At 67.5% G+C, this 56207-nt stretch carries 52 protein-coding genes (1 of these 52 running past the window's edge); 21 read left to right on the top strand and 31 right to left on the bottom strand.

Going from position 1 to position 56207, the window contains the following annotated elements; translation table 11 throughout:
- The 3 genes from IB259_RS25570 to IB259_RS25560 all read right to left on the bottom strand — a co-directional run.
- On the bottom strand, positions 1 to 579 hold the 5' portion of the coding sequence (locus IB259_RS25570) for a thiazole synthase (RefSeq protein WP_054454980.1). The gene continues 225 nt to the left of window position 1, outside the view; the window shows 579 of its 804 coding nt (coding positions 1-579); it begins with the start codon at positions 577 to 579; its stop codon lies beyond the left edge, outside the window.
- Between the two features lie 149 nt (positions 580 to 728).
- On the bottom strand, positions 729 to 1667 hold the full coding sequence (locus IB259_RS25565; RefSeq protein ID WP_192330445.1) for a cobalamin-binding protein: 939 nt from the start codon (positions 1665 to 1667) through the stop codon (positions 729 to 731).
- A gap of 53 nt (positions 1668 to 1720) precedes the next feature.
- Entirely contained in the window at positions 1721 to 3766 is a 2046-nt protein-coding gene (locus tag IB259_RS25560; RefSeq protein ID WP_054454975.1) for a TonB-dependent receptor, read from the bottom strand.
- A gap of 442 nt (positions 3767 to 4208) precedes the next feature.
- Between IB259_RS25560 and metH the strand changes: the two genes are divergently transcribed.
- Entirely contained in the window at positions 4209 to 7982 is a 3774-nt protein-coding gene (gene metH / locus IB259_RS25555) for a methionine synthase (protein ID WP_192330443.1), read from the top strand.
- Positions 7983 to 8045: 63 nt separating this feature from the next.
- Here metH and IB259_RS25550 read toward each other — a convergent pair whose 3' ends face one another.
- From IB259_RS25550 to IB259_RS25540, 3 genes are read right to left on the bottom strand one after another with little or no spacing between them, the layout of a single operon-like run.
- Positions 8046 to 8831, bottom strand: coding sequence for a citryl-CoA lyase (locus IB259_RS25550; RefSeq protein WP_054454971.1), 786 nt, complete (start codon positions 8829 to 8831; stop codon positions 8046 to 8048).
- Positions 8828 to 10345 (bottom strand): class I adenylate-forming enzyme family protein, encoded by a 1518-nt coding sequence (locus IB259_RS25545; protein ID WP_175159677.1) that lies wholly within the window; start codon positions 10343 to 10345, stop codon positions 8828 to 8830. Before IB259_RS25545 ends, IB259_RS25550 begins: the two co-directional genes overlap by 4 nt.
- Positions 10346 to 10355: 10 nt before the next feature.
- Positions 10356 to 11339 carry a tripartite tricarboxylate transporter substrate binding protein gene (locus IB259_RS25540; protein WP_175180443.1) on the bottom strand — a complete coding sequence of 328 codons (984 nt, stop codon included), beginning with the start codon at positions 11337 to 11339 and terminating at the stop codon, positions 10356 to 10358.
- A 102-nt stretch (positions 11340 to 11441) separates the two neighbouring features.
- Here IB259_RS25540 and IB259_RS25535 point away from each other — a divergent pair, with 102 nt between their 5' ends.
- Positions 11442 to 12239 carry an IclR family transcriptional regulator gene (locus IB259_RS25535; protein ID WP_192330441.1) on the top strand — a complete coding sequence of 266 codons (798 nt, stop codon included), beginning with the start codon at positions 11442 to 11444 and terminating at the stop codon, positions 12237 to 12239.
- Here IB259_RS25535 and IB259_RS25530 read toward each other — a convergent pair.
- From IB259_RS25530 to IB259_RS25515, 4 genes are all read right to left on the bottom strand, one after another.
- Positions 12236 to 12781: a DUF934 domain-containing protein gene (locus IB259_RS25530; protein WP_054454960.1), complete on the bottom strand. Its 546-nt coding sequence runs from the start codon at positions 12779 to 12781 to the stop codon at positions 12236 to 12238. The two genes, IB259_RS25535 and IB259_RS25530, sit on opposite strands and share 4 nt — an antisense overlap.
- Positions 12774 to 14516: a nitrite/sulfite reductase gene (locus IB259_RS25525; RefSeq protein ID WP_192330439.1), complete on the bottom strand. Its 1743-nt coding sequence runs from the start codon at positions 14514 to 14516 to the stop codon at positions 12774 to 12776. The genes IB259_RS25530 and IB259_RS25525 overlap by 8 nt, the downstream gene beginning before the upstream one ends.
- Before the next feature lie 229 nt (positions 14517 to 14745).
- Entirely contained in the window at positions 14746 to 14937 is a 192-nt protein-coding gene (locus IB259_RS25520) for a DUF2970 domain-containing protein (protein ID WP_013391270.1), read from the bottom strand.
- Positions 14938 to 15013: 76 nt separating this feature from the next.
- Complete coding sequence (locus IB259_RS25515; protein WP_054454956.1) at positions 15014 to 15949, bottom strand: LysR family transcriptional regulator; 936 nt, start codon at positions 15947 to 15949, stop codon at positions 15014 to 15016.
- A 291-nt stretch (positions 15950 to 16240) separates the two neighbouring features.
- Here IB259_RS25515 and IB259_RS25510 point away from each other — a divergent pair, with 291 nt between their 5' ends.
- Positions 16241 to 17578, top strand: coding sequence for a DUF3100 domain-containing protein (locus IB259_RS25510; RefSeq protein WP_054454954.1), 1338 nt, complete (start codon positions 16241 to 16243; stop codon positions 17576 to 17578).
- A gap of 55 nt (positions 17579 to 17633) precedes the next feature.
- On the opposite strand, the gene IB259_RS25505 is transcribed toward IB259_RS25510, so the two are convergent.
- The 11 genes from IB259_RS25505 to IB259_RS25455 all read right to left on the bottom strand — a co-directional run bounded on the left by IB259_RS25505 (position 17634) and on the right by IB259_RS25455 (position 27718).
- On the bottom strand, positions 17634 to 18140 hold the full coding sequence (locus tag IB259_RS25505) for a hypothetical protein (protein ID WP_054454952.1): 507 nt from the start codon (positions 18138 to 18140) through the stop codon (positions 17634 to 17636).
- A gap of 201 nt (positions 18141 to 18341) precedes the next feature.
- Positions 18342 to 18941, bottom strand: coding sequence for a glutathione S-transferase (locus IB259_RS25500; protein WP_192330437.1), 600 nt, complete (start codon positions 18939 to 18941; stop codon positions 18342 to 18344).
- Between the two features lie 25 nt (positions 18942 to 18966).
- Complete coding sequence (locus IB259_RS25495; RefSeq protein ID WP_125472770.1) at positions 18967 to 20673, bottom strand: FAD-binding protein; 1707 nt, start codon at positions 20671 to 20673, stop codon at positions 18967 to 18969.
- Between the two features lie 5 nt (positions 20674 to 20678).
- On the bottom strand, positions 20679 to 21407 hold the full coding sequence (locus tag IB259_RS25490) for an SDR family NAD(P)-dependent oxidoreductase (RefSeq protein ID WP_192330434.1): 729 nt from the start codon (positions 21405 to 21407) through the stop codon (positions 20679 to 20681).
- 9 nt (positions 21408 to 21416) lie between these two features.
- A complete protein-coding gene (locus tag IB259_RS25485) occupies positions 21417 to 22169 on the bottom strand; it encodes an SDR family NAD(P)-dependent oxidoreductase (RefSeq protein ID WP_119452186.1) in 753 nt (250 codons plus the stop codon).
- A gap of 19 nt (positions 22170 to 22188) precedes the next feature.
- The gene (locus IB259_RS25480; RefSeq protein WP_192330432.1) at positions 22189 to 22908 is read right to left on the bottom strand and encodes an ABC transporter ATP-binding protein; all 720 of its coding nucleotides are present in this window, start codon (positions 22906 to 22908) and stop codon (positions 22189 to 22191) included.
- Positions 22901 to 23665, bottom strand: coding sequence for an ABC transporter ATP-binding protein (locus IB259_RS25475; protein WP_054454939.1), 765 nt, complete (start codon positions 23663 to 23665; stop codon positions 22901 to 22903). Before IB259_RS25475 ends, IB259_RS25480 begins: the two co-directional genes overlap by 8 nt.
- Positions 23662 to 24660 carry a branched-chain amino acid ABC transporter permease gene (locus tag IB259_RS25470; protein WP_192330430.1) on the bottom strand — a complete coding sequence of 333 codons (999 nt, stop codon included), beginning with the start codon at positions 24658 to 24660 and terminating at the stop codon, positions 23662 to 23664. Before IB259_RS25470 ends, IB259_RS25475 begins: the two co-directional genes overlap by 4 nt.
- Positions 24657 to 25559, bottom strand: coding sequence for a branched-chain amino acid ABC transporter permease (locus tag IB259_RS25465; protein ID WP_054454934.1), 903 nt, complete (start codon positions 25557 to 25559; stop codon positions 24657 to 24659). The genes IB259_RS25470 and IB259_RS25465 overlap by 4 nt, the downstream gene beginning before the upstream one ends.
- A gap of 67 nt (positions 25560 to 25626) precedes the next feature.
- Positions 25627 to 26841, bottom strand: coding sequence for an ABC transporter substrate-binding protein (locus IB259_RS25460; RefSeq protein ID WP_054454932.1), 1215 nt, complete (start codon positions 26839 to 26841; stop codon positions 25627 to 25629).
- Positions 26842 to 26923: 82 nt separating this feature from the next.
- Positions 26924 to 27718, bottom strand: coding sequence for an SDR family NAD(P)-dependent oxidoreductase (locus tag IB259_RS25455; protein ID WP_054454930.1), 795 nt, complete (start codon positions 27716 to 27718; stop codon positions 26924 to 26926).
- Between the two features lie 204 nt (positions 27719 to 27922).
- Between IB259_RS25455 and IB259_RS25450 the strand changes: the two genes are divergently transcribed.
- Positions 27923 to 28600: a GntR family transcriptional regulator gene (locus IB259_RS25450; RefSeq protein WP_013391284.1), complete on the top strand. Its 678-nt coding sequence runs from the start codon at positions 27923 to 27925 to the stop codon at positions 28598 to 28600.
- Between the two features lie 20 nt (positions 28601 to 28620).
- Here the strand turns inward: IB259_RS25450 and IB259_RS25445 are convergent, their stop codons facing one another.
- Both IB259_RS25445 and IB259_RS25440 read right to left on the bottom strand, forming a co-directional pair.
- Positions 28621 to 29274, bottom strand: coding sequence for a carbonic anhydrase (locus IB259_RS25445; RefSeq protein WP_054455866.1), 654 nt, complete (start codon positions 29272 to 29274; stop codon positions 28621 to 28623).
- Between the two features lie 186 nt (positions 29275 to 29460).
- Positions 29461 to 29799, bottom strand: coding sequence for an FxLYD domain-containing protein (locus tag IB259_RS25440; RefSeq protein ID WP_054454928.1), 339 nt, complete (start codon positions 29797 to 29799; stop codon positions 29461 to 29463).
- Between the two features lie 364 nt (positions 29800 to 30163).
- Here IB259_RS25440 and IB259_RS25435 point away from each other — a divergent pair, with 364 nt between their 5' ends.
- Positions 30164 to 30499, top strand: a complete 336-nt coding sequence (locus IB259_RS25435) for a PsiF family protein (RefSeq protein WP_059377545.1) — start codon at positions 30164 to 30166, stop codon at positions 30497 to 30499.
- Positions 30500 to 30579: 80 nt separating this feature from the next.
- Here the strand turns inward: IB259_RS25435 and iaaH are convergent, their stop codons facing one another.
- Both iaaH and IB259_RS25425 read right to left on the bottom strand, forming a co-directional pair.
- Positions 30580 to 32055, bottom strand: coding sequence for an indoleacetamide hydrolase (gene iaaH, locus IB259_RS25430; RefSeq protein WP_192330428.1), 1476 nt, complete (start codon positions 32053 to 32055; stop codon positions 30580 to 30582).
- A 93-nt stretch (positions 32056 to 32148) separates the two neighbouring features.
- Positions 32149 to 32919 (bottom strand): class I SAM-dependent methyltransferase, encoded by a 771-nt coding sequence (locus IB259_RS25425; protein WP_054459418.1) that lies wholly within the window; start codon positions 32917 to 32919, stop codon positions 32149 to 32151.
- Between the two features lie 115 nt (positions 32920 to 33034).
- Here IB259_RS25425 and IB259_RS25420 point away from each other — a divergent pair, with 115 nt between their 5' ends.
- Entirely contained in the window at positions 33035 to 33859 is an 825-nt protein-coding gene (locus IB259_RS25420; RefSeq protein ID WP_054459416.1) for a helix-turn-helix transcriptional regulator, read from the top strand.
- Positions 33860 to 33863: 4 nt separating this feature from the next.
- On the opposite strand, the gene mutY is transcribed toward IB259_RS25420, so the two are convergent.
- On the bottom strand, positions 33864 to 34934 hold the full coding sequence (gene mutY / locus IB259_RS25415) for an A/G-specific adenine glycosylase (protein WP_054459414.1): 1071 nt from the start codon (positions 34932 to 34934) through the stop codon (positions 33864 to 33866).
- 168 nt (positions 34935 to 35102) lie between these two features.
- On the opposite strand from mutY, the gene IB259_RS25410 reads away from it, so the two are divergent.
- The gene (locus tag IB259_RS25410) at positions 35103 to 38714 is read left to right on the top strand and encodes an indolepyruvate ferredoxin oxidoreductase family protein (protein ID WP_192330426.1); all 3612 of its coding nucleotides are present in this window, start codon (positions 35103 to 35105) and stop codon (positions 38712 to 38714) included.
- A gap of 16 nt (positions 38715 to 38730) precedes the next feature.
- On the opposite strand, the gene IB259_RS25405 is transcribed toward IB259_RS25410, so the two are convergent.
- Positions 38731 to 39717: an AraC family transcriptional regulator gene (locus tag IB259_RS25405; RefSeq protein ID WP_119452194.1), complete on the bottom strand. Its 987-nt coding sequence runs from the start codon at positions 39715 to 39717 to the stop codon at positions 38731 to 38733.
- Between the two features lie 280 nt (positions 39718 to 39997).
- On the opposite strand from IB259_RS25405, the gene IB259_RS25400 reads away from it, so the two are divergent.
- From IB259_RS25400 to IB259_RS25375, 6 genes are read left to right on the top strand one after another with little or no spacing between them, the layout of a single operon-like run.
- Positions 39998 to 41176, top strand: coding sequence for an ABC transporter substrate-binding protein (locus IB259_RS25400; protein ID WP_054459409.1), 1179 nt, complete (start codon positions 39998 to 40000; stop codon positions 41174 to 41176).
- 28 nt (positions 41177 to 41204) lie between these two features.
- Positions 41205 to 42449: a dienelactone hydrolase family protein gene (locus IB259_RS25395; protein WP_054459407.1), complete on the top strand. Its 1245-nt coding sequence runs from the start codon at positions 41205 to 41207 to the stop codon at positions 42447 to 42449.
- A gap of 9 nt (positions 42450 to 42458) precedes the next feature.
- A complete protein-coding gene (locus tag IB259_RS25390) occupies positions 42459 to 43802 on the top strand; it encodes an aromatic ring-hydroxylating dioxygenase subunit alpha (protein ID WP_175212749.1) in 1344 nt (447 codons plus the stop codon).
- A complete protein-coding gene (locus tag IB259_RS25385; RefSeq protein WP_054459404.1) occupies positions 43793 to 44326 on the top strand; it encodes an aromatic-ring-hydroxylating dioxygenase subunit beta in 534 nt (177 codons plus the stop codon). The genes IB259_RS25390 and IB259_RS25385 overlap by 10 nt, the downstream gene beginning before the upstream one ends.
- Positions 44323 to 44934, top strand: a complete 612-nt coding sequence (locus tag IB259_RS25380; protein ID WP_054459402.1) for a cysteine hydrolase family protein — start codon at positions 44323 to 44325, stop codon at positions 44932 to 44934. Before IB259_RS25385 ends, IB259_RS25380 begins: the two co-directional genes overlap by 4 nt.
- Positions 44935 to 44947: 13 nt before the next feature.
- Entirely contained in the window at positions 44948 to 45754 is an 807-nt protein-coding gene (locus IB259_RS25375; RefSeq protein WP_054459400.1) for an SDR family oxidoreductase, read from the top strand.
- Positions 45755 to 45772: 18 nt separating this feature from the next.
- Here IB259_RS25375 and IB259_RS25370 read toward each other — a convergent pair whose 3' ends face one another.
- The gene (locus IB259_RS25370) at positions 45773 to 47515 is read right to left on the bottom strand and encodes a DUF342 domain-containing protein (RefSeq protein WP_119452195.1); all 1743 of its coding nucleotides are present in this window, start codon (positions 47513 to 47515) and stop codon (positions 45773 to 45775) included.
- A gap of 266 nt (positions 47516 to 47781) precedes the next feature.
- On the opposite strand from IB259_RS25370, the gene IB259_RS25365 reads away from it, so the two are divergent.
- Complete coding sequence (locus IB259_RS25365) at positions 47782 to 48534, top strand: lytic transglycosylase domain-containing protein (protein ID WP_054459396.1); 753 nt, start codon at positions 47782 to 47784, stop codon at positions 48532 to 48534.
- 34 nt (positions 48535 to 48568) lie between these two features.
- Here IB259_RS25365 and hemL read toward each other — a convergent pair whose 3' ends face one another.
- The 3 genes from hemL to IB259_RS25350 are packed head-to-tail and all read right to left on the bottom strand — an operon-like array spanning position 48569 to position 51323.
- Positions 48569 to 49846, bottom strand: coding sequence for a glutamate-1-semialdehyde 2,1-aminomutase (gene hemL, locus IB259_RS25360; protein WP_054459395.1), 1278 nt, complete (start codon positions 49844 to 49846; stop codon positions 48569 to 48571).
- A gap of 5 nt (positions 49847 to 49851) precedes the next feature.
- Positions 49852 to 50517: a thiamine phosphate synthase gene (thiE, locus tag IB259_RS25355; protein ID WP_054459393.1), complete on the bottom strand. Its 666-nt coding sequence runs from the start codon at positions 50515 to 50517 to the stop codon at positions 49852 to 49854.
- A complete protein-coding gene (locus IB259_RS25350; protein ID WP_119452196.1) occupies positions 50514 to 51323 on the bottom strand; it encodes a bifunctional hydroxymethylpyrimidine kinase/phosphomethylpyrimidine kinase in 810 nt (269 codons plus the stop codon). Before IB259_RS25350 ends, thiE begins: the two co-directional genes overlap by 4 nt.
- Positions 51324 to 51478: 155 nt before the next feature.
- Here IB259_RS25350 and IB259_RS25345 point away from each other — a divergent pair, with 155 nt between their 5' ends.
- From IB259_RS25345 to IB259_RS25315, 7 genes are all read left to right on the top strand, one after another.
- Positions 51479 to 51643 (top strand): rubredoxin, encoded by a 165-nt coding sequence (locus tag IB259_RS25345; RefSeq protein ID WP_003814980.1) that lies wholly within the window; start codon positions 51479 to 51481, stop codon positions 51641 to 51643.
- 152 nt (positions 51644 to 51795) lie between these two features.
- On the top strand, positions 51796 to 52383 hold the full coding sequence (locus IB259_RS25340) for a YqgE/AlgH family protein (protein ID WP_054459390.1): 588 nt from the start codon (positions 51796 to 51798) through the stop codon (positions 52381 to 52383).
- Positions 52376 to 52777, top strand: coding sequence for a Holliday junction resolvase RuvX (ruvX, locus tag IB259_RS25335; protein WP_054459420.1), 402 nt, complete (start codon positions 52376 to 52378; stop codon positions 52775 to 52777). Before IB259_RS25340 ends, ruvX begins: the two co-directional genes overlap by 8 nt.
- 21 nt (positions 52778 to 52798) lie before the next feature.
- On the top strand, positions 52799 to 53731 hold the full coding sequence (locus IB259_RS25330; RefSeq protein WP_192330424.1) for an aspartate carbamoyltransferase: 933 nt from the start codon (positions 52799 to 52801) through the stop codon (positions 53729 to 53731).
- The gene (locus tag IB259_RS25325; RefSeq protein ID WP_054459386.1) at positions 53728 to 55017 is read left to right on the top strand and encodes a dihydroorotase; all 1290 of its coding nucleotides are present in this window, start codon (positions 53728 to 53730) and stop codon (positions 55015 to 55017) included. Before IB259_RS25330 ends, IB259_RS25325 begins: the two co-directional genes overlap by 4 nt.
- Entirely contained in the window at positions 55014 to 55754 is a 741-nt protein-coding gene (locus IB259_RS25320; protein ID WP_054459385.1) for a 1-acyl-sn-glycerol-3-phosphate acyltransferase, read from the top strand. Before IB259_RS25325 ends, IB259_RS25320 begins: the two co-directional genes overlap by 4 nt.
- Before the next feature lie 192 nt (positions 55755 to 55946).
- The gene (locus IB259_RS25315; RefSeq protein WP_175180455.1) at positions 55947 to 56105 is read left to right on the top strand and encodes a hypothetical protein; all 159 of its coding nucleotides are present in this window, start codon (positions 55947 to 55949) and stop codon (positions 56103 to 56105) included.
- The last annotated feature ends 102 nt before the right edge of the window (positions 56106 to 56207 follow it).

The following is a 56207-nucleotide window of genomic DNA, read 5'->3' as shown; positions in this document are numbered from 1 at the left end:
ACCCACGCCGGCGTCCACCACGATGGGCACGCGGGCCTGTTCGATGATCAGGCGCAGGTTCCAGGGATTCAGGATGCCCATGCCCGAGCCGATCAGCGAGGCCAGCGGCATCACGGCGACCGCGCCCAGGTCTTCCAGCATGCGGCACTGGATGGGATCGTCGGTGCAATACACCATGACCTTGAAGCCTTCGTCCACCAGGGTCTTGGTGGCCTTGAGCGTCTCCGGCATGTTGGGGAACAGGGTCTGCGGGTCGCCCAGCACTTCCAGCTTCACGAGGTCATGGCCGTCCAGCAGTTCGCGCGCCAGGCGCAGCGTGCGCACGGCCTCGTCGGCGCTGTAGCAGCCGGCGGTGTTGGGCAGCAGCGTGAATTTGGACGGCGGAACGTAGTCCAGCAGATTCGGTTCACCGGCGTTCTGGCCGATATTGGTGCGGCGGATGGCGACGGTGACGATCTCGGTGCCGCTGGCGTCCAACGCCGCGCGGGTCTGTTCGAAGTCCTTGTACTTGCCGGTGCCGACGAGCAGGCGCGACGAGTAGGCGCGGCCGGCGATGGTGAGAGTGTCTTGAGTGGTCATGGCGGAGGTTCAAAGGGCGGGTGCGCACGATGCGAGACCCGCGGGGACTGGCGATTCGTTGGACGAATGATAAAGCACGGCGCCGCGCGGCAGGCCCGTCCGGTGAAATGTAGCGTTCCACTATTTGCAGATCGCGGCGCGGACGCGGTTCAGCGCAGGCGGTCCAGATCGGCGCAGATCGCCTCGGCGGCGTCGATCAGGCGCGGACCCGGGCGGTACAGGGCGTCGGCGTCCACGCCGTACACGCGCCCCAGCCGCGCGGCGGGCAGCCCCAGCGCCTGCCAGGCGGCCAGGTTGCGGGCGCCGTCCTCGGGTCGGGACGTGCCGGCCAGCACGGCCTCGGGCCGCGCCGCCAGCACGCTTTCCAGCGTGACCTGGGGCGCCACCACGGGGGCCTGGCCGAAGACATTGACGCCGCCGCAGACGCGCAGGGCGTCACTGACGATGCTGCTGTCGTTCAGGGTGTAGATGGGATCCAGCCCCGCCTGCACGAAGACGCGCACGGGGCGGCGGCCGGCATAGCGGGCGGCCAGGGCGTCCAGCCGCGCGCGCAGGGCCTGGGCCGCGGGCCGCGCCTGCGCTTCGGTGCCGAACAGGGCACCCATGCGTTCGACTGCATCGGGGATGGCGGCCAGGGTCTGCGGATCGCTGTAGAACACCGGCACGCCCAGTTTGTCCATGACCCGCGCCAGCGGCGCGGCGGCGGCGGGCTGCCAGGCGATCAGCAGGTCCGGACGCACCGCCGCCACGCGTTCGGGATCGGGCTGGGTGCCGTCGCCGATCACGGGCAGCTGGCGGGCGGCGGGCGGATAGTCGCTGCCGCGGATGGTGGCGATGAGCCGGTCGCCCGCGCCGGCGGCAAAGACGAGTTCGGTGGCGTGCGGGGCCAGGGTGACGGCGCGTTGCGCGGGGGCGGCCAGCGAGACCTGGCGTCCCTGGTCGTCGCGGACCTGGATGGCCGCGCCGGCCGCGGCACGGGTTGCCGGACCTGCCAGGGAACTTGCCGCGGCGGGTCCCGCAGACAGCAGCGCGCCCAGGGCCAGGAACAGCCCCGGAGCGATGCGAGGGAGGGTGCGTGCGCGGGTCATGCAGGAGACCGATATAGCCAGCGGGGAACGCCGACTATATCGGAATGCCGCGATCAGTAGCGCAGCGTGAGCGACGCGTAGAAGTTGCGCCCAGGCGCGGGGTACAGGCTGTAGTTGGCGACCGGGCCCAGCATCTCGAACGAAGCATTGCCGCCGCGGATGCCGTACGTGGCGTACTGGCGGTCGAAGATGTTGTTCACGCCGATGGCGCCTTCGATGTTGCGCGTGAACTTGTACGCCACCTTGGTGTTGAACAGTACGTAGGCGTCCAGTTCCTTGGCGAACTGGTTGGCCTGGTCGTTGTCCATGCGCGACTTGCCCACGTATTGCGCCGTCACGTTCCACAGGAACGCATCGGTGGGACGCCAGGTCACGCCGGCGTTGGCCAGCCACTTGGGCGCCAGCGGCACGGTCTTGCCAGCCAGGTCCACGCCGGCGTAGGTGCCGGAGCGGAATTGCGCTTCCATCCAGGTAAGGTTGGCGTCCAGCGACACGCTGCTGGAAATGGCGGTGTGGCCTTCCAGTTCGATGCCTTGGCGGCGGGTCGGATCCAGGTTGGTGTTGGCTCCCGTGCCCGGGCCCCAGATGCCGTCGGCCAGCGGGTTGTACTGGATCTCGTTGGTCAGGTCATAGCGGAAGTACGACAGGCGGGCGCTGCTGCTGGCCGATTGCCAGGTTACGCCGATTTCCTTGTCGGTGGAGGTCTGCGGCGCCAGCGGGGTCTGCACCGACAGCAGTTCATCGGCGTTGGGCAGGCGGAAGCTGCGGCCGACCTTGCCATACACGCCGAAGCCGGCGGGCAGGTCCTGGCGCACGCCCAGCTGCCAGGCGGTCAGGTGGTTGCTGCGGTCCGACGCCGTGCCCGAGCCGGAAATCACGTCGAGGTCGTCGGAGGCGTACTGGCGGCGCACGCCGGCCGTCACGTAGGTGGTATCGGTGGCGCGTACCTGGCCTTCGGCGAACAGGCCGTACTGGTGCTGGCGCGACTGCCACTTCGAGGGCTGGAAGTCGTAGTAGGCGTTCTGGTTGGCGGTGGTCTTGGCTTCCTGGCCGTCGGCGCCGAAGACGATGCTGTGGCCGCCGTTGATCGGCAGGCGGTAGCGCACGCTGGCGATGTTCTCTTCCAGCTTCTGGTCGCGCAGGATGTCGCCGAAGCCGTCGTAGGTCAGGCCGTCGAGCTTCTTTTCGCGGGTCGACAGGTCGGCGTACAAGGTGCCGGCGCCGATGGCCTGCTCGAGCTGCAGGCCGAAGGTGGTGGTGGTGGTCTTGACGTAATCGACGTCGTTCTTCGAGCCGCGCGGATCGTCCTGGTATTCGTTCAGGCCGGTCTTGGGGTTGATCGTGCGCGGGCCGGGCAGTTCCAGCTTCTGGGTGGTGGTGCGGCCGTACAGGCGGATCGAGCCGTCGTCATGGCGGAAGGTGATGCCGCCGCCGCCGCCCTCGCGCCGCTCGCCGCTGTGATCGCGGTAGCCGTCGCTGTGCAGCGACTGCATGTAGGCGTCGATGCCGACCTTTTCATTGTTCATGGCCACGGCGGCGTCATACTGGCGCAGGCCGTAGCTGCCGAAGGTGGCGGTGGCGCGGGCGCTTACCGGTTCCTTGGCGAAATCAGGGCGCGTGATGATGTTGATCACGCCGCCGGTGGTGCCGCCGCCGTATTGCACCGAACCGCTGCCGCGCACGATTTCAATGCGCTCGACCTGGTCCAGCGGCACCACGCCCAGGCTGGGGGCCGACAGGTCATTGGTGTTCTGCTTCACGCCGTCGATCAGGATCAGCGTGTTGCTGGCGCCGGTGATGCCGAAGCCGCGCAGGTCGACGATGGAGTTGTCGCTGGAGCTGCTGGTGTTGATCAGATGGATGCCGGCCTGGGTCGACAGCACGTCCTGCATGGTGCGGGCGCTGGACGCCGCGATGTCCTCGGCGGTGATGATCGAGATCGACACCGGCAGCGTGCGGCCGTCGGTGGGCACGCGCTGGGCGGTGACCGTGATGGCGTCGAACTGGGGAGTGTCGGGGGCGGCTTGCTGGGCGGCGGCGACGGCCGGGGCGGAGCAGAGCAGGGCGCCGGCGTAGCGCCGGATGGAGCGGGTTTTCATCTACGTAACCTCGATGCGACCCGCGACCCCGCAGGCCATTCACGATGGGGAGGATGCCCAAGCCGCGGCGGGCCGGTGAGGGCCTGGCGGCATTGCATGGACTTCCTGGCGATCGAACAGGCCGGTATCGGGCTGCCATGGGCGCATTGCGCGCATGGGGACCGTTGCGGGGGCAGCACAGGCTGGAGCCAGGGTTTGCCGGCGCCTTGTGGGGCGGCAGTCCTGGGAGGTTCTTCCTGTTTCCCGTTTACCTTTCGCGCGCGGCTGGCAAGTGTTGCGTTCTTGCCTGCCCAGTGCGCCGAAAGCACCGGTTCGGGGCCGAAACTGTATCACCGGGAGGCGCGGATAGGCCCATTTTGTTACGATCAGGGCTTGTTTTTGCGGCGTTTTTCGCTTTTTCGCCACATAGCGCCGCCATCGCCAACTCCATCCGGACCTGCCCGTGTCGTATCCCCGCCTGCCTTACCCGCCCGAAGCCTATACCCACGGCAGCGAATTCGCCCGCCTGCTGGGCAAGCGCATCCTGATCCTGGATGGCGCCATGGGCACCATGATCCAGCGCTACAAGCTGGGCGAGGCGGATTTCCGCGGCGAGCGCTTCGCCGACCACGGCAAGGACGTCAAGGGCAACAACGAGCTGCTGTCGCTGGTGCGTCCGGACGTGATCTCCGAGATCCATCGCCAGTACCTGGAAGCCGGCGCCGACGTCATCGAGACCAACACCTTCGGCGCCACCACCATCGCGCAGGGCGACTATGAACTGCCGGAACTGGCCTACGAACTGAACCTGGTGTCCGCGCGCCTGGCGCGCGAGGCCTGTGACGCCTACAGCACGCCCGAGCGGCCGCGCTTCGTGGCCGGCGCGCTGGGACCGCAGCCCAAGACCGCGTCGATCTCGCCGGACGTGAACGATCCGGGCGCGCGCAACGTCACCTTCGAGGAATTGCGCGTCGCCTATGTGGAGCAGCTCAACGGCCTGTTGGACGGCGGCATCGACATCGTCCTGATCGAAACCATCTTCGACACCCTGAACGCCAAGGCGGCCATCTTCGCCACCGAGGAAGTGTTCGAGGCGCGCGGCGTGCGCCTGCCCGTGATGATCTCGGGCACGGTGACCGACGCGTCCGGGCGCATCCTGTCCGGCCAGACCGTGGAAGCCTTCTGGAATTCGGTGCGCCACGCGCGCCCCATCACCATCGGCCTGAACTGCGCGCTGGGCGCGGCGCTGATGCGGCCCTACGTGGCCGAGCTTGCCCGCATCTGCGACACCTACGTCTGCGTCTATCCGAACGCCGGCCTGCCCAATCCCATGGCCGAGACCGGCTTTGACGAAACCCCGGCCGATACCTCGGCGCTGCTGGAGGAATTCGCCCGCGCCGGGCTGGTCAACATGTCGGGCGGCTGTTGCGGCACCACCCCGGACCACATCCGTGAGATCGCGGCCAAGGTCATGTCGCTGACTCCGCGCGCCGTGCCGGACATTCCGGTCAAGACCCGCCTGTCGGGCCTGGAGCCGCTGAACATCGACGAAGACACGCTGTACGTCAACGTCGGTGAACGCACCAACGTGACGGGCAGCAAGATGTTCGCCCGCCTGATCCGCGAAGAGAAATACGACGAGGCGCTGGCCGTGGCCCGCCAGCAGGTCGAGAATGGCGCGCAGATCATCGACATCAACATGGACGAGGCCATGCTGGATTCGGTGGCCTGCATGCGGCGCTTCCTCAATCTGATCGCCTCCGAGCCCGACATCGCGCGCGTGCCGATCATGATCGACAGCTCCAAGTGGGAAGTCATCGAAGAAGGCCTGAAGTGCGTGCAGGGCAAGCCCGTGGTGAACTCGATCTCCATGAAGGAAGGGCTGGAGCCCTTCCGCCACCATGCGCGCCTGTGCCGCCGCTACGGCGCGGCCGTGGTGGTGATGGCGTTCGACGAACAGGGCCAGGCCGACACGCTGGAGCGCCGCAAGGAAATCTGCGGCCGCGCCTACAAGATCCTGGTCGAGGAAGAAGGCTTCCCGCCGGAAGACATCATCTTCGATCCCAACGTCTTCGCGGTCGCCACCGGCATCGACGAACACAACCACTACGCCGTGGACTTCATCGAAGGCACGCGCTGGATCCGCGAGAACCTGCCCTACGCCCGCATCTCGGGAGGCGTGTCCAACGTCAGCTTTTCGTTCCGCGGCAATGAGCCCATGCGCGAGGCCATCCACACGGTGTTCCTCTATTACGCCGTCAAGGAAGGCATGACGATGGGCATCGTCAACGCCGGCCAGCTGGGCGTGTACGCCGACCTGGATCCCAAGCTGCGCGATCTGGTCGAGGACGTGGTGCTGGACCGCGCCGAACCCGTGGGCAAGACGGAAGCCGACGACGAGCGCACCCCGACCGAGCGCCTGGTGCAGTTCGCCGACAGCGTGAAGGGCTCTGGCGCCAAGAAGGAAGAGGACCTGACCTGGCGCAACGCCGAGGTTGAAGCGCGCCTGTCACATGCGCTGGTGCACGGCATCACCGCCTTCATCGTCGAAGACACCGAAGAAGTGCGGCAGAAGATCGCCGCACGTGGCGGCCGTCCGATCGAGGTGATCGAAGGCCCGCTGATGGACGGCATGAACGTGGTGGGCGACCTGTTCGGCGAAGGCAAGATGTTCCTGCCGCAGGTGGTGAAGTCGGCCCGCGTCATGAAGCAGGCCGTGGCCCACCTGATTCCCTTCATCGAGGAAGAAAAGCGCCAGATCGCGGCCGCGGGCGGCGACGTGCGCGCCAAGGGCAAGATCGTCATCGCCACCGTCAAGGGCGACGTGCACGACATCGGCAAGAACATCGTATCGGTGGTCCTGCAGTGCAATAACTTCGAAGTCGTGAACATGGGCGTGATGGTGCCCTGCGCCCAGATCCTGGAAAAGGCCAAGGAAGAGAACGCCGACATCGTCGGCCTGTCCGGCCTGATCACGCCCAGCCTGGAAGAAATGGCCTACGTGGCCAGCGAAATGCAGCGCGACGAGTACTTCCGCAGCCGCAAGCTGCCGCTGATGATAGGCGGCGCCACCACCAGCCGCGTGCACACCGCCGTCAAGATCGCGCCCAACTACGAAGGCCCGGTGATCTACGTGCCGGACGCCAGCCGTTCCGTGGGCGTGGCGACGAACCTGATGTCGGACCAGTCCGCAACGTATCTGGCAGAGTTGGCCGAGGAATACGAAGAGGTGCGCCGCCGCCACGCCAACCGCAAGGCCACGCCCATCCTGCCGCTGGCGGAAGCGCGCGCCTCGCGTCCCGCGATCGACTGGGACAACTACACGCCGCCGCGCCCGAAGTTCATCGGCCGCCGCACATTCAAGAGCTACGACCTGGCCGAAATCGCCAAGTACGTGGACTGGGGCCCGTTCTTCCAGACCTGGAGCCTGTTCGGCCCGTTCCCCGCCATCCTGGACGACAAGGTCGTGGGCGAGCAGGCGCGCAAGGTCTACGCCGACGGCCTGGCCATGATGAAGCGCATCATTGAAGGCCGCTGGCTCACCGCCAACGGCGTGGTGGGCTTCTATCCGGCCAACAGCATCAACGACGAAGACATCGTGGTCTACAAGGACGAGACCCGCAGCGAGGTGCTGTTCACCTACCGCAATCTGCGCCAGCAGGGCGCCAAGCGCGAAGGCGTCAGCAACAAGTGCCTGTCCGATTTCATCGCGCCCAAGTCCAGCGGCAAGCTGGACTACATCGGCATGTTCGCCGTCACGGCGGGCCTGGGCATCGAAAAGAAGGAAGCGGAATTCGAAAAGGCGCTGGACGACTACTCCAGCATCATGCTGAAGTCGCTGGCCGACCGCCTGGCCGAAGGCTTCGCCGAATGCCTGCATGCCCGCGTGCGCCAGGATCTGTGGGGCTATGCGCCCGACGAAGCCCTGTCCAATGACGACATGATCGCCGAGAAGTACGTGGGCATCCGCCCCGCGCCCGGCTACCCGGCCTGCCCCGAACACGTCATCAAGACCGACATGTTCCGCGTGCTGGACGGCGCCGATATCGGCATGATGCTGACCGACAGCTATGCCATGTACCCGGCCTCCAGCGTGTCCGGCTTCTACTTCAGCCACCCGCAGTCGCAGTACTTCAACGTGGGCGTGATCGGCGAAGACCAGTTGCAGGACTACGCCGCCCGCAGTGGCCGCAGCATCGAAGACCTGAAGCGTACCCTGGCGCCGAACCTGGGTTGAGCGCTGCGGGGGGAGCGGTCAGGCGTACTCGCTGGCCATTCCCCCGTCCATGCGGCTGCGCCGTTACGCCTGCTCTCCGTCTTGATGCGTCTTGCCTTTGCCCACATAGGGAATGGCCTGGTCTATGGTTTCCCAGATGTAGCGTCCCGATGGACTTTGCTGTTCCTCGGCCACGTGCGACACCAGGCCGGCCGCGCGCGAAATGACGGCGAAGCCGCGCATCAGTTCGGTCGGCACGCCGATCTCGCTGAGCAACGCGGCCACCGCGCCGGTGGCGTTGATGGTGATGTGCTTGCCGTAGGTCTCGTCGATCGCGGCCGAGAGCAGGCGCAGCGCCTTGAGCGAGTCGCCCTTGAGTTCCGGTTCGGCCTCGGCCAGCGCCAGCAGCTTGATCGAGCGCGGGTCGTCGGGCTTGTGCAGATGGTGGCCGAAGCCCGGCAGGGCGCTGCGCGATTCGCGGAACTCGCGGGCGATCGCCAGGGCTTCTGCGCGGCCGTCGTCGGCCTGGCGGATGCGGTCCAGCAGGCGCGAGCAGTTTTCCATGGTGCCGACGAACTGGCTGCCTACCGCCATGAGGCCGGACGCCACCGCGCCCTGCAGGTTTTCCGGCGCGCTCATGTAGATCAGCCGGGTGGCGATGGCGCTGGGCGTCAGGCCATGCTCCATCAGCGTGACCAGCACCGCGTCGACGATGCGCAGGTCCACCGGGCGCGCCTCGCGGCCCAGGATCTGCATGATCATGACTTCGGTGAAGGTCTTCTTGCCGATCAGGTCTTCGACCAGATCCACGTCGCGGTAGGACATGCCGGTAAGGTGATGCGCGCAGAGGCGGGTTTCGGGCGTTTTCATGAGGTCTCCTTCAGGGCCGCGTCGCGCACGGCGTTTTTCAGTACCTTGCCCACGCTGGAGCGCGGCAGGCTGTCATGGATGTGGAATTGCTTGGGCGTGGCCACGGGGCCGAGCAGGGCGCGCACGTGCGCTTTCAACTCGTCCGCGCTGGCCTGCGCGCCGGGATGGAACTGCACGGCGGCATGGACCGCTTCACCCCACTTGTCGTCGGGCAGTCCGAACACCGAGCACTCGTAGACGGCGGGATGCGCGGACAGCGCGTTCTCCACGTCCACCGGGTAGATGTTGAAGCCGCCGGTGATGATCACGTCGCGCAGCCGGTCCTTCAGGAACAGATAGCCGCGCGCATCGATCAGGCCGGTGTCGCCGGTATGCAGCCAGCCGTCCACCACCGTTTCGGCGGTTTTTTCGGGCAGGCGCCAGTAGCCCGACATGACCAGGTCGCCCTGCACCACGACCTCGCCGATCTCGCCGCGCGGCAGCAGCGCGCCGTCGGGCGACATGATGGCCACGTCGCTGAGCCAGGTGACGCGTCCGACTGAGGCGCGGTTCTCCGGCGCTTCCAGGTCGGCGGGGCGCAGCACCGTCATGATCTGCGGCGCCTCGGTCTGGCCGTAGGTGGTGCCCAGCACAGGGCCGAAGAATTCGCGCGCCCGATCGATCTTTTCCACGGGCATGGGCGCGCCGCCGTAGATCAGGTTGCGCAGCCGCGGGAAGTCGGTGCGCGAGACGCCGGGCTGCGCCATGATCATGTAGATCAGGGTAGGCGGCATGAAGCTCAGCGTGCCGCCGCGCTCGCGGAAGGCGGCGGTGATGCTGGCCGGCGTGACGCCATCCAACAGCAGATGGGCGCCGCCGCGCGCCAGCACCGGCAAGAGGTATGTGCCGGTGCCGTGCGTGATGGGGGCGGCCACGACATAGCGGTCTTCGTGGGTCAGGCCCCAGCTCATGATCTGGTTGATGATGCCCGCGTTCCACGCGTGGTACGGCTGCATCACGCCCTTGGGCAGGCCGGTGGTGCCGCCTGTGAACTTGATGGCCTGGGTGGCGTCGCGCGGTTGCGCGTGGCGCTGCGGCTCGCGTCCGGCGCAGCGGGCCAGCAGCTTATCCAGCGCCAGCGGCGCCGATGCGTCGTCCAGATGGATGTGGCGGCGGCCTTGCGGCGCCTGGGCCGGAGGCGCCAGCGGCGCGCCCACGCCGTCCACGATCACGATGGACGGCTCGGTGGCGTCCAGGATGCGCCCGATCTCGCGTTCCGTGCTGCGGTAGTTGAGCGGCACCCACACCTTGCCGCTGGCCAGCACGGCCAGCAGCGCCAGGATGTGCCGCGCGGAGTTGCCGGCGCAGATCGCCACCCGCGTCTGCGGCGCGGGATCCAGTTCTTGCAAGGCCGCGGCCAGCGCCCGCGTATCGGCGGCCAATTGCGAGTAAGTGACCTGGCCTTCGGGACCGTCCAGCGCGATGCGCTCCGGATACTGCTCGGCGGCGCGGAAGAAGAAATCTATCGGGTACATCCTGGTGTTCCTAGTTGGCTTTGAGGTTGGCGCTCTTGACGACCTTGCCCCATTTGTCGATCTCGCTGGCGATCTTCTGGGCGTAGGTCTCGGGGGTGTTGGGCTGCTGTGGCGCGTAGAAGCCGGATTGCTGGTAGGACGCCTGCAGCGCCGGGCTGGCCAGCGCCTTGTTGATGGCCTGGTTCAAGCGCTCGACGACGGGCTTGGGGGTGCCGGCCGGCGCCATCACGCCGAACCAGGATTCCACCTCGAAGCCGGGCAGGCCGGATTCGGCCAGCGTGGGCGTGTCGGGCGCGGAGGGCAGGCGCTGCGGCGAGGTCACGCCGATGGCGCGCAGCTTGCCGGCCTGCACGTGCGGCAGCGACGAGGGCAGGTTGTCGAACATGGAATCCACCTGGCCGCCTAGCAGGTCGGCCACGGCCGGGCCGCTGCCGCGGTACGGCACGTGCAGGATGTCGGTGCCGGTCTGCATCTTGAACAGCTCGCACGACAGGTGGATGGACGAGCCGCTGCCGGAAGAGGCGCAGGTCAGCTTGCCCGGATTCTTCTTCGCGTAGGCCACGTATTCCTGCACGGTCTTGACCGGCAGCTTGGGGTTGACGACCAGGATGTTCGGAATGGTCGCCAGCAGGCCCACGGGCTCGAAGCCCTTCACGAAGTCATAGTTGAGCTGGCTGTACAGCGTGCGGTTGATGGTGTTGGCGATGGAACCCACATACAGCGTGTAGCCGTCTGGCGCGGCGCGCGAGACGATTTCCGCGCCTATGTTGCTGTTGGCGCCGGTCTTGTTCTCCACCACGATGGTCTGGCCCAATTCTTCCGAGAGGGACTTCGCCATCAGGCGCGCCACGATGTCGGTGGCGCCGCCCGCCGCGTAGCCGACGACCAGCGTCACGGGACGCTCGGGATAGGGCTTGGCCGCCAGGGCCGGGGCCGCGAGCAGCGCACCCAGGGCGGCCGCCGCGGCGGCCCACCGCTTGCTTTGCATCTTCATTGTTGTCTCCGTCCTGTTTGTCTAATATTTGGACAGCTCTGCGTCTGCCCGGATTCATATTGGGCTTTGATAGGGGCCTCATCAACGCAAGCTGTCCAAAAAATGAACAAACCAGAATCCGAAGGCTCGGGGCCGCGCGTATTGCGCCGCGGGCTGCGCGTGCTGGGCGTGCTGCGGCAGGCGGGGGCGGCGGGCATGCACGTGGTCGACATCGCGCGCGCTGCGGGCATGCAGCGGACCACGGCCTATCGCTATCTCGACGTGCTGGTGCAGGAGGGCTACGCCTTGCGCGAGTCCGAGGCGCCGCGCTGGCGCGTGGCCGAGCTGGGCGTGATGATGGCGGGCGATCCGCATGCGCAGGCTGTGCGCGACCTGCGGCCGGTGCTGCGCCAGATCAGCGACGTCAGCGGCGATTCCGCTTTTCTCATCTGCCGCGCGGGCAACGATTCGCTTTGCCTGCACCGTGAAGTGGGCAACTATCCCGTGCAGGTGCTGGCGGTCACGGTGGGTCACCGCCAGCCGCTGGGCGTGGGGGCGGCCGGGCTGGCGCTATTGGCCGCGCTGCCGCCGGATGAGTCGGAAGAAGTGATTGCGCAGAACGAGCAGGCGCTGCGCGCCTATGGCGGCATGACGGTGGCGCAGATGCGGCGCCTGGTGGAGAACACGCGCGGGCGCGGCTGGTCGGTGGTGGGCAATGCCGCGGTGCCGGGCGTGCTGGGGGTGGGTGTGGCCTTGTGCGACGCGGGCGGCTATCCGCGCCTGGCCGTCAGCGTGTCCAGCCTGATCAGCCGCATGCAGGCGGCGCGCCAGCGCAATATCGCCGACCTGATCCGCGCCCAGTTGGCGCAGGATGAGGTCAGGATGCAGCGCTGGGCGCTGCCGGGGTTTCCCGCGGCTTAGGCGGCTGCCGGCGTCGGCACCCGGTAGGTCTTCTGGTAGTGCACCGTGAAGGTCTTGAACGCGTCCAGCGCCTTGTGCGGATCGTGACCCGGCTTGACCAGGAAGCTGTCGAAGCCGACGCGCGCCTGGTAGTGGATGGTGTCGATCATCACGTCGCCGACCGCGCGCAGTTCGCCTTGCCACTGGTAGCGCGTGCGCAGCAACTGCGCCAGCGAATAGCCGCGGCCATCGGTGTAGACCGGGAAGTCGACGGCGATGAAGGCGATGCCGGCGGGGTCCAGGGTGCCGTCGGCTTCGGCCAGGTCGCGCAGATCGGCGTCCGGGTCAAGCAGCACCGCGACCGGATGCTGGTGGCGGCGCAAGGTGGCGCGCGAGGTCTTCCAGACGGAGAGCGGCACGATCCAGCCCGGCGCGTCGCCAGGCACCTGGCCCTCGGCGGGGACTTCGGGTTCAGGCGTGAAGACGCGCGAGGCGTCGGCTTCCAGGCGGCCGTTGCGGATCAGGTGCGGGCCGGGGGCGTCGTGCGGATAGATTTCAGACATGGGCGGCCTCGGCTTGCGGCGCGGGTTTGGCGAAGGCGGGATCGGAGTAGACGTCCTGCTTGAAGGGATCGATGCCGACGCGGTCCACCACGTCGATGAAGCGTTCCTCTTCGCTGTCGCGCAGGCCCAGATAGGTGCGGACCAGACGGTCCACCACGCCCGCGACCTGGTCGCGCGCGAACGACGGGCCGATGATGCGGCCGATGGCAGCGCCGCCGCCGCGCGTGGATTCGATATCGGGCAGCGGCTTGGCGGCGCCGTTCTGGCGTCCGCCGATGGTGACTTGATACCACTCCTCGCCGGCCTTATCGACGCCGAGGATGCCGATGTGGCCCACGTGATGGTGCCCGCAGGAGTTGATGCAGCCCGAGATGTTCAGGTCGAGCTCGCCGATCTCGAACAGGTAGTCGAGGTTGTCGAACTGGCGCTGGATGGCTTCGGCTACGGGGATGGAGACGGCATTGGCCAGCGCGCAGAAATCCCCGCCCGGACAGGCGATGATGTTGGTCAGCAGCCCGATGTTGGGCGTCGCCAGGTTCAGCGCCTGCAACGTGGTCCAGAGCTCGTGCAGGCGCGCGCGGCGCACGTCGGCCAGGATCAGGTTCTGCTCGTGCGAGACGCGCAGTTCGCCGAAGCCGTAGTCGTCGGCCAGGTCGGCCACCGCGTCCATCTGGTCGGCGGTGATGTCGCCCGGCGGCACGCCGGTGGGCTTGAGCGACACGGTGACGGCGGCATAGCCGGCCACCTTGTGAGGATGCACGTTGGTGCGCAGCCAGCGCGCAAAGCGCGGATCGGCGGCGGCCAGCGCGGCGGTGTTGTCCACGTCCTGCGCGGCAGCGGCATCGTATTGCGGCCAGACGAAACGGGCCTTGATGCTGTCGACGAATTCCTGGGTGATGGTGTCCGGGCCGCCCTTGATGAGCTGCCACTGTTCATCCACCTGCTGCGCATAGACTTCCGGCGTCAGGTCCTTGACCAGGATCTTGATGCGCGCCTTGTACTTGTTGTCGCGGCGGCCGTGCAGGTTGTAGACCCGCAGCGCGGCCTGCAGATAGGTCAGCAGGTCCTGCCATTCGACGAAGGGATTGATCAGCTTGCCGACGATGGGCGTGCGGCCCAGCCCGCCGCCCACCCAGACGCGAAAGCCCAGCTTGCCGTCGCGTTCGACGGCTTGCAGGCCGATGTCGTGCACGCCCACGGCCGCGCGGTCCTGCACGGCGCCGCTGACCGCGATCTTGAACTTGCGCGGCAGGAAGGCGAACTCCGGGTGCAGCGTGGACCACTGGCGGATGATTTCGCACCAAACCAGCGGATCCACCAGCTCGTCCGGCGCGACGCCGGCGAAGTGGTCGGTGGTGGTGTTGCGGATGCAGTTGCCGCTGGTCTGGATGGCATGCATCTGCACCGTGGCAAGTTCGGCCAGGATGGCCGGCACGTCTTCCAGCTTGGGCCAGTTGAACTGGATGTTCTGGCGGGTGCTGAAATGGCCGTAGCCGCGGTCCCATTTGCGGGCGATGTGCGCCAGCGTGCGCAATTGGCGCGACGCCAGGATGCCGTAGGGAATGGCGACGCGCAGCATGGGCGCGTGGCGCTGGATGTACAGGCCGTTCTGCAGGCGCAAAACGCGGAATTCATCTTCCGTTAGTTGGCCATCGAGGAAGCGGCGCGTCTGGTCGGAGAATTGCGCCACGCGTTGCTCGACTAGCTGCTGGTCGACGGGGTCATACACGTACATGTCTACTGCCCTTGAAGTCTTCTCGGTCTGGATCCCGGCGGTCGCCCGGCGCAATGCGGCAGGAGAAAGGGGTTCATAACCGTAACAGGCAGCTGTAGCGACCGTCTAAGTCATTCTGGTAATAAGATAATGGGGCCCCCACGCTGCACGCGCTTGCTGCCCCCCGAGGGGGCTGTCCCGCCTTGGGGCGGCCCGGCGGCGGGACGGCCATTCTTGCGGGACGGTGGATTTACAAAGCGGCGTTCACCGCCCAGCGCGCGACCAGCACCAGAATGACCACCAGACAAGCCGCCATCAGCAGCCCGGTCAATATCAATGGCGCCGGCTTGTTGTTGGCGATGTCGGCATCGTAGCCGCGCCCGCGGCGCACGCCGAAGAATCCCCACAGCACGGATTTGACCGTGCGCAAGAAACTCAGCATGTTGTCTCTCCTGGCGTCGTGGCGGATAGCGCCAATGTAGGCTGCCGGACGTCGGGGAAACAGATGCAGATCCGCCTTACCTGACCGTATCAGACGCCGAACCGGCCGGGGCGCCGATGCCGCGCACGATGTGGTCCAGCAGTTCGCGCGCGGCGGGGGACACATGGCGGCCGGCGCGGCTCAGTACGTGCAGGCTGCCTTGATTGAGGATGGGATTGGCCAGCGGCAGGCTGGCCAGGCGCTGGGCGCGCAGGTCGGCCGTGACCGCGATGGGCGGCGTCAGCGCATAGCCGATGCCGGCGGCGGCGAATTGCCACAGTGCCTTGAAGGACGAAGTGGTGAGCACGTTGCGCAGCCTGACCTGTTCGCTGATTTCGGCGGCCTGGATGTGCTGGCGCACGCCGAACCCCTCCTGCATGGACGCGCCGGGATACTCGGCCAGGTCGGTCAGCAGCAGGGGACGGCGCAGCAGCGTCAGCGGGTGGTCCTCGCGCACGATGGCGCGGATGGGTTCGGGCCGCGAATAATGGGTGCGCAGGCGCGCGTCGTTGGGCGGCTGGAACACCAGCCCTATGTAGGCGCGGTCATCGACGATGCGCTGCACGATCTCGGACGTGCGCGCGACGTCGATGTCCAGCGTGACCTCCGGGTGGCTGCGCCAGTAGCCCGGCAGCACGCGCTCGAACATCAGCTCCACGAAGCCCTCGCCCAGCACCAGGTCTATGTGTCCCCGTTCGGCCTTGCGCAAGCTGTCGATCTCGGAGAAGAAGCTCTCCTGGATGTCCTGCTGGCGCTTGATGTAGCGCGCCAGGATGTGGCCCGCGTCGGTCGGCACCACGCCCCGTCCGCGGCGTTCGAACAGGGCGATGCCGCAGTCGCGTTCCAGGGCGGCTATGGCACGGCTGACGGCGGACGGGTCCATGTCCAGCACTTCGGCGGCGCCGCGCACCGAGCCGCGGCTCATGACCTGCATGAAATAGTGGGTGCGGCGGGCGTCGAGTTTTTCGTCCATGGCGGGGCTCCGTGGCGGGGAGTGCGGCGGCAGATCCACAGATACAATCTAGGGTTTACCCTTGCATGAATCGAGATCATGCAAAATTTTCCCTGGAAAAGCCTGTCCGTTGCATTTTACGCAACGTTTATGCGCCAGCCCTGTCATGGTTGCGCGCCGGGCCCCCGGCGAAAATCGGCCCTGCTGCGCGCGCCGTCGCCGCCGCCGCGCTGCGACGCCCATTGCGGGCGCCGGCCGGCCGGGATCGCGGCGGGCAGCCACGACGACTATTCACGTACTCAGGGGAATCCGATGTCACACGCCAGCGCCAGCCTGGCCGCGCCTTCCATGCCGCTATCCGGGCGCATCCGCATGCTCGCCGCCATCTTGCTGGTGGTTGTCGTTTCGGAGGCGATCGGCAGCGCCACCTTCAACGTAGGCCCGGGCAAGATCATCCTGCAGCCGATGCTGTGGGCCATCTTCATCGGCGCCATCGTGGCCGCCTTGGGCCAGCGCCTGCCGGCGGGCCTGAACATCGACACCGCCATGCAGACCCGCATCAGCGGCTATCTGCAATACGCGCTGCTGCCCTTCCTGGCCAAGCTGGGCCTGATGGTGGGCGGCGCCTTGCCGCAGGTGCGCGAAGCCGGCTGGGCCCTGGTGTTCCAGGAATTCGGCCACTTCTTCGGCACCATGGCCGTCGGCCTGCCGCTGGCGCTGCTGCTGGGCATCAAGCGCGAGGCCATCGGCGCCACTTTCTCGGTGGGCCGCGAGCCCAGCCTGGCCATCATCGGCGAACGCTACGGCATGAACTCGCCCGAAGGCCGCGGCGTGATGGCCGAGTACATCACCGGCACCGTGATCGGCGCGCTGTTCGTGGCGTTGATGGCCGGCTTCATCACCAGCCTGAACATCTTCGATCCGCGCTCGCTCGCCATGGGCGCCGGGGTGGGCTCGGGCAGCATGATGGCCGCCGGCGTGGGCGCGATCGCGTCCCAGCAGACGCCCGAAGTCGCGCACCAGGTGGCCGCGCTGGCCGCCGCCGCCAATCTGCTGACCACGGTGGTGGGCGTGTACTTCACGCTGTTCATTTCGCTGCCGACCACCATCTTCCTGTACGGCAAGCTGGAACCGGTGCTGGGCCGCTTCTCGCGCGGCAAGGCCGAGACCGTCGCCGCTGATGACGAGGTCACGCAGGACGCGCCCGCGCACGGCGTCAAGATGGGCTTCGGCGATCGCCTGACCGCCTATGTCATCTGCGGCCTGTTCGCGCTGGTGGGCAACCGCCTGGGCTACAACGTGCCGTTTGCCGACGCCTTGCCGGGCATGGGCATCATCATCCTGCTGGTCGTCATCACCGACCTGGTGCTGCGCGTGGTGCCCAAGTTGCCCGCCGTGTTCGTGCTGTCGCTGATCGCCATGACCGCGGGCTGCCCCGGCGTGCTGCCGTACTCGGACCAGATCATCGCCATGGTAGGCAAGGTGAACTTCCTGCCGTTCACGACCGTGATCCTGGCCATGGCCGGCCTGTCGATCCTCAAGGACCTGCCGGCGTTCCGCAAGCTGGGCTGGAAGATCGTGGTGGTATCCCTGGCCGCCAACGCCGGCACCTTCCTGGGCGCGACCATGATCGCGGAATTCTTCCACTGATCGCCGTTCGTTCCCGAATCAAGAACCGCCTGATGCGTCAGGCGGTTTTTTTTGGTCAGGGCGCGAAACCCGGTCGGTAACGCGCGTTGTCAGTGACATTCTCGGTCGCGCCGATGTTGGCGACCTTGGGAACGCCCAGGCCCGCCGCCTTCATGGCGACTGCGGTCTGCAGTTCCTGCACTTGCGGATTGCCCATCGCGACGCGGTAGGCCTGCAGCGGCATCAGGCCTTCGATGGTGCCCAGGTCGTTGGCGGAGCCGGCGCGCTGGGCCGCGGGGTCGGGCTGCGCGGCAAAATCCTCAACGGCGCGGCGCATGCGCGATGCCGCGTGCAGGTCGCGTAGCGCGTCCGCATTCGAGGCGTCAAAGACGGCCAGCGCCAATGGCAGACTGTCGCGGTCGCGTTCGACGCGCAGCGCGTGGGCGGCAGCCGTTGCCCGGGCCGCGTGGACGTGGGCCACGCGTTGGGTTTCGGGAAATGCGCGGGTGGCGTCCAGCGCGGCCGAGCGCGCTGGATAGGGCGCATCAGCCCGGTGGATGGCGGAGATCGCAGCGACGTTCATGCTGGGCCCCTTCTGGTGATGGCCGGCGGATCGGCCCGCCTGCCGACTTCACTGTAACAGCTGGGGGCGATCCGGGCGAAAAAAAAGGCCCCTGCACGCGTCAGGGGCCTAGCGACGCGGCTCGGGGCCGCGCCGTACCAGGGCAGGTGATGGCCAGGGAGCCCGGCGGGTTCTCCCGGCCCTGCGCCTGCCCAAACCGGATCAGGGCTTGGTGGCCTGCATGGACGGACGCTGGCTGAAGGTCTCGTACCAGGCGGCGGTGGCCGGATGTTCGGCGCGCCAGTCCAGGTCTGGGAACCGGAAGTCCAGATAGCCCAGCGCGCAGCCGATGGTGATGGTGCCGATGTCCAGGCGGCCTGCCAGCGCGGCGGCGTTCTTTTCCACCAGCGCGACGCCGTCGCGGACCTTGCCCAGCTGGCCCTCGACCCAGCCGTCCCAGCGCAGCGCTTCCGGACGCAGCACGGTTTCGTAGCGGGCCAGCAGTGCCGCGCCCAGCATGCCGTCGGCCATGGACTGTTCCGTCAGCACCTGCCAGCGGGTCTTGCCCGACGGGAACAGCGAACCGCCGCCCAGGTCGTTCAGGTATTCGCAGACCACGCGGCTGTCGTACAGCGCCTGGCCGTCATCCGTGATGAAGGTGGGCACCTGGCCCAGCGGATTGGTGGGGATGATGGTCTGGTCGCGGGCCACGGGGCCGGCTGCGCTCGGCAGCTTCTCGATGCGGTCGGCCAGGCCGAGCTCATGGGCGATGACCATGCATTTGCGCACGAAGGGCGAGGCGGGCGAGTAGAAGATTTTCATGGGGATCCTTGTCGGTGGAGAGGCGTCAGTGTTGTGCATGGGCCAGATGTTGTCCAGCGATCCAGCCGAAGGTCAGGGCGGGACCAAGCGTGATGCCGGGGCCGGGATAGGCGCCGCCCATCACCGACTGCATGTCGTTGCCGGCCACGTAGAGGCCCGCAATGGGCGCGCCCGTGGCGTCCAGGGCCTGGGCATGCGGATTGGCGGCGATGCCGCAAGCGGTGCCGATGTCGCCGGGATAGACCTTGACGGCGTAGTAGGGGCCCGCCGCCAGCGGCGCGAGGCAGGGATTGGGAGCGTGTTCCGGATCGCCCAGGTAGCGGTTGTAGGCGGTCGATCCCTTGCCGAAGTCCGGGTCCTGGCCCTGGGCGGCGTGGGTGTTGTAGCGTTCCACCGTGGCCTGCAGCGCATCGGCGGGCACGCCCAGCCGGGCCGCCAGGGCCGCCAGCGTCTCGGCTTGCAGCAGGTAGCCGGCGTCGATCAGATGCTGGCGCGGCCGGCCCCCTGGCAGCGCCAGGCCCAGGCCCCAGGTGTCGATGAAGCGCTGGTCGCAGATCAGGAAAGCGGGAATGCTGGGCGTCGTGCCATGGCTGCGGTACATGGCCTGCACGAACTCATGGTACGAGGCGGATTCGTTCACGAAACGCCGGCCCGCGCCATTGACCGCGATGAGGCCCGGCTTGGCCCGGTCCCACACCAGGTGCGGGTAATGCAGGGGCTTGCCGTCCGCGGATTCCAGCAGCGAGACCGGCGCCCAGAACGCGGGGCTGGCGTGGCCCGAGCCGAGCGCGGCGCCGGCGGCTTCCGACAGGCGGATGCCGTCGCCGGCGTTGTCTCGCGGCGACATGGACCACAGACCCGTGGGCTGAGGATAGCTCTGCGCGCGGCGCGCCGGATCCCAGGGAAAGCCGCCCGTGGCCATCACCACGCCGCGGCGCGCGCGGATGTTCAACGACTTGCCATTGCGCCGGACCGCGGCGCCCAGCACGCGGCCCGCTGCATCGCGGTGCAGCGCCAGCGCCGGCGTGTCCAGCCAGTATTCGATCTTGCGAGCCAGCATGCCGTGGAACAGCTGCGCGGCCAGCGCATTGCCCAGCAGCAGCCGGGTGCCGCGGCGATAGCCGCGCGCGCGGTCGGCGGCATAGCGCAGCACCAGCTTCATGCTGTGGCGCCAGGCCGCGAACGAACGCGTGGCGCGCAGCAGATGGCGCACGTCGGTGATGTTGACCATCATGCCGCCCAGCACCGTGAATTCCTTCAGGGGATCCCGCAGGAAACGGAAATCGCCGCCGAGCTTGCGGCCGTCGAACTCCAGCGGGTCGAGCGAACGGCCGCCCATCGCGGCGCCGGGCAGGTCGGGGTAGTAATCGGGCGAGGCCGTGCGCGCCGCCAGATCCAGGATGCCGCGCGACACAAGGTAATCCATCATGCGCGGGCCGGCTTCGAGATAGGCGCGCTTCATGTCGTCGGGGGCCGCCGCGCCCACGGTCTGTTCCAGATAGGTCCAGACCTTTTCAAAACTGTCCGGATGGCCGGCGGCTTCTGTCTGCGCGTTCAGCGGTATCCACAGCGCGCCGCCTGAGATCGCGGTGGAACCGCCGATGCGGCCGGTCTTTTCCACCAGCAGCACGTCCAGTCCTTCCTCGCGCGCCGTCAGCGCCGCGGCCATGCCGCCCGCGCCCGAGCCGACGACCAGCGCGTCGACTTCCTTGTCCCAAGTAATGCCTTCCATGCTGCCTATGCTCCCGAGCCGCCCAGCGATTTTCCGCCGTCCACGAAGATGACCTGGCCGGTGATGAAGTCCATGTGCGGCGCGGCCAGGAAGGACACGGCATAGGCGATGTCTTGCGGCTGGCCCGCGCGGCCGGTGGGCTGCAGGGCCAGTTGCGCCGCAAGGCGTTCGGGCGTGAGGTTGCGCAAGAGCGGGGTGTCGATGAGGCCGGGGGCGATGGCGTTGACCAGGATGCCGCGCGGGGCCAGTTCCATGGCCGAAGCGCGCGTGTAGCCGACCAAGGCCGCTTTCGAGGCCACGTAGTGCGGGTGGTTCTTTGCGCCCAGGTAGGCGCGCGAGGCGATGTTGACGATCTTGGCGCCCGGCGCCATGTCGCGCGCGGCCTCCTGCGTCAAGGTCGCGACCGCCAGCAGGTTGACGTCAAAGGCGCGGCGGTAGTCGGCGCTGTCCACGTCAAAGAACTTGCGCTCGTCGAAGAGTCCCGCGTTGTTGACCAGCGCGGCCAGCGGCGCAAGCGAACGCGCCAGCGCGCGCGTGGCGGCTTCGTCCGTCAGGTCCACCACGCGGTGTTCCACGTCCAGCCCTTGCGCCCGCAGCGCCTCGGCCTCTTTTTCGGCCAGTTCCGCGTTGCGGTCGGCCATCACGACGCGAAAGCCATCGCGCGCCAGCCGCTCCACGATGGCAAGACCCATGCCGCTAGCGCCGCCCGTAACCAATGCCGTGCCCAGATTCATGATGTTTCCTCACACGGCCAGGTAGCCGCCGTCCACGGGCAGCACCACGCCGTTCACGTAGCTGGCCATGTCCGAGGCCAGGAAAAGGACCGGACCCACGATCTCGTCGGCCCGCCCCGCGCGGGCCATGGGCGCGCGCTGCATGTACCAGTCCGTGCCCTGCGCCTGCGCGCGCTGGCCCGCCGTCATCTCGGTTTCCATCAGGCCGGGAGCCACGGCGTTCACGCGCACGCCATGCGGCGCCAGGTCGCGCGCCAGTACCTCGGTGAACGAACGCACGCCGCCCTTGGATACCACATAGCCGGCGGTCGAGATGCTGCAGCCGTAGGCCACGATGGAGCACAGATTGACGATGGCGCCGCGCGTGGCTTTCAGCTGTTCGACGAAGGCGTGGGTGACGTTGAACGTGCCTTGCAGGTTCACGCTCATCAGACGGTCCCAGATCTCGGGCGTCTTGGGATCGTCGAACGGGGCGCGCGCCGAAATCCCGGCGTTGTTGATCAGGATGTCCAGATTGCCGTGTTCGGTGGCGGACCGTTGCGCAAAGTCGCGCACGGCGGCGGCATCCGTCACGTCCAGCACCGCGTCGGCGGCCTTGCCGCCCGCGGCGCGGATGGCTTGCACCGTGGCTGCGGCCAGCGCCGCATCCACATCGGCGACGATGACGGCCGCGCCTTGCCTGGCGAAGCCTTGCGCGATTGCCGCGCCCAGGCCGCGGCCCGCGCCCGTCACGAGCACCCGCTTGTCTTGCATCGATATCATGGTCGGTCCTTTCGGCGCGTCAGGCGCCCAGATAGGCGCGCTGCACGCCTTCGTCGCTGGCGAGCGCGGCGGACACGCCTTCCAGCGCGATCTCGCCGTTTTCGAGGATGTACGCGTAGCTGGACACCGACAGCGCCAGCTTCACGTTCTGCTCCACCAGCAGGATGGTGATGCCTTGCTCGCGGTTCAGCCGCAGCACGATGTCGAAGATCTGTTCGACCACCAGCGGCGACAGACCCATCGAGGGTTCGTCCAGCAAGATCATGCGCGGGCGCGCCATCATGGCGCGGCCCGTGGCCAGCATCTGCTGTTCGCCGCCGGACAGCGTCGCGGCTTTCTGTTCGTAGCGTTCGCGCAGGCGCGGGAAGGTGTCGCACACCATGTCCAGGTCCTGCCGCACCGCGGCCCGGTCGGTGCGCAGGTAGGCGCCCATCTCCAGGTTCTCGCGCACGCTCATTTCGCGGAAGATCTCGCGGCCTTCCGGCACCTGCACGATGCCGCGTCCGACGATGGCGTCCGCTGCCAGGCGGTGTATGGGTTCGCCCGCAAAGCGCACGCTACCCGCGGTGGGCGCGACCAGGCGCGAGATCACGTTCAGCGTGGTGGACTTGCCCGCGCCGTTGGCGCCCAGCAGCGCCACGATGGCGCCCTGCGGCACTTTCAGCGATACGTCCTGCAGCGCGCGGATATTGCCGTAGGCGGCCGATACCGCATCGACTTCAAGCAAATAATCAGCCACCGGCCGCTCCCTTGCCCAGATAGGCTTCAATGACCCGCGGGTTGCTGCGCACCTCGGCAGGCGTGCCTTCGGCGATCTTCTCGCCAAAGGACATGACGGTGATGCGATGCGAGATCGACATCACCAGCTGCATGACGTGCTCCACCAGCAGCACCGTGATGCCGTCGCGTTCGCACAGTTCGGTCAGCAGGCGGTCCAGCGTTTCGATTTCGCGGTTGCGCAGGCCGGCCGCCGGTTCGTCCAGCAACAGCAGCTTGGGCGATATGGCCAGGGCGCGCGCCAGCTCCAGCATCTTCTGGCGGCCGAAGTCCAGGCTGCACGCCGGCGTGTCCAGGAAGTCGGCCAGTCCGACGCGCTCCAGCAGGTGCTCGACGCGCTCGCGCGTCTGCGCGGCAGCGGGGCGCAGCAGCTTGCCTGCGCTGTCGGCGCCATGCGCATAGGTGCCCAGCAGGGCGTTTTCGCGCACGCTGAGCGCGCCGAACAGCTCCAGGTTCTGGAAGGTGCGGGCCACGCCCAGCGCCGCCATTTCATGCGGCTTCTTGCGGGTGATGTCCGCGCCGTCGAACCGGATGCTGCCGCTGCTGGGACGGTAATAGCGCGAGATGCAATTGAAGGTGGTGGACTTGCCCGCGCCGTTGGGGCCGATCAGCGCGTGGATGCGGCCGCGCTCGACCTGCATGGACAGGCCGTTGATGGCGGTGAGGCCGCCGAACTTGACGGTCAGGCCTTGCACGTCCAGATAGGGATGGCTGCTCATGCGGCGCTCCTTTGGGTCGGTTTGGCCGCGGCCGGGCGCGTGGCGGAAGGCAAGGGCGCAGCCGGCGCCGGTGCCCGCCCGCGCGCGCCGCGGCCGGCGAACAAGCCCTTGGGCGCGAACATCATGAAGCCCATCAGAATGACGCCGTAGATGATTTCCTGGAACGACAGGGCCTGGCGCAGCAGCTCGGAGATCAGGCCGAAGGCCAACGCGCCCGCGATGGCGCCGCGCACCGACCCGATGCCGCCAACCACCACCATCGTCAGGATCAGGATGGTGGTCTGAAAGCCCAGGCTCTCCGGGTGGATGAACGAGGCGAAGGTCGTGTACATGCCGCCGGCGATGCCGGCATAGGCCGCGGACAACGTGAAGGCCGTGCGCTTGATGGCGTTGACGTTCACGCCCATGGCCTGGGCCGCCACGTCGCTCTCGCGCACGGCGCGAAAGGCCGAGCCCAGTTGCGAGCGCGACAGCGCAATGGTGGCCCACAGCAACAGCGCGGCGATCAGCACCACGAAGGGATAGGCCTTGGCGTCCGACACCAGTTCGTAGCCGAACAGCGTGGCCGGCGAGATCCGGAAGCCGTTCGAGCCGTTGGTGACCGATTGCCAGTTCAGGAACACCCACTGCATCGCTTCGCCGAAGGCGAAGGTGGAAAGCGCCAGGTAGATGTCGCGCATGCGCAGCGCCAGCGCGCCGATCACATAGCCGAGCACGGCGGCCAGCAGCCCGCCCACGATGATCGAAATGAAGAAGGGCGGATGCCACAGATTGTTGATGAGGCCCGCGGTATAGATGCCCACGCCGTAGAAGGCGGCGTGCGATAGCGCGAACTGCCCGGTTTCGCCGATGACCAGATGCAGGCCCAGCGCCAACACCACGAACACCATCAGCAGGTTCACCACGTAGATGACATAGCCGCTGGCCGCGAAGGGCAGGATCGCCAGCACGATGGCCATCAGCGCCAGCAGCGCATGGTCTATTTTCTTGCTCATACTTTCTTCACCTGCAGTTTGCCGCCCAAGAGCCCTTGCGGACGCAGCAGCAGCACGACCATGATGGCCACGAAAGGCGCAACCACGATGGCATTGGTCGAAATGAACAGCCCCACCAGGTTCTCGGCCACACCGATCACGAAGCCGCCGACCACCGCGCCAGGCAGGCTGGTGATGCCGCCCACGATGGCCGCGGCGTAGGCCAGGATGGCGATGTGGCCGATGTCGGGGGTGATCAGGATCTTGGGCGTGATGAGCAGCGCCGCGACCGCCGATATCAGGCCGGCCAGCGCCCACACCAGCATGCGGATGCGGGTCAGGTTCACGCCCACCAGCCGGGCGGCCTTGGGATTCATACCCACGGCGCGCATGGCGCGGCCGACCCGGGTATAGGTGAACATGCCGAAAAGCAGCAGCATCACCGTCACGGCGACCGCGAAGATCACCAGGTCCAGCTGGGTCAGCACCGCGTCGCCGATGATGATGGCGTCGGTTGATGCCAGCGGCGGCAACGAGCGCGGCGTGTCGCCCAGGCCGGTCTGGCGCACCAGGCCCTTGAGCGCATAGGCCAGGCCCAGCGTGGCGATCACCATCTGCACGCCCACGCCCTTGGAGGCGATGACGCGCTCCATCACGACGCGCTGGAACAGGCCGGACAGGATGGCCACGGCGGCGAGCGTGATGGGAATGACGACGAGATAAGGCCAGCCCATTACCAGGGTGAGGAACAGGGCGATGTAGCCGCCGACCATGAAGATCTCGCCCTGGGCGAAATTGGGCACGTCGGTGGTCTTGAAAATGATCACTACGGCGACCGCCAGCAGCGCGTACACGCTGCCCGTCACCAGTCCCGACAGCACCCCCTGCTGCAGGAACAGCCAGATATCGGCAAAGCTCATGATGTTCTCCGGCAGCCCGCGCGCTGCTGCGCCAGCGCGCGGGCCAGGCCCCAGGCGGGCCGCTGATTTACTTCTGGTACTGCCAGACGCTCTTGAAGGCGCCGGGCACGAGCGACATGTTGGTGCCGTCGAACTTGATGTAGATGGCGGATTCCTGCGCCGCGCGGTCGTTCGGGCCGAACTCGATCGGACCGGCCATGACGCCGGAGTCGAATTTCATGGTTTCCAGCGCCTGCAGCACTTTTTCGCGGGTGGGCTGCGGGCCGGCGGCCTTGAGCGCGTTGACCACCGCCATCGCGGGCGGCAGGCCGTAAGGCATGTAGGTCTGCGGATGGCCCGGCTTGGCGGCCAGGTCGGGGTAGGCCTGCTTGTACATGTCGTACACCCAGGTGAGCTTGGCGCCGCCCGGCACGTCGGACAGCACTTCCTGGATGTAGACGTTCTTGAAGGCGTCCTTGTTGCCCACGTTTTCCACCAGTTGCTTCAGGTCGGCCGTGCCGTTCACCGCCAGGACGATAGGCTTGTTCCAGCCCAGTTCCTGTGCCTTCTTGATGATGAGCGCGGCGGGGCGGGCGTATGTCGTCAGCAGAAGCACGTCGGCGTTGGCGGCGCGGATCTTCAGCATGGGCGCGGTCACGTCGGTGATGTTCGGGTTTACCGACTGGACTTGCAGCGATGCGTCGCCCAGCTGCTTGACCTGGGCCTGCGCGGCCTCCAGGTTCCAGCCGCCGTAGGCGTCGTCATGATTGATGTAGCCGATCTTCTTGGCCTTAAGGTGCTCGGCGGCGAACTGCACCATCGAGCCGCCCACGGCGTGCTGGGAGATGGAGAAGGCGCCGTAGATGTACTTGGACGGCGGATACAGCGCGCCGTCGCCCGAGGCGTTGAGCATGACCAGCGGCACCTTTTCGCGTTCCACGTATTCGCGCGAGGCCACCACCGCGGCCGAGCAGGAACCGCCGTTCAGCAGGAACACCTTGTCCTGTTCGTTCAGCTTCTTCACCGCGGCGACCAGGTCGTTGGCGTTGCAGCGGTCGTCCTCGATCACCAGTTCGATCTGGCGGCCGTGCACGCCGCCTTCCTTGTTGACCTTGGCGTACCACATCTTGGCGGCGTTCAGCACGTCAAAGCCGTAGGCCATGCCGCTGCCGGACAAGGGCGCGAACAGACCGATCTTGATGGTCTTGTCGGTGATGCCCGGTTCCTGCTGCGCCTGCGCGCCCGTGCTCAGCGCCCATGCGCATAGCGCGGCGGCGGCTGCGTAGCGACTGCTTTTCTTCATCTTTGTCTCCCGTTTTTTTTGATGCGCGCCTTTGTTTGGGTGTGGCGCTTTGCTGCGTTGCCGGCCTGGCCGCCGGAATGCCTTACTGCATGCGGTAGCCGCCGTTGACGTCGATGACGCTGCCGGTGATGTAGCCGGCTTCTTCGGACGCCAGGAAGCGCACGGCGGCGGCGACGTCGTCCACGGTGCCGATGCGGCCCAGCGGAATGGCCTGCGCCGCGGCGGCCAGCGCGCCGCTGCTTGTGACGGTGCTGCGCAGCATGTCGGTGTCGATTAGGCCGGGGGCAATGCCGTTGACCGTCACGCCCAGGTGCGCGGATTCGCGCGCCATGGCCTTGGTCAGGCCCAGCACCGCGGACTTGGCCGCGATGTAAGACGCGCTGGAGCGGTAGCCGCCCAGCTGCGCCGCAACCGAGGTGAACGTGACGATGCGGCCGTGCGCCAGCGGCGCGGCCTCGCGCCGGCGCAGGTAGGCGCGGCCGCACAGGAACACGCCGCGGGCGTTGACGGCGAAGCTGCGTTCCCAGATGTCCAGCGAGGTGTCCTTGATGAGCGGGCGTTCGCCGTTTTCCTGGAACAGCAGCAGGCCGGCGGCGCTGACGAGCACGGCGATGGGGCCGTGCTGCGCTTCGATCTGTTCGAACGCGTTTTCGACCGAGGACTCATCGCTGACGTCGAAGGCGAGCGACGCGTGCGGCGCGCCCAGCTCGTCGGCCACGCGGCGGGCGCGCCCGGCGTCCACGTCCGAGACGACGACGCGCAAGCCGGCGCTGGCCAGTTCCTGGCAGATGCGGGCGCCTATGCCGCCGCCGCCGCCCGTGACGAGCGCAAGACGGGGAGCCGGGCCCTTGCCGGCCGGCGTGGATACATTGGACATGCTGTCTCCTGGTAGCGTGCTGTCCGCCTAGGGTGGGACCTGGCCGCTGGTTTGAATTTTTTGCGATTATGTATACATGGATGATTCGCAGGTATAGGGGCTTACCCGGAGTGTTGCTTGATTTACATCGTGTTTTACGGAGATGTTCCGAAAACTAATAAGGCGTATGACGCCCTATGTATTCTTCATGTATACAATGCGGCTATGGACACGCTATCTCAACACGTTACCGACACGCTGCGGGACTGGGTGCTGCACGGCAAGTTCAGCCCTGGCGCCCGCCTGGAAGAAATCCCGCTGGCGGAAAAACTGGGGGTGTCGCGCACGCCGGTGCGCGCGGCGCTGGCGACGCTGGGCAATGAAGGCTTGCTGGAGCATCTGCCCAAGCGCGGCTACACGGTGCGCGCCTACGACATCGGCGAAATCGTGGCGGCCTACGAGGTGCGCGCGGCGCTGGAAGGGCTGGCCTGCCGGCAGGCGGCCTTGCGCGGGCTATCGAACGACGCCGTGGCGGTGCTGAAGAATTGCCTGGACGAAGGGGACCGGATCCTGGGCAAGGGGGTCTTGCTGGCCGAGGACCATCTGCCGTATCAGCAGGTGAACATCACCTTGCATAACGGCATCCTGGAAGCGGCGGGCAACCCCTGGGTGCGGCGCTTCGCGACGCAAGCGCAGGCTATCCCCTACGCCTCGGACCGGATCATCCTGTGGGAAGACCACGGGATCATCCTGCGATCGCATGACGACCATCACCGCATCGTCAATGCGATCATCGCCCGCGACGGCGCGCGGGCCGAGGACCTGATGCGCGAACACGTGTACTACGCGGGCATCATCCTGAAGAACAACTACGAGAGGCTGGCGCAGGCGTACCGGGTGTAAGGCCCGCCCGCGGTCCAACCTCAGGCTGCGGCCGCAGGCGCCTCGAGGCAGGGATTGAATTCGCCGGTGGCGGGGTCGCGCAGGTACAGCAGGCCGGTGGCCACGCCGAAGTAGGTGCCGTGCAGTTCCAGTTCGCCCTTTTCGACGCGGCGGCGGATGGAGGGGAAGGTCATCAGGTTGTTCAGGCTGTGCTCGACCACGGCCAGTTCCAGGCGCTTCAGGTTGGCCTGGCGGTCGCCGGTGCCGGGGCCCAGGCGTTCGGCCACGGGTTCGATCTGCGACATCCACTTGCCGATGAAATCGCCTTTGGTCAGGGGCTTGGCGTCGTCGAAGAACGAGCGGATGCCGCCGCAGGAAGCATGGCCCAGCACCACGATGTGCTTGACGTTCAGGCCGTTGACCGCGAATTCGATCGCGGCGCTGGTGCCGTGGTACGAGGATTCCGAGTCAGGGTCACAGGGCGGGACCAGGTTTGCGACGTTGCGCACGACAAACATTTCGCCGGGGCCGGCGTCGAAGATGACTTCAGGCGACACGCGGGAGTCGCAGCACCCGATGATCAGGATTTCCGGGTTTTGCCCCGATTCGGCCAGCTTCTGGTATCGGCTGCTTTCCGAAGGGAAACGGCCCCCCAGGAAAGATTGATAGCCTTCGGTAAGTCTTTTTGGAAACATGATCTTTTCTTCCTCGTAGCTGGAGCCAGGCGTGCTGGCGCGTCGGCGCACGCAACAAGGGGCTTCGTGTGGAAGCCCCTTTTATTGAGTCGACGAACGGAATTTTCCCATATTTGACCTTGCGCCACGCTGTCTAAACCCTGAAGTAATCAGGGTTTTTTCCGGCAGGCGGGCCATAACGGGCGCCTAGCGGGCGTCGACGTCCAGCGCGGTGACGCGGGTGAATTGCAGCGGCGTGACGGCCCGGATCTGCTTGATCTGGCCGGGCGCCAGCGGGCCGATGACGTCGTCGCGAACGCGGCCGATCTCGCGGCCCTGCGAGTCGTACAGCACGAAGGTCAGCATGGCGCTGTTGATGTGCCGCGCCGACTGGTTAGACAGCAGGCCGGTGATGGCCGACACGTTCTGGTTGACGTCGCGCACGGCCTGGACATTGCCCAGCGTGACGCCGTAGACCAGGCTCTGCGCGCCGGCGGCGCCGGACAGGCCGGCAAGCAGCGCGAACGAAGCAAGGGCAAGTTTCATCATGGTCTCCTGTGCAGCCGCGCAGTCGGACGCCGTTCGGGTCCGCAGGGCGGTCAATGCCTCCTCTACCTTGGGGGCATGCTTATCTCACACCTTTCCCGCCGTGTACACAACGGGGCAAAGGGATGAATGGGTAACAGGGTGCTTGGATTGGTCGCAAATTCGCCTGCGTGGATGGCCTGTCCACGAGGGAAGCGGCCGGTGGTTTCAGGGGCATGTAAGGCCTTGGCGATTCTTGACTTTCCGCACTCTTGCGCAGGGTTCGGGTTTGTTCGATCATGACCGGGCCGGCGATTGGGCCGGCGGATCGTGCGGCCCGCCTTTGCGACTGAGTCCAGGCGCGCGGGCGCCAAGGGAGGAACCCATGCTTTCCCGTACCAGCCAGTTGGCCTCGGCCTTTCTGTTGACCGCTTGTTTTGCTGGCGCAGCCCTTGCCCAGACCCCCGCAGCTCCCGCCACCGCCAAGACGCCTACGCCGCAACAGCAGCGCATGGCCGACTGCAACAAGTCCGCTGAAGGCAAGAAGGGCGACGACCGCAAGGCCTACATGAGCAGCTGCCTGAAGGGCGAAACCGCCGCGCCCGCCAAGGAGCTTACGCCGCAGCAGCAGAAGATGAAGGACTGCAACGCCAAGGCCACCTCGCAGCAACTGACCGGCGACAAGCGCAAGACCTTCATGAGCACCTGCCTGAAAGGCTGATTCCGACGCCACGCGTCATCTCGCGAAGAAAATCGCCAGCCCGTGAACCGGCTGGCGATTTTTTTTGCATGAGGCGCCTCTCAGCCGCCGGAACGTCCCGGCCCCTGCAAGCGCCCCAGCACGCTTTCCAGCGCCAACCCGACCGCCAGCACCTTGCGGTCCTCGCCCGGCAGCCCGTCGACTTCCAATCCCACCGGCAGTCCGTCCGCTGCCAAGCCCGCAGGCACGCTCAGCCCCGGCAGGCCGGCGTTGCTGCCCGGATCGACGTTGCGCGCCAGGCGGCCGAAGCTCTCGAAGCTGCTGGCCTCGGGCGTGGCGGCCATCGGCGGGATCGGCACGGTGGGAAACAGCAGGCCGTCCAGCGCATGCTCCTGGAACGCGCGGCGGTACACGCCGATGAGCTCGTCGCGGTGCGTCGCCATGGCGCGTTCATAAAGCGGCTGCAGCGGCAGCGCCTCGCCGGAGGGCAGGGGCAGCACGCCAGGCACGATGAGGCCGTCGAAAATTCCTTTGACGTCCGGGCTGGAAATTTGCGCCACCACCTGTTCGAAGCTGAGGCCCGTGCCGTAGCGGCTGAGATAGTCGGTCAGGTCGCCCTTCTGTTCGTACAGGCAGACCGGCATGCCGACCGCGGCGTTGCTGGCTTCCAGGCCCGGCATTTCCAGTTCGACCAGTTGCACGCCGGCCGCGCGCAGCTTGGCCAGCGCGGCATCCGTGACGGCCTGCACCTGCGGATCCAGGTCCTTCCAGAAGTAGTCGCACAGGCCCAGGCGCATGCCGGCAGGAGGCAGGGCGGACAAGGGCTGGCGGTCGCCCGTCAGCACCGCGTCCAGCAGCACGATGTCGTCCATGCTGTTGGCGATGGGCCCCGGCGTATCGCGGGTGTGCGAGATCGGCGTGATGCCGGCGCCGTCGTAGCGGCCCACCGACGGGCGAAAGCCCACCGCGCCGTTCACCGCCGCAGGCAGGCGCACCGAGGCGCCCGTGTCCGTACCCAGCGCGGCCGGCGTCAGGCGCGCGCCCACTGCCGCGCCGCTGCCCGAGGACGAGCCGCCAGCGATCAGGCGCGCGTCATAGGCATTGCGCGTGCCTTCGCCGTGCGCGCCGGGAAAGGCGGTGTTGTACCCCGACACGCCGAAGGCCAGTTCGTGCATGTTGGTCTTGCCCACGATGACGGCGCCCGCCTCGCGCAGGCGGCGCACCACCGGCGCGTCCTCGGCCGGACGGAAATTCTTCAAGGCGGGTGTGCCGGCCGTGTTGGGCAGGCTGGCAACGTGGATGTTGTCCTTGATGGCGATGGGCACGCCCGCCAGCGGCAGCGCGGCCTGGTCCGCCTGGCCGCGGGCGGCATCCCGGGCGCGGGCCTGGGCCAGCGCGCCTGCGCGGTCCACGGTGATGAAGGCGTTGAGATCGGCGCGCGCCTCGATGCGGTCCAGGCAGGCCTGGGTCAGCGCAACGCTGGTGAGGCGGCCCTGCCGGATCAGGGCCGCGGCCTCGGTGACGGTCAGGTCCGCAGGGGACGCGGCGGGCAATGACTGTTTGGACGTATCGGACATGACGCTTCCTTACCTGTGCGGGATTCTGTCGAATCCGTACCTATACAGGGGGAAGCGGGCGCTGTCGAGCAGGTCCCGCCGCCGCTGCAGGAATCAGCCCGGCTTTCTCACCACGATGGTCGCCGTGTCGCTGGTGAAGGATGCGTCGTCCTGCACCTCGAAGTGCGCGCGCACCACGTCCGGCGCGATGCCGAACATGTGGCGCAGCGCCGCCACCAGCGTCTCCGGGGTGCGCATGCGCACAACCCAGGACTGGAACTCCAGCGGCAGGCGGCGCGGCGTCAGACCCTGCAGGGTGAAGCCGGCCTCGGTCAGCATGCGGGTCCACTCGGCGACCGAGTAGTCGCGCACGTGCGAGGTGTCGCGCAGCACCTCGATGGTCTGCAGCCAGGTATCCAGGAGCGGCTCGCCCGGCGACACCACGTCGGCGAACACGGCGATGCCGCCCGGCTTCAGCACGCGGAAGGCTTCCCGCAGGCCGCGCCCGGCGTCCTGCCAGTGGTGGGTGGAGTAGCGCGACATCACCAGGTCGAACTCGCCGTCGCCGAAGGGCAGGTACTCCGCCTTGCCCTGGCGGGTGGCCAGATTGGCCAGCCCGCGCTTGGCGGCCTCGCCGGCGACCACGTCCAGCATCTGCTGCGACAGGTCATAGGCGGTGACGTGTTTGACCTGCGGCGCCACGTGAAAGCTCACGTGGCCGCCGCCACAGCCCAGGTCCAGCAGCCGGGCTTCGGGATGCTGCGCGGCGATGTCGGCCATCTGCAGCAGGTCTTCGCCCTGGGCGTGTACGGCGCTGGTCAGATAGGCGGTCGCGCGCGGGCTGAATTGGCGGTCGACGGCGGCGTCATGGGTACTGGCGGTCATGGGAATCCTTGGGTGGCTGGGGCCGGTACAGGGGCGGAAAGCATTTGGAAGCGGCGGCCCAGGCGCTAAGATAGGCGGCCGCCCATACACGTACAAGTCCATTGCTCATCCTGGTATGACTACTTCCCCCCAAGCCGGCGCCGCCGGTCACGAAGGCTCCCCCCTGCGCCGCCAGGCGCTGGGCGAATTCGTGCGCAGCGCCCGCTCCCGCATCACGCCCCAGATGGCCGGCCTGCCCGAAGGCATGCGCCGCCGCACGCCCGGACTGCGGCGCGAGGAAGTCGCCCAGCTTTGCGGCATCAGCGTCACCTGGTACACCTGGATCGAACAGGGGCGGGAAGTGTCGGTATCGCCCTCGGTCTGGTCGCGCATCGCGGGCGTGCTGCAACTGGCCCGCGCCGAACGCGCGTATCTGTTCGACCTGGCCGACTGCGCCGACCCTCAGCATGCCCGCGACGACGCCGGCGCGCCGGGTCCCTTGCAGGAATGCGTGAACGCGATCAACGCCCCGGCCTACGTGCTGGACCGCGCCTGGAATGTGCTGGCCTACAACGAGCCCCTGCGCGACCTGTTCGACAACTGGCCGGCGCGCGATGCCGAGCCCAACCTGCTGCGCTATATCTTCCTGGACCCCGCCGCCCGCGAGCTGGTGGTGGATTGGGACCAGCGCGCTCGCCGCGTGGTGGCGGAATTCCGCGCCGACGCCGGCGCGCATCTGGACGAGCCGGCCGTGCTGGCGCTCTTGGACAACCTGAACCGGCAAAGCCCGGTGTTCGCCCACTGGTGGACGCGCCACGCGGTGGTCGAGCGCGAAGGCGGCCTGCGTGAGTTCCAGCATCCGGGCCGCGGCAAGCTGGCTTACCAGCAGATCACGTTCCGGCTGGCGACGCATCCGGACCTGAAGCTGGTGATCTTGTTGGGCGGGGGCGCGCAGCCCTGAAAGATCAGCCCTTGAACAGGCTGTCCTGCATCCCGGCTTCGACCAGTCCTTGCAGCAGTTTTTTCACCGGCGCCGGCAGCGCCATCGACGGCAGTTCATCCGCCGGCACCCAGCGCTCCGGCCTTGCGGACTCGCGCAGCCCGGCTGCGCGCACCGGCACCAGCCAGGGCCGGATGTGCAGGCGGTAGTGCGTGAAGGTGTGGGCGAAGGCCGCCAGCTCGAAGCGCTGTTCAGGCTCCAGGCCCAGCGCGCGGGAAGCGCTGTCGGGGTCTTGCGACACGTCGAATTCGGGCAGGCTCCACAGTCCGCCCCAGATGCCGGGTTCGGGCCGCTGCTGCAGCAGGAAGGCGCCTTGGTGCCGCAGGACCAGCATACAGGTCTCGCGTTCGGGGATCGCCTTGCGCGCCTTGGGCGTGGGCAGTTCGGCCTGGCGGCCTTCGCGCTTGGCCACGCAGCTGTCCGCCACGGGACAGGCCTCGCAGGCGGGCTTGCCGCGCGTGCATAGCGTGGCGCCCAGGTCCATCAGCCCCTGCGTGTAGGCGGCCATGTCCAGGCCGGGCGCGGCCTCGACCTGCGCATCGGCCAGCGCCCATAGCTTCTGTTCGACTTCACGCTTGGCGGGATCGCCGGCGATGCCGAAGTGCCGCGTGAATACGCGTTTGACGTTGCCGTCCAGGATGGGCGAGCGCTCGCCGTAGGCGAACGCGGCGATGGCGGCGGCGGTGGAACGGCCGATGCCGGGCAGCGTGGCGATGGCTTCGGCCGTGGGCGGGAAACGTCCGTCCCAGTCGCGCGCGATTTCTTGCGCGCAGCGGTGCAGGTTGCGGGCGCGGGCGTAGTAGCCCAGTCCGGCCCAGTAGGGCATCACGTCTTCCTGCGCGGCCGCCGCCAGCGCGGCGACGTCCGGAAAGCGCTGCAGGAAGCGTTCGTAGTAGGGAATGACCGTCGCCACCTGCGTCTGCTGCAGCATGATCTCGGAGAGCCAGATGCGGTAAGGATCCCGGGTGTTTTGCCAGGGGAGATCGTGGCGGCCGTGGCGGCGCTGCCAGTCGACGATACGAGGGGCGAAGTCCATGGCGGCAATTATCGCATCGCCCTATTGCCCGGGTCGGGGCTAGCGGTTACAAACAATGGAAACAGAAGCGCGCCAGCGCCCGCAATTCACGTCCCTTGCTCGCCCGCGTGCGCTTCAAGAGGGTGTCGCGCGTAGCCGGCCGGGGTTCCTGGATCCCTTGGAGTCGACATGAACGCTCCTGTTTCGCCCGCCTTGCGTGCCGCGCTTGAATCCGCCCAGCTGGACGACAAGTACACCCTGGAATCCGGGCGCGCCTGGATGAGCGGCATCCATGCCCTGGTCCGCCTGCCCATGATGCAACGCGTGCGCGATGCGCGCGCCGGCCTGAACACGGCGGGCTTCGTGTCGGGTTATCGCGGCTCTCCGCTGGGCGGCGTGGACCAGAACATGTGGAAGGCGGCCAAGTACCTGAAGGCGCATCACGTCGAGTTCCAGCCGGGCATCAACGAAGACCTGGCCGCCACCGCGGTGTGGGGTTCGCAGCAGGTCAACCTGTTCCCCGGCGCCAAGTACGACGGCGTGTTCGGCATGTGGTACGGCAAGGGGCCTGGCGTGGACCGCTGCGGCGACGTCTTCAAGCACGCGAACGCGGCCGGCACCTCGCGCCACGGCGGCGTGCTGGTGGTGGCAGGCGATGACCACCCCGCAAAGTCTTCGACCCTGCCGCACCAGAGCGACCACATCCTCAAGGCCTGCATGATTCCCGCGCTGTTTCCGTCCAGCGTGCAGGAAGTGCTGGACTACGGCCTGCATGGATGGGCGATGAGCCGCTACGCGGGCGTCTGGGTGGGCATGAAGTGCATCACCGACATCGTCGAAGTTTCGGCTTCCGTGGACGTGGATCCCCATCGCGTGGAGATCCTGCTGCCGCAGGACTTTTTGCTGCCGGCCGACGGCCTGAACATCCGGCTGCCCGACACGCCGCTACAGCAGGAAGCCCGCCTGCTGGACTACAAGCTCTATGCCGCGCTGGCCTATGCCCGCGCCAACAAGCTCAACCGCGAACTCTGGCACGTGCCGCAGCGCGATGCGCGCTTCGGCATCATGACCTCGGGCAAGGCTTATCTGGACACGCGCCAGGCGCTGTCCGACCTGGGGCTGTCCGAGTCCGTATGCCAGCGCATCGGCCTGCGGTTGTTCAAGGTCGGCATGGTCTGGCCGCTGGAATCCACCGGCATGCAGCATTTCGCCGAAGGCCTGGACGAGATCCTGGTGGTCGAGGAAAAGCGCCAGGTGCTGGAGTACCAGCTGAAGGAAGAACTGTTCAGCTGGATCGGCAGCGGCAAGAAGATTCCGCGCGTGGTCGGCAAGTTCGACGACAAGGACGGCGGCGAATGGTCGGTGCCGCAGGGCAACTGGCTGCTGCCGGCGCACTACGAGTTCTCGCCCGCGATGGTCGCGCGCGCCATCGCCGCGCGCCTGCTGCGCTTCGAACTGCCCGAGGACGTGCGCGCCGGCATCGAGGCGCGCCTGGCCTTCATCAGCGGCCGCGAACAGGCGCTGGCGCGTCCGCGCGTGGTCGAAGAGCGCAAGCCCTGGTTCTGTTCGGGCTGTCCGCACAACACCTCGACCCGCCTGCCGGAAGGTTCGCGCGGGATGGCAGGCATAGGCTGCCACTACATGGTCCGCTGGATGGACCGCAGCACCGATGTCTTTACACAGATGGGCGGCGAGGGCGTGCCCTGGGTGGGACAGGCTCCGTTCACCGAGGAAAAGCACGTGTTCGCCAACCTGGGCGACGGTACCTATTTCCATTCGGGCTTGCTGGCCATACGCGCGGCAGTGGCGGCCAAGGTGCCCATTACCTACAAGATCCTGTTCAACGACGCGGTGGCGATGACGGGCGGGCAGCCGGTGGACGGCCCCTTGAGCGTGCCCATGATCAGCAGCCAGGTGGCGGCCGAGGGCATCGAGAAAATCATCGTCGTCACCGACGATCCCGACAAGTACAAGCATGTCGAGGGACTGGCCCCAGGCGTGCCGGTGCGGCATCGCGACGAACTCGACGCGGTCATGCGCGAACTGCGCGAGCATCCCGCGGTATCGGTGCTGATCTATGACCAGACCTGCGCCACCGAGAAGCGCCGCCGCCGCAAGCGCAATGCCTACCCGGATCCGGCCCGCCGCGTGCTCATCAACGAGCGCGTGTGCGAAGGCTGCGGCGATTGTTCACAGAAATCGCACTGCCTGTCGGTGGAACCGCTGGACACCGAGTTCGGCCGCAAGCGCACGATCAACCAGTCCAGCTGCAACAAGGATTTCTCCTGTCTGAAGGGCTTTTGCCCCAGCTTCGTGACGGTGGAAGGCGGCAAGCTCAAGAAGCCGGACGCCCTGGCGCAGGACGGCGCCATCGACGACGACGTGCCGCATCCGGCGGCGCGCGAACTGCATCAGCCCTACGGCGTCTTCATCGCCGGCGTGGGCGGCACGGGCGTGGTCACCATAGGCCAGTTGCTGGGCATGGCCGCGCACCTGGAAGGCAAGGGCTGTTCGGTGCTGGACATGGCGGGCCTGGCGCAAAAGGGCGGCGCGGTGTACTCGCACGTGGTGCTGGCGCAGACGCCGGACCGCCTGCTGAATACGCGGGTCGCCATGGGCGAGGCCGACCTGCTGCTGGCAGGCGATCTGGTCGTGGCCACCAGCGCCGAATCCATGGCGCGGGTGAATCCGGAGCGCACCCGCGTGCTGCTCAACAGCGACACCGCGCCGACCGCGGCCTTCGTCGGCAATCCGGACTGGACGCTGCCGGGCGCCAACCTGACCGCAGACCTGGCGTCCGCCTGCGGCAAGGAGCACCTGGCCACCGTCGATGCCGCCGCATTGGCCCTGGGCTTGCTGGGCGACGCGATCTACTCGAATCCGCTGATGATGGGCTACGCCTACCAGAAGGGCTGGATCCCGCTGTCGCAGCAGGCGCTCTTGCGCGCCATCGAACTGAACGGCCAGCAGGTGCCGAACAACCTGGCAGCCTTTGCCTGGGGCCGCCGCGCCGCGCACGACCTGGCGGACGTGAAGCGCCTGATCGCCAACGGCGGCGCGCCGTCGCGGCCGGAAGGCATCATCGAACTCAAGCGCCCGCGCGCCGTCAGTCCGGTGATGGAACTGAAGAAGCCGACCGGCGAACTGGAGCGGGTGGTGGCGATGCGCAGGGCTTTCCTGACCGACTACCAGAACCAGGCTTACGCCCTGCAATACACCGAACTGGTGGACAAGGTGGCGCGCGCCGAGCGCGAGGCCACGGGCACCAACCGGCTGGCGCTGGCGGTGGCACGCTACTACTTCAAGCTGATGGCCTACAAGGACGAGTACGAAGTCGCGCGGCTGTATTCGGACGGAGAGTTCCTCAAACGGGTGCAAGCGCAGTTCGAAGGCGACTGGAAGCTGCGTTTCCACCTGGCGCCGCCGCTATTCGCGCGGCGCGACCAGGAAGGCCGCCTGATCAAGCGCAGCTATGGCCCGGGGATGTTGCGCGTGTTCCGGGTGCTGGCGCGGATGCGGAGATTGCGCGGCACGAAACTGGACCCGTTCGGTTACACGGCCGAGCGCCGCGCCGAACGCGAACTGATCCGCGAGTACCGGGAGACGATCACGGCGATCCTGTCGAAATTGAATCGCGGGAATCTGGATCGTGCGGTGGCGCTGGCGAGCTTGCCCGAGGACATCCGGGGGTACGGGCATGTGAAGGAGGCCGCGATGGAGAGCGTGGCGGCGCGCAGGGAGACGTTGCTGAAGGACTTCAGCGCGACGGTGGTTTCCATCGGAGGAGCGCGGGTGGCTTGAGTTACTCCATGACCCGTCACTCCATGACCCGCCGCGTCTCGCGCGGCAGTTCCCCGAAACGTTCCCGGTAATACTCCGAGAACCTCCCCAGATGTCCGAACCCTACGCCCAGCGCCACTTCGGTGACGCTGGCGCCTGTCTGCGTGCGCAACCGGTTTCTGGCTTCGTCCAGCCGCAGCGCCCGCAGCGCATTCATGGGCGTGGTGTTGCGGTGTTCCTGGAACAGGCGCGTCAGCGCGCTGGCGCTGGCGCCGGCGTGACGGGCGATGTCGGCCAGGGTGAGCGGAGCAGCGAGGCGGTCGCGCATATAGGCTTCGGCGGCGCTCAGGCGGCGCGGGACGGCGGGGGCGATGCCGGCGTGCGCCTGCCAGCTGTTGGGCTGGTTGTAGAGCAGGTGCAGCACCAGCGTGTCTTCCAGGTGTTCCAGCCAGGCTGCGGGCGGACGGGGGGCGCCGTCATCCAGGGTGGGCAGCAGGTGGATCAGGCTTTCGACCATGCTGCGCCAGACGGCGCCCACGGGATTATCCAGGCGCAGGGCGGGGCTGAAATCCAGCGGCCGGGTGGCGGCCTCGCCGAATGCGCGCTGCCCGATGGCTTCGAGCTTGCCGCGGGGGATCTTGAGCAGCAGTTGTTCGCAGCCGGCTTCCCAGTGCAGCTTGAGCGGGCGGTTGGGGGCGATGACCGCGGCGCAGTCGGGGTCGGCGTCGACGCGGTCGTTGCCGCATTCGATACAGGCGCGGCCGCTCAGGGGGACCTGGACCAGCATGAAATCCTGCAGGCGGTCGGGTTCGATGTGGACTTCGGCGCCGTAGCGCAGCGTACAGACCGTCAGCGACCCGAAGCGGCCCCGGTTCAGTTCGGCATCGACGCGGCCACCCTTCCAGGTGAGACGGTGTTCCTTCAGGGCTTCAGATACGAGGGTGCGCGTCTCGTCCTGCTGGGTGGAGCTGAAGACGCGCCGCTTGAACAGCGGCGCAAGCGTAAGTCGGGACCAGCCGTGCATGGATGCCTCCGGGACGGGAACGCTCCCGTGTCACTGCCGAGGGTAATTTAAACGTCAAGGACTTGGAATTAAGTGATTCCCGGATAAGGCTGACGGAATCCGGATAGAGCGGCCCCCTGGCGCGGCCTAATCTAGCCGGCAGGCCCTTCGCGTGCAAGTTGGAGGGCGCCGCCGCGGCGCGTAAGCTGGCGGCGTTGTTCGGCAGCATGCGTTAACCGACGGCAGACGGGTTCTGTCAGCTTTCCGCCGGCATGGCCAGGCGGGGATAACGGGGTGGCTCATGAATCGGAATCTATGGAGCCGGCGCGCGCTGGCTGCGCTGGTGTGCATGACGGCGGCGGCGGGCGCGACGGCGGCGGACAAGGTCAAGGTCGGTTTGCTGACCACGCTGTCGGGGCCGGGCGCGGCGCTGGGCAACGAGATCCGCGACGGCTTCAACCTGGCGCTGCAACATACGGGCGGCAAGCTCGGCGGCTTGCCGGCGGAAGTCGTGGTGGCGGACGACCAGCAGAAGGCGGACACGGGCCGCCAGGCGGTAGAGCGGCTGTTGAAGCGCGACCGCGTGAACGTCATGACGGGCATCGTGTTCTCGAATGTGCTGCTGCCGGTGATGCCGGCCATCCTGCAGTCGGGCACCATCTACCTGAGCACCAATACTGGCCCGGAGAACTATGCGGGCGCAGGCTGTAATCCGAATTTCTTCGCGGTGGCATGGCAGAACGAGGACATCCCGGCCGCGATGGGCAAGTACGCCACAGACCAGGGCTACAAGAGCGTGGCGCTGATCGCGCCGGATTATCCGGGCGGACGCGAATCGCTCAACGGTTTCAAGCGCCTGTACAAGGGCGGGCTGTCCGAAGAGATCTACACCCAGCTGGGGCAGTTGGATTATGGCGTGGAGATCACGCGCCTGCGCGCCAGCAAGCCGGACGCGGTGTTCTTCTTCCTGCCCGGCGGCATGGGCGTGAATTTCATCAAGCAGTTCAACGGCGCCGGCCTGTCCAAGGAGATCGCGCTGCTGGCGCCGGGCTTCTCGGGCGACGAGGACACCATCGCGGCGGTGGGCGCGCCCATCGAGGGCATGCGCAATACCTCGCAGTGGGCCTCGGACCTGGACAACCCCGCCAACCGCAAGTTCGTCGAGGACTTCCGGAAGACCTACAACCGCAGCCCCACGCTGTATGCCTCGCAGGGCTATGACGCGGCCATGTTGCTGGACAGCGCGGTGCGCCAGACCGGCGGCAAGCTGGAGGCGGACGCGCTGCGTCCGGCGCTGCGGCGCGCGGACTTCAAGTCGGTGCGCGGCGATTTCAAGTTCAACCGCAACCAATATCCGGTGCAGAACTATTACCTGCGCATCGTCGAGGCCGGGGCGGGGGGCAAGTTGTCCAATAAGCTGTCGGGCACGGTGCTGACCCAGTATCAGGACCCTTTCGCCGCAGCATGCCAGATGAAGTAGGGCGGACATCCGCAACAAGGAGATACGTATGACCCAGAACATTACGACGCGCGAAGTGACGGTGGCCTCGCATGACGGCAAGTCCTTCGGCGCCTATCTGGCCGTGCCGGCGTCCGGGCATGGCCCGGGCCTGGTGCTGTGCCAGGAGATCTTCGGCGTGAACGATTTCATGCGCCGCGCGGCGCAGCTGTTGGCCGAGGAAGGTTATGTGGTGCTGGTGCCGGACCTGTTCTGGCGCCAGCAGCCGGGCATCCAGCTGACCGATGGCCCGGCCGATATGCCGCGCGCCTTCGAGCTTTACCAGAAATTCGACGTAGAGCTGGGCCTGAAGGACATCGCGTCCACCATCGCCGCGCTGCGCGGGCTGCCTGAGCAGCAGGGCGGGGTGGGCGTGCTGGGCTACTGCCTGGGCGGCAAGCTGGCCTACCTGGCCGCCTGCCGCACCGACGTGGACGTGGCCATCGGCTATTACGGCGTAGGCATCGAGAACAGCCTGGACGAAGCGGCGCAACTGCGCGGCCGGCTGGTGCTGCACATCGCCGAGCAGGACGGCTTCTGTCCGCCCGAGGCGCGTCAGCGCATCCTGGAAGCGCTGGGCAACAAGCCCGGGGTGCAGATCTACGTCTACCCGGGCATGGACCATGCGTTCGCGCGCACGGGCGGGGACCATTACGACAAGCCTTCGGCGCTGATGGCGCATCAGCGCAGCATGGCGGCCTTGCAACGCGCCATCGGGCCGGAGTTCGACTATTCGTACTTGTGGGACAAGCACTGCGAGTACGAATTCGGCACGCGCGATGTGGCGGCGACCATGGCGACCATGGTGGCCGAACCCTACGTTAACCACATCCCCACCATGACCGGGGGCGTGGGCCACAAGGAGCTCAGCCGCTTCTACCAGCATCACTTCGTCAACAGCAATCCGCCGGATACGCGCCTGGTGCCGCTGTCGCGCACGGTGGGCGCGACGCAGATCGTGGACGAGCTGCTGTTCTGCTTCACGCACACCACCGAGATCGACTGGCTGCTGCCGGGCGTGAAGCCCACGGGCAAGTACGTGGAGATTCCGCTGATCGCCATCGTCAAGTTCCGCGGCGACAAGCTCTATCACGAGCACATCTATTGGGACCAGGCCAGCGTGCTGGTGCAGGTGGGCCTGCTGGACCCCAAGGGCCTGCCCGTGGCCGGTCGCGAGACCGCTGCCAAGCTGCTGGACGAGACCCTGCCGTCGAACACGTTGATGGCGCGCTGGAAAGAAAGCGAGAACAAGTAGGAGCCGGACATGTCATACACCGAAGAGCAATTGGCCGCGATGGTGCGCGGCGACAGCGTGCACCGCGGCGTCTACACCGACCCCGCCATCTTCGACCTGGAGATGCAGCGGATCTATGGCCGCGCCTGGATCTACGTGGGGCACGAAAGCCAGGTGCCCAAGACGGGCGACTACCACACCACGCGCCTGGGCGACCAGGACGTGCTGATGGTGCGCGCCACCGACGGCCGCGTGCATGTGCTGTACAACCGCTGCCCGCACAAGGGCGCCAAGGTAGTGGCCGACGGCGAGGGCTGCGTCGGCAAGTTCTTCCGCTGCCCCTACCACGCCTGGACCTTCAAGCTGGACGGCAGCCATCTGGGCGTGCCGTTGAAGCAGGGGCTGGAGGGTACGGCCTACGATCCCGCCGATCCGTCCTTTTCGATGCGCCGGGTGGCGCGCGTGGAAAGCTATCGCGGCTTCGTGTTCGCCAGCCAGGCCAAGGACGGCCCGGCGCTGGAAGACTTCCTGGGCGGCGTGCGCTCGTCGATCGACAATCTCTGCGACCGTTCGCCGGTGGGCGAGGTGGAAGTGGCCGGTGGCATCTTCCGCGTCATGCAGCGTTCCAACTGGAAGGTGTTCTACGAGAACCTGCACGACACCATGCATGCCCGCGTCACGCATGAATCGTCGTATGCCGCGGCCCGCGACGAAGCCAAGGAAATGGGCGAGATGCCGCTGGAGCTGCACATCATGGACGGCAACGGCGAACCCTACGAATTCTGGGAAAAGCTGGAGCTGCGCGCCTATCCCAACGGCCACGGCTACATGGAAGGCATCTTCAATCCGGGCGCGGCCGAGCGCGACCCGGTGTCGCGCGCGCATTTCGAAACCCTGACCGCCGCCTACGGCGAGGCGCGCGCCCGCGAGATCCTGGGCATGAACCGCCACAACACGGTGATCTACGGCAGCGGCTCGCCCCACACGGTGTTCCAGCAGTTCCGCGTGATCCGACCCATCGCCGTCGACCGCACCATGATCGAGATCCAGACCTTCCGCTGCAAGGGCGCGCCGGACGGCGTTTTCAAGCGCGCCATGCTGTACGCCAACGTCATCAACTCGCCTTCGTCCAACGTCATGCCGGACGACATCGAACTCTACAACCGCTGCCAGGAAGGCAACGCCACGAGAGGCGGTGAATGGGTCAGCATGCACCGCTACCACGGCAGCGACCGCAGCGATAGCGAAGGCCTGGTGTCGGTCAACGGCACCAGCGAGCTGCCCATGCGCAACCAGTTCGACGCCTGGAAGACCTATATGGAAGCCGGCCCCGCCGCCGCCGAAGCCGCCACCGGAGACCGCTCATGCTGCTAGACCTTGATTTCGACGTGAGCACGGAAGGCCTGTCGCCGGCAGAGGTCCCGGCCGACGCCTATCACCGCATCGCGCAGTTCCTGTACCGCGAGGCCCGCCTGCTGGACGAACGCCGCTACGACGACTGGCAGGCGCTGTGGACCGCCGACGGCATGTACTGGATGCCGCGCACGCCGGGCCAGCAGAGCCCCTACGACCACATCTCGCTGTTCTGGGAAGACCGCATGCTGCGCGACGTGCGCATCCGCCGGCTGGAGCATCCGCGCAACTGGTCGCAGCAGCCGCCCACACGCAGCGCGCGGCTGGTGGGTGCGGTGGAGATCGAGGGCGTGGACGCCGGCGGTAATCTGGTGGTGCATTCCACCTTCCAGATGACCGAATGGCGCAAGCGCCAGCCGCGCCAATTGGCGGGCCGCTATACCCACAAGCTGGCCGCCGAGGGCGACAGCTGGCGTATCCGCATGAAGCGGGTGGATCTGGTCAATTGCGACGACGTGCACGACGTGTTCGAGGTGTTCGTGTGACTGCGACCGACGCCGCGGTGCTGGCGCTGCACTTCCAGAACGACGTGCTGCATCCCGAGGGCAAGATCCGTGTCGGCCTGGATGCGGACAGCGGGGCGCGCCAGCGCCTGCTGGACAACGCGGCGGCCCTGCTGGCGGGGGCGCGGGCGCATGATCTGCCCATCGTGCACGTGCGCATCGCATTCCGGCCGGATTACGCCGACCTGATGGCCAATTGCCCCATCTTCCGCAACGTGGCCGCCATCGGCGCGGTGCCGGAGGGGCAGTGGGGCAGCGCGTTTTACGAGGGGCTGCAGCCGCTGGCCGGCAGCGCGCGCGAGTTCGTGGTGAAGCACACCCGCATCAGCGCCTTCTACGGCACGCCGCTGGAAGAGACCCTGCGGCTCTTGGGCGCGCGTCGGCTGGTGGTGGCAGGCGTCGCCACGCATTCGGTGGTGGAGGGCACGGTGCGCCATGCGGCCGACATCGGCTTCGAGGTCATGGTGGCGCAGGACGCCTGCGCGTCCGCCGACCCGGCGGTGCACGACGCGTCGCTGGCCAGCATGCGCCTGATTGCGCAAACCGGGCCGGTGGCGGAAGCTGTGCGCTGGGCCGCCGCGCCTCATTGATCAAGGATTCATCATGGATTTCACAGGCTTTCCCGGGCTGGCCGGCAAGACCGCCATCGTCACTGGCAGCACCCAGGGACTGGGCGCGGACATCGCGCGCGGCCTGGCCGCGGCTGGCGTCAACGTGGTGCTGGTCGGGCGCAACGCCGAGGCCGGCCGCAAGCTCGAAGACGAGCTGGACGGCCGTGCGCTGTACTGCGAAACCGACATCGGGCAGGACGCGCAGATACAGCGCTGCATCGATGCTGCCGTGGCGCGTTTCGGACGGCTGGATATCCTGGTCAACAACGCTTGCCAGTACGCGGACCGGGGCCTGGCCTCGTCGCGCGAGGAATGGCACAACACGCTGGACACCAACCTGGTGTCGGCGGCCATCTTCACGCAACTGGCTGCGCCGCTGCTGCCGCGCGGCGGCGTGGTGGTGAACATGGGCAGCACCGGCGGCAAGTTCGGCGCGGCCGGGCGCGCGCTTTATCCGGCGTCCAAAGCGGCGCTGCTGCAGATCACCAAGAACTTCGCGGTGGAGCTGGCGCCGGCCGGCGTGCGCGTGCTGGCGGTGTCGCCGGCCTGGACCTGGTCGCCGTCGGTGGAACAGTTGTCGGGTGGTTCGCGTCCGGCGGCGGACGCGGTGGGAGCGCATTTCCATCCGCTGGGGCGGGTAGGGTCGGGCGAGGAGATCGCCGCGGCGGTGTGCTTCGCCTGCTCCGACGCGGCTTCGTGGATGACGGGTGTGGACATACCCGTGGACGGCGGCTTTTCCATCCTGGGGCCGGACCGCGGCATTTCGCCGCGCGCCTGGTTCAAGGAGCTGGCGCCCTGAGGGCGCCAGCGGGCAGGGTCAGCGGATGACGATCTGCCCTTCTTCGACGGCGGCCTTGCCGCCGATCTGGTCTTCCAGGAATTCCTGCACCTTGTTGCCCACCTGAATCGTCGCGCCGCCGCAGAAGCGGCGCGCGGCCTGGATGGTGGCGCTGGCCAGGGGCTGCAGGTCCAGCACCAGCTGGGCTTCCTCCGCGTCCAGCGCCAGCAGGTCCTGGCTGAGCTTGACGTGGGTGTTGCGGGCGCGGTCGGCTACGTCGCCCGGGGCGCGTTGAGGATTGGCCTTCAGGAACATCAGCAGTTGCTCCAGCTTGGATTTTTCCTCGTGCATCTTCTGGCGCTTGCGCGCCAATGCCGAACGCTTGATGTCGGCATGCGGATCCAGGCCGGCCTGCACCAGCGTCGGGATGCCCGAGGGCGAACCAATGGTGCCGGCGCGTACGGCCTGCATGGCGCGGGTCTGGCCGCCGGTGATGGCGCTTTGCTGGGTGTTGGGCGGGCCGACGTTGACGCTGCCGCCCGCCGCGATGCTGCTCTGGCGGATTTCGCGCTCCACGTCTACATCCTTGCCTGCACTGATGACGGCGTTTTCGATGAACTTGGCGCGCAGTGCGCCGCCACAGACGACGCGCGCGGTGCGCGCGGCGGCGGTGGCGTCTTGCAGGGCTTCGGCCAGGCCGATGATGCCACCCTTGACCGTGACGTTGCCGCCGGCCTCGACCAGCGCAGCTTCCATGGTGCCGTTGACCATCACGTCGCCCGTCACGTGGACTTCCATGGTGGCGGCGATGTCGCCGCGCACCAGCAGCGAGCCTTCGAAATGGATGTTGCCGGTGCTGAGGTTGACGGCGTCGACTTCGACCAGCGGATTGACCTGCACGCCGTGGCTGACCAGGGTGGGCGTACCGGCGATGGTGGCGCGCAGCAGCAGCGGATCTTCCGGGTCGACGGCGGCGCCGGACAGGTCGCTGGCGAACGGCGTGTCAGGCAGTTCGTTGGGCAGGATCGGTTCGCCCAGCACGGTGCTGCCGTCCACGCCGGGCAGGGGCGGCGTGCGCCGCATCAGCGGCATGCCGGGCGTGACCAGGAGCAGGCTGCCGAGGTCGCGGTAGTCGACCTGGGCCAGTTCGTCGATATCCTGGCCGCGGGGCTTGAGGCGGTCCAGCAGGCTTTCGAAGCGCGTCGGGGTGCCGCGGGTGGGCGGCGTGCCGCGGGCGATCTGCGTGGTTTCGCGGCGGCCCTGCGTGACGGCGTCGATCAGCTCCTGTTCCAGGATGCCGTGGACAATGCCGCGTTCGGCCAGCACCTGGCGCACGGCTTCCAACGTGACGGGCTTGCCGCCCTTGGGCGGGAGCAGGGTTAGCAGGGCGGACATGCGCTCGGCGTCCAGTTCCAGCTCTAGTGAGCCGTCGATGACCTGGCCGACCGGGGCCTTCACGGTTTCGTTGGCGTGGCGGCACAGGTCGATGAAGGTCAGGACGGCCTGGCTGTCCAGCGCCTCGGCACCCCAGCCCTGAGCGACGGCCGCCGCTGCCAGGGTGTCCCAGCTGGGCAGGTCGGCATTGACGTTGGGACGCGGTTCGTCGTCGTCGACCGCGACGCTGACCTCGGTGTCCAGGGCGGTTGCGCCGTCTGTCTCGGCTGGCGAGGCGGGCGCCAGGGCGGAATCCGCCGAGTCGGGACGCGCGGGCGGCGTGTAGACCGCCGTCAGGACGTTGGTCGTGGCGTCCAGCGTCAGCCGGAGCGTGTTTTCTGCGTCCATCTTGCCTCTCTCCAGCCTGGTGTTTCTGCCAGGTGAAATTATTTGGTAATCATAGGAAATATTAAGTCATATTCTATCCCAAGCGTTATAGGCTACTGGAAAGTAGGTGGGGCAAATTCCGCCGCATGCCCTAGTTCTGCCCCTGTTTGCCCCTGGGATGGCGACCGTCCGGGCAGGACTAGGGCGTCGGTACTAGCGACAAAAGGGCGTTGCCGCAGCAGCATAGGAGCTCGATTCCGCGTCTTCGGACGCCGCCGGAGCCGCCCATGCACCGCCATCCCTGTCCCGTCCTGCCGGCCCTGCGCGCCTTCGCGGCGCGCGCCGCGGGCATGGCGGCGCTGGCGGCCCTGGTGAGCGGCGTTCTGGCCCTGGCGCCCGCCGGTTCCGCCCAGGCGGCCGACATCTATCGCTACAAGGATCCCTATGGCGTGTGGCGGTCGATGAAGGTGCCCACGGGTTACGCCAAGTATTACAAGCGGGCGCAGGCCAGGACCGCCTGGCGCGGCAGCAGCATGAAGGTCTGTCTGGACTGCGAGCCCAAGTCCGGCGATGGTGCGCGCCTGGTGACGCTGGCCTCTGCCTCGCGCGCGCAGCGTTGGGAAGACCTGAAGGTGCCGCAGGCGCATGACGGGCTGATTGCCCGGGCGGCCCGGGAGTCGGGCGTGGACCAGGCCTTGCTCAGGGCCGTGATCGCAATCGAATCGGGCTTTCGCAGCGATGCGCGTTCGCCCAAGGGGGCGCTGGGCCTGATGCAACTGATGCCTGCCACCGCGGCGCCGCTGCTTTCAGTGGCTGACGTGGAGACGGCGCTGGTGGATCCGGCGACCAATGTGAACGCGGGCTCGCGCCATCTGCGCCGGCTGATCGACCAGTATCCGGGCCGGCTGGATCTGGCGCTGGCGGCCTATAACGCGGGGGAAGGGGCGGTGCGCAAATATGACGCCGTGCCTCCCTATGCGGAAACCCAGGCGTACGTGCGGGATGTGACCGCCTTGTACGAGCACTACAAGGCGCCTTGAAGGGGAGCGGCCGCGGGCCGGCTCCCCGGCGTCGTTACATGGACGCGAAGACCTTTTCGGCGATGTCCAGGGTGGACTTGATCACCGCGTCGTCGTGCGTGGCCGAGACAAAGCCCGCTTCGAAGGCGGACGGCGCGAAGTGCACGCCGTGGTCCAGCATGGCATGGAAGAAGCGATTGAACGCCGCCGTGTCGCAGGCCGAGACTTCGGCGAACGAGGTCGGGACCTTATCGCTGAAGTAGATGCCGAACATGCCGCCCACCGAGTCGGCCGAGAAGGCCAGGCCCGCGGCGCGGGCGCGTTCCTGCAGGCCCTGGGCCAGCTTGGCGGTCTGGGCCGACAGCTTGTCGTAGAAACCCGGAGCGGCAATCAGGCGCATCGTGGCCAGGCCCGCGGCCACGGCCACCGGGTTGCCCGACAGCGTGCCGGCCTGATAGACGCCGCCCAGCGGGGCGATGTGCTTCATGATCTCGGCGCTGCCGCCGAAGGCGCCCACCGGCATGCCGCCGCCGATCACCTTGGCCAGCGTGGTGATGTCGGGCTTGACGCCGGTCAGGCCTTGCACGCCTTGCGGGCCGACGCGGAAACCGGTCATGACTTCGTCGAAGATCAGCAGCGCGCCGTGCTGCGTGCAGACCTCGCGCAGGCCTTCCAGGAAGCCAGGGGCCGGCTTGATCAGGTTCATGTTGCCGGCGACCGGCTCGACGATGATGCAGGCGATGTCGGCGCCATGCTGGGCGAAAGCCTCGCGCACGGCGTCCAGGTTGTTGTATTCCAGGGTCAGCGTGTGCGAAACGAATTCCGGCGGCACGCCGGCCGAGCTGGGGTTGCCGAAGGTCAGCAGGCCCGAGCCCGCCTTCACCAGCAGGCTGTCCGAATGGCCGTGGTAGCAGCCTTCGAACTTCACGATCTTGGCGCGGCCGGTGGCGCCGCGGGCCAGGCGGATGGCCGTCATGGTCGCTTCGGTGCCCGAGCTGACCAGGCGCACCTGCTCCAGCGAGGGCAGGCGCGAGATCAGCACTTCGGCCAGCTCGATTTCCGCTTCGGTGGGAGCGCCGAAGGACAGGCCGTTGACCGCCGCGTCCTGCACGGCGCGCACCACTTCAGGATGCGAATGGCCGAGGATGGCCGGGCCCCAGGAACCGACGTAGTCGATGTACTGCTTGTCTTCCGCGTCCCACACGTACGGGCCCTGCGCGCGCTTGATGAAGCGCGGCGTGCCGCCCACGGAGCGGAAGGCGCGAACGGGCGAGTTGACGCCGCCGGGGATGCTGCGGCAGGCGCGTTCGAAAAGCTGAGCGTTACTGGACATGGCGTTCAAGGCTTGCGGTTGGGGTTTGCGGAATAGGGCGCGGAGCATGCGGCCGCGGCGGCGCGGATGCTGGGCGCTTCGAATAGCGCGGTGATGACGGCGATGGCGTCGGCGCCCGCTTGGGCCACCAACGGCGCGTTGTCGGGCGTGATGCCGCCGATGGCGACGACCGCGGGCCGGGGGGCGTCGCAGGTGTCCGTCAGGCGGCGGGCTTCGGTCAGCACCGACAGCGGCGCGCGCACGGTGTCGGGCTTGACGGTGGAGGCATACATGGCGCCGAAGGCGATGTAATCGGCGCCCGCGGCCAGCAGTTCCTGCGCGCGGCCCAGGTCGTCGTAGCTGGAGCCGCCCAGGATCAGGTCGGGACCGGCCTCGGCGCGGATGCGCGCCAGGCTTTCGTCCTCGCGGCCGACGTGCGCGCCGTCGGCGCCCACTTCCAGCGCCAGGCGCCAGTCGTCGTTGATCAGGAAGACTACGCCCAGCTCGCGGCACAGCGGCGCCAGCGCGCGGGCCTGGGCGGCGCGCACGGCGTCAGGCACGTTCTTGCGGCGCAGCTGCAGCGAGCGCATGCCGCCCGCGGCGGCCTGGCGCACCGCCAGCAGCAGGCGATCGGTGTCGTCCCATTCGGGGGTGACGCCATACAGGCCAGTGGGGAAGCGCAGCGCTTTCATTGGGAGGGAATCCGGTTGGGAATGCGCCGGCCCATGCCCGGCAGGAAGCTGGCGGCGACTGCCGCGTCGGCGTGCGCCAGCCCCTGGCGCACGGCTTCCGGCATTTCCAGGCCGCGAGCCAGCATGGCCGCGATGGCAGTGGCGGCCACGCCGCCGGCGTCGCCGTTGCGGTCCGGGGGCGCCTGCCAGGGCAGGGTGGCGGTCTGACCGTTGGGGCCTAGCAGCATGTTGGCGTAGTGGCCGGGCCGCTGCGGGCTGCCCAGAACCAGAACCCATTCCGCGCCCGCCGCCAGCAGGGCGTGCATGGGTGTCGGTGCGTCCCCGATATCAATGTCGCCGTCGGCGTGCCACTGCGCCAGGCGCAGGTGCTCGATGATCAGCAGGTCCGTCTGCGGCAGCACCAGCTCCAGGGTGGCGGCCAGCAGGTCGTCGGCATCGTCCTCGTCGGCGGCGTCGGCCGGCGGCTGGGCGCGCTGGCCCAGATGCAGGACCAGCGGCACCTGGCTGTAATCGGCGGCGATCTGCGCTGCGACGCTGGCGGTTTCCGCGGTGTATAGTCCGCCCACCTTGATGGCCTGCACGGACATGTCTTCGAGCAGGCAGCGCGCCTGATCGTCCAGCAGGTCGGGTGTAACGGGATGGATTTCTTCGATGCCGGCGGTATCCCGCACGGTCAGCGCGGTCACGGCCGCGAGGCCATGGCAACCCAGGCCGGCACAAGTGACGGCATCTGCCGGCAAGCCGTCGGAACCCGAGGGATCGAGCGGACCGAAGACCAAAACGAGAGGGGGAGTAACGGGGGCCACTTGGACAGCGTTAGAGTGGGGGGGCGCCCGGACTCATTTGCGGTGAATCAGGGGAACCCCTATTGGGTTTCGGTAAGATTGTCCCCATTCTAATGGAAGCCCCTCACCTTTGCCCTGATGCCGGGCAAGGGCCTGGATTGATGTAAGAGAGAACTATGCGTACTTGGATGTGTTTGATTTGCGGCTGGGTCTATGACGAAGAGGCCGGCCTGCCCGACGAAGGCATTGCGCCCGGCACCCGCTGGGAAGACGTGCCCCCGAACTGGGTCTGTCCTGAATGCGGCGCCCGCAAAGAGGACTTCGAATTGATGGAAATCTGAGGCCATAGCGCCGACATATTCCGCCAAGGCTCGTAAGATGGGGCTAGGCCCCATCCCTCGCAACCGTGGACCCGACTGCCGCCAGGCATGATGCTTGCTGGATACGCGCGGCCTCCCCACGGTTCTTTCAGATTACCCATGTAGGGGTTGCCATGACGGAAAAACATCACGAAGACGCCGCGACGCAGGCAGCCAATTTTGCCAACCAGTTCCTGATCGCCATGCCCGGCATGGTGGAAGGCAGCCTGGCGGGTTCGGTCATCTATGTCTGCGAACACACCGAACGTGGCGCGCTGGGCCTGGTCATCAACCGGCCCACCGACCTGACGCTGGGCACCTTGTTCGAGCGCATCGACCTGACACTCGAAATCGGTCCCGTGAAGGACACCCTGGTCTTCTTTGGCGGTCCGGTGCAGACCGACCGCGGTTTCGTGCTGCACGCGCCGGCCGGCGACTACAGCTCCAGCATCAAGCTGGGCGACATGGCGCTGACCACCTCGCGCGACGTGCTGCAGGCCGTGGCCGACGGCAAGGGGCCGGCCCGCATGCTGGTCACGCTGGGTTATGCCGGTTGGGGCGCGGGCCAGCTCGAGAGCGAGATGGCGCAGAACGCCTGGCTCAGCGTGGGCGCTGACGACGACATCATTTTCGACGTGCCCCCCGAGGAACGCTATCCGGCCGCGCTGAAGCTGCTGGGCATCGATCCGGTGATGCTGGCGGGCGATGCCGGACATGCCTGAAGAGACCCTGCTTGCCTTCGATTTCGGCGAGAAGAAGATCGGCATCGCCATCGGCAATACGCTGACGCGCCAGGCGCGTCCGCTGGAAATCATCTTCAGCGAAGTCCGCGAGGCGCGCTTCGGCCGCATCGCGGCGCTCTTGCAGGAGTGGCAGCCCCACCGTGTCGTGGTGGGCCTGGCCCTGGACGCCGACGGCGGCGAGCAACCCGCCACCGCGCGCTGCCGCCGCTTTGCCAATCAATTGCACGGCCGCTTCGGCCTCGCCGTCGAACTGGTCGACGAACGCGGTTCCAGCATGGAGGCGCAGCGCCTGCTGGGTACCCATGCGGCGGACGACGCGATGGCGGCGGCTGTTATCCTGCAACGATACCTGGACACCCTGCCTGCGGCTTGATGCACGCGGTCCGGACTGCCTATGCTCAATCCGCAACTCGATCGCCGCGGCGAACTGATACACCTGTTGACCACCGAAGGGCTGCCCCGCAGGCACGTCGAACGGCTGCTGGACGCGGCGCGCGCCTGGGCGGCGCGCGGCGATACAACGAGGGAGGCGCCAGCCGGCCCGTCGTCCGCGATGCCGGTATTCCTGTGCCTGCCCGATGAGTCCACGCAAGACCGCGATGCCTTTGCCGCCGCTGCGCAGCGCGTGTCGCTGTCTGCGGTCATGCTGGATCCGCAGGCCGGCGACGCGCTGGCCGCAACCGTCGCGCGCCTGGCCCCGGGCCTGCTGGTGCTGCGCCATGGTGCCAGCGGCGCGGCGCATTGCGCGGCCGCGCACGCGGCGCCGGGCCTGCGCATCCTCAACGCAGGCGACGGCTGCCACGCCGATCCCTTGCCCGCGCTGGCGCTGGTGCAAGCCATGCTCGACGCGCGGCAGGACCTGACCAACCTGGCCGTGACGCTGGTGGGCGACATCCGCCACTCGCGCGTGGCGCGTTCCGTCATCCATGCCATGACCACGCTGGGCGTGCCCGAAGTCCGCGCCGCCGCGCCGCGCACCCTGTTGCCCGACGGACTGCCGCAGCTCGGCGTGCGCGCCTGCGCCTCGCTGCGCGAGGGCTTGCAGGATGCAGACGTCATCATCGCGCTGCCCTTGCAAGTGGAAGGCATCAGCGGCGCGCAACTCCCTTCCGCACGCGAATACGCGCAGGCCTACGGCCTGACGCCGGATGCCCTGGCCGCGGCCCGCTCCGATGCCCTGCTGCTGCCGGCGGGCGTGTTGACGCCCGCCATCGAGGTCGACGGCGATGTGTCGGCCAGCCTGGCGCCCATCGAGGCGCGGCTGGAGGACATCGAGCAGCATCTGCGTCTGGCCGCCTTGGAATTGCTGACCGGAGACGCGTCGTGAGGCTGCATATCGCCAATGGCCGGCTGATCGATCCCGCCAACGCGGTGGACGGACAGCACGACCTCTACATCGCCGACGGCCACGTCGTCGCCGTGGGCCGCGCGCCCGACGGTTTTCAAGCGGATCGCTCGCTGGACGCCAGCGGGCTGGCGGTGTTGCCGGGCCTGATCGATTTGTCCGCGCGCGTCACGCAACCGGGCGCGGCGGCCTTCGCCGCTGCCGAACTGCGCGCGGCGCTTGCCGGTGGCGTCACCCGGCTGGTGCTGCCACCGGACCCTGGCGCGCCGCTGGATGAACCCGGCAAGGCCGAGGCCTTGATGCGCCACGCCGAGGCCGGGCAATGCCGCGTCCATCCCTTGGGCGCGATGACGGTGGGACTGGCCGGCGAAACGCTGGCCGAGATGGGCCTGCTGGCGCAGGCGGGCTGCCTCGCCTACACGCACGGCGAACAAGGCATCGCCGATACGCGCGTGCTCTGGGGCGCGATGCGCTACGCCAGCGGCATGGGCCTGGCGCTGTGGCTGCGACCACAGGATCCGTGGCTCGCGCGCGGGGCTGTCGCCGCAAGCGGCGCCTACGCCGAGCGCCTGGGCCTCGAAGGGCTGCCGCCGCAGGCGGAAACCGTGGCCCTGCACACCATTTTTGAACTGCAGCGCGCCACCGGCGCGCGCGTGCACCTGACGCGGCTGTCCTCGGCCGCTGGCCTGGAACTGCTGCGCGCCGCCCGGCGCGAGGGCTTGCCGGTCACGGCCGACGTGTCCGTCCACAGTCTGCACCTGACTGACGTGGACATCGGCTTCTTCAATACGGACTTCCGCCTGAACCCGCCGCTGCGCGGCCAGCGCGATCGCGACGCGATCCAGGCCGCGTTGGCCGACGGCACTGTCGATGCGCTGTGCTCCGATCACAATCCGATCGACGACGCCGCCAAAGCCGTGCCGTTCCCGTTGGCCGAGCCCGGCGCTACCGGACTGGAGCTGCTGCTGTCCCTGGCCCTGAAGTGGGCGCGCGACCACCGCCGACCTCTGCCCGAAGCACTGGCGCGGGTCACTTGCGGCCCCGCCGCGGTGCTGGCCAGCGTTTCTCCGCTGGCCGCATCCGCCGGCCATCTGGGCGTGGGAGCGTCAGCGGACCTGTGCCTGGCCGATCTGGAAGCCGAATGGCTGGTGATGCCCGGCGCGCTGCAAAGCCGCAGCGGCCATACCCCGTTCGCGGGTATGATGCTGCCCGGCCGCGTACGCGCCACCGTGGTAGGTGGCAGCCTGGCCTGGGAGACTCCGGTTTGAAGCTGCTGCGCTTTGTCCTTAGGCTGTTCCTCGTGGTGCCCTGGATTCTCTTCGGCCTCTTGTGTGTTGGCCTGGTATATCCCCTGATCGGCCCCAAATCACGTGCCTGGCTGAACCGCCGCTGGTCGCGCTGCCTGATGGCTTTCTGTGGCCTGCGGGTCGTCCTCAAGGGCGAGCCGCGCCTGACCGGTCCGGTGCTGCTGGTGGCCAACCACGTGTCCTGGATCGACATCTTCGTGCTGAACTCGGCGCGCGCCACGTCCTTCGTCGCCAAAAGCGAAATCCGCAGTTGGCCGATCATCGGCTGGCTGGTGGCCGGCGCCGGTACGCTCTTCATCGAACGCGGCCAGCGCCACGCGGTGCACGCCATGGGTGAATCCATGCAAGCCCGCTTCAAGCAGGGCGACGCGGTGGGGCTGTTCCCCGAAGGCACGACGAGCGAGGGTTTCGAGTTATTGCCCTTCCACGCCAGCCTGTTCGAGCCGGCGCGTTCGGCCGCCGTCGAGATCCAGCCCGTGGCCTTGCGCTTCCTGCAGCATGGCAAGCGCAGCGGTTACGCGGCGTTCGTGGGGGAAGAGTCCTTGGTCGCGAATCTCTGGCGGGTGCTGGGGGTGACGGGACTGGCCGTCGAAGTGGTGTTCCTGCCGCCGTTGGCGGCGCGGCATCCGGACGGGAGTTTGCCTACGCGGCTGGAGTTGTCTCATCAGGCGCGAGATGCGATTTCGAGTGTGCTGTAGCGCATAAGCGCTTCGTAGGTCGTCCGTCGTCGCGGGCGGCCTTTTGGGGCTTACGCGGTGTCTTGCGTCGCGTGTTGGCGCTGCGCGCTGGTGGTTGGTGATTTTGGGTATGCGGGACGTTGAAGCGCGTCGGTTGGCCAACCATCGTCATTCAACGTCAGTGCGGGATGGGTGGCGCGCGTGACGGTCAGCATGCGCAAGCAGTTCGTCACCGCGCGCCATCCATCACCGCCCATCCCCCATGAGCTGGCGACCATTAGCAAACCACTCGCCGCATTCGCGCAAGCGAACACAATCGAGATTCAAGAAATTACGTATGTCATTCTCGGCCGCCCGCGCGGCCGAGAATGACGGGCAGCCCAAGAATCGTCCCTGACCACAGCTCTAGCAGCGCATCAGTCCAAGATTCAAGTAGCCCATCGGCGCGGGCGCCTGAGTGGCGGGCAACCTCGA

It is taken from the genome of Achromobacter sp. ACM04, assembly GCF_014851465.1.
GTDB classification, from domain to species: Bacteria; Pseudomonadota; Gammaproteobacteria; order Burkholderiales; family Burkholderiaceae_B; genus Achromobacter; species Achromobacter aegrifaciens.
The sequence above is the reverse complement of the archived record's forward strand: the minus strand, read 5'-3'. Positions and strand labels throughout refer to the sequence as shown.

Coding starts and splice junctions, on each gene's coding strand:
- IB259_RS25500 (WP_192330437.1), bottom strand. CDS start 18,941: ATGAAAATCTTCTACTCGCCCGCCTCGCCCTTCGTGCGCAAATGCATG.
- IB259_RS25375 (WP_054459400.1), top strand. CDS start 44,948: ATGGATTTCACAGGCTTTCCCGGGCTGGCCGGCAAGACCGCCATCGTC.
- IB259_RS25525 (WP_192330439.1), bottom strand. CDS start 14,516: ATGTACGTGTATGACCCCGTCGACCAGCAGCTAGTCGAGCAACGCGTG.
- IB259_RS25445 (WP_054455866.1), bottom strand. CDS start 29,274: ATGTTTCCAAAAAGACTTACCGAAGGCTATCAATCTTTCCTGGGGGGC.
- IB259_RS25385 (WP_054459404.1), top strand. CDS start 43,793: ATGCTGCTAGACCTTGATTTCGACGTGAGCACGGAAGGCCTGTCGCCG.
- IB259_RS25505 (WP_054454952.1), bottom strand. CDS start 18,140: ATGAACGTCGCTGCGATCTCCGCCATCCACCGGGCTGATGCGCCCTAT.
- IB259_RS25460 (WP_054454932.1), bottom strand. CDS start 26,841: ATGAAGAAAAGCAGTCGCTACGCAGCCGCCGCCGCGCTATGCGCATGG.
- IB259_RS25520 (WP_013391270.1), bottom strand. CDS start 14,937: ATGCTGAGTTTCTTGCGCACGGTCAAATCCGTGCTGTGGGGATTCTTC.
- ruvX (WP_054459420.1), top strand. CDS start 52,376: ATGCCTGAAGAGACCCTGCTTGCCTTCGATTTCGGCGAGAAGAAGATC.
- IB259_RS25330 (WP_192330424.1), top strand. CDS start 52,799: ATGCTCAATCCGCAACTCGATCGCCGCGGCGAACTGATACACCTGTTG.
- IB259_RS25420 (WP_054459416.1), top strand. CDS start 33,035: ATGACTACTTCCCCCCAAGCCGGCGCCGCCGGTCACGAAGGCTCCCCC.
- hemL (WP_054459395.1), bottom strand. CDS start 49,846: ATGTCCAGTAACGCTCAGCTTTTCGAACGCGCCTGCCGCAGCATCCCC.
- IB259_RS25450 (WP_013391284.1), top strand. CDS start 27,923: ATGGACACGCTATCTCAACACGTTACCGACACGCTGCGGGACTGGGTG.
- IB259_RS25560 (WP_054454975.1), bottom strand. CDS start 3,766: ATGAAAACCCGCTCCATCCGGCGCTACGCCGGCGCCCTGCTCTGCTCC.
- IB259_RS25400 (WP_054459409.1), top strand. CDS start 39,998: ATGAATCGGAATCTATGGAGCCGGCGCGCGCTGGCTGCGCTGGTGTGC.
- IB259_RS25535 (WP_192330441.1), top strand. CDS start 11,442: ATGAACAAACCAGAATCCGAAGGCTCGGGGCCGCGCGTATTGCGCCGC.
- IB259_RS25395 (WP_054459407.1), top strand. CDS start 41,205: ATGACCCAGAACATTACGACGCGCGAAGTGACGGTGGCCTCGCATGAC.
- IB259_RS25485 (WP_119452186.1), bottom strand. CDS start 22,169: ATGATATCGATGCAAGACAAGCGGGTGCTCGTGACGGGCGCGGGCCGC.
- IB259_RS25510 (WP_054454954.1), top strand. CDS start 16,241: ATGTCACACGCCAGCGCCAGCCTGGCCGCGCCTTCCATGCCGCTATCC.
- IB259_RS25440 (WP_054454928.1), bottom strand. CDS start 29,799: ATGAAACTTGCCCTTGCTTCGTTCGCGCTGCTTGCCGGCCTGTCCGGC.
- IB259_RS25545 (WP_175159677.1), bottom strand. CDS start 10,345: ATGTACCCGATAGATTTCTTCTTCCGCGCCGCCGAGCAGTATCCGGAG.
- IB259_RS25490 (WP_192330434.1), bottom strand. CDS start 21,407: ATGAATCTGGGCACGGCATTGGTTACGGGCGGCGCTAGCGGCATGGGT.
- IB259_RS25515 (WP_054454956.1), bottom strand. CDS start 15,949: ATGGACGAAAAACTCGACGCCCGCCGCACCCACTATTTCATGCAGGTC.
- IB259_RS25315 (WP_175180455.1), top strand. CDS start 55,947: ATGCGCAAGCAGTTCGTCACCGCGCGCCATCCATCACCGCCCATCCCC.
- IB259_RS25470 (WP_192330430.1), bottom strand. CDS start 24,660: ATGAGCAAGAAAATAGACCATGCGCTGCTGGCGCTGATGGCCATCGTG.
- IB259_RS25370 (WP_119452195.1), bottom strand. CDS start 47,515: ATGGACGCAGAAAACACGCTCCGGCTGACGCTGGACGCCACGACCAAC.
- IB259_RS25410 (WP_192330426.1), top strand. CDS start 35,103: ATGAACGCTCCTGTTTCGCCCGCCTTGCGTGCCGCGCTTGAATCCGCC.
- iaaH (WP_192330428.1), bottom strand. CDS start 32,055: ATGTCCGATACGTCCAAACAGTCATTGCCCGCCGCGTCCCCTGCGGAC.
- thiE (WP_054459393.1), bottom strand. CDS start 50,517: ATGAAAGCGCTGCGCTTCCCCACTGGCCTGTATGGCGTCACCCCCGAA.
- IB259_RS25435 (WP_059377545.1), top strand. CDS start 30,164: ATGCTTTCCCGTACCAGCCAGTTGGCCTCGGCCTTTCTGTTGACCGCT.
- mutY (WP_054459414.1), bottom strand. CDS start 34,934: ATGGACTTCGCCCCTCGTATCGTCGACTGGCAGCGCCGCCACGGCCGC.
- IB259_RS25495 (WP_125472770.1), bottom strand. CDS start 20,673: ATGGAAGGCATTACTTGGGACAAGGAAGTCGACGCGCTGGTCGTCGGC.
- IB259_RS25345 (WP_003814980.1), top strand. CDS start 51,479: ATGCGTACTTGGATGTGTTTGATTTGCGGCTGGGTCTATGACGAAGAG.
- IB259_RS25475 (WP_054454939.1), bottom strand. CDS start 23,665: ATGAGCAGCCATCCCTATCTGGACGTGCAAGGCCTGACCGTCAAGTTC.
- IB259_RS25550 (WP_054454971.1), bottom strand. CDS start 8,831: ATGAAAACGCCCGAAACCCGCCTCTGCGCGCATCACCTTACCGGCATG.
- IB259_RS25405 (WP_119452194.1), bottom strand. CDS start 39,717: ATGCACGGCTGGTCCCGACTTACGCTTGCGCCGCTGTTCAAGCGGCGC.
- IB259_RS25340 (WP_054459390.1), top strand. CDS start 51,796: ATGACGGAAAAACATCACGAAGACGCCGCGACGCAGGCAGCCAATTTT.
- IB259_RS25530 (WP_054454960.1), bottom strand. CDS start 12,781: ATGTCTGAAATCTATCCGCACGACGCCCCCGGCCCGCACCTGATCCGC.
- IB259_RS25465 (WP_054454934.1), bottom strand. CDS start 25,559: ATGAGCTTTGCCGATATCTGGCTGTTCCTGCAGCAGGGGGTGCTGTCG.
- IB259_RS25390 (WP_175212749.1), top strand. CDS start 42,459: ATGTCATACACCGAAGAGCAATTGGCCGCGATGGTGCGCGGCGACAGC.
- IB259_RS25540 (WP_175180443.1), bottom strand. CDS start 11,339: ATGAAGATGCAAAGCAAGCGGTGGGCCGCCGCGGCGGCCGCCCTGGGT.
- IB259_RS25565 (WP_192330445.1), bottom strand. CDS start 1,667: ATGACCCGCGCACGCACCCTCCCTCGCATCGCTCCGGGGCTGTTCCTG.
- IB259_RS25455 (WP_054454930.1), bottom strand. CDS start 27,718: ATGTCCAATGTATCCACGCCGGCCGGCAAGGGCCCGGCTCCCCGTCTT.
- IB259_RS25365 (WP_054459396.1), top strand. CDS start 47,782: ATGCACCGCCATCCCTGTCCCGTCCTGCCGGCCCTGCGCGCCTTCGCG.
- IB259_RS25425 (WP_054459418.1), bottom strand. CDS start 32,919: ATGACCGCCAGTACCCATGACGCCGCCGTCGACCGCCAATTCAGCCCG.